The following is a 56,302-nucleotide window of genomic DNA, read 5'->3' as shown; positions in this document are numbered from 1 at the left end:
ACCTTCTACGAAGGCGTCATGACGCAGGGCTACCCCTCGGACGCCACGGAGAACGCCGTCCAGGCCAACATCACCGCCGCCGGCTACAGCAGCGGCTCGACCAGCACCGGAACTCTCACCCCCGGCTCCCGGATCTCCCTGAAGGCCACCACCTCGCCCTGCTGCACCTCGCACTACCTGCGCCACGACGACGCGGACTCCAAGGTCGTCATCTCCAACATCACCTCAGCCAGCTCGGCCACCGACAAGGCCGACGCCACCTGGATCGTCCGGGCCGGACTGGCCAACACCTCCTGCCTGTCCTTCGAGTCCGTCGACAAGCCGGGCCAGTTCCTGCGCCACTACAACTACCAGCTCAACCTGAACTTCGACGACGGCGGAAGCAACTTCGCGAAGGACGCCACCTTCTGCCCCACCTCGGGCAACAGCGGCGTCGGCACCTCGTTCCAGTCCTTCAACTTCCCGACGAAGTACCTCCGCCACTACAACTACACGGTCTACATCGCCAGCAATGGCGGCACCAACGCCTGGGACGCCACGACGTCATGGGCCCAGGACACCAGCTGGCTCACCGCGGCTCCCTGGAACTGACGGGCCCGAACCCGTGGGCGGCTCCGCACCGGGGCCACCCACGGGTTCTCCATCCGCCGGCACCTTCCTACGCCCCGAAGACACCGGATGAGCGCAACCCCCAGACTCGGGCGGCAGGAGGGTTCGCGGCGGGCGGCCCTCCCGCCACTTGGCGCGCCTGCCTGCCCCGCACTCCCCCACCCATGCGCCTGGATTGCGCCCTACCCACACATAAGCCGTACGCGGACGCTCAACAGCATGGGGGGAGCAGAAGAGACAAACAGCAGCGCAGCACCCGCCCCGGACGACGCCACGCAGCGCGTCATCCCGTTACCCGGCCCGGACGAGCAGCGGCAGCCGCCGTCCGGCACCCCACAGCCGTGGGTGAACGTCGACCGCGCCCAAGCCGCCATGGACGGCGCCGACGCACCCGAGCCGCCGTCCCCGCCCGTATGCCCGCAGTGTGGGCTGGTCGGCGAGCGCCACCCGACCTACTACGGGGCGCACGTCCTCTTCGAGCCCGGTCTGACGGCGCCCGCGCACATGGTTCCGGCGTGGCACCGGTGGTACGTCGACTCAGACGGTACGGCGTGGAACAGCGGCCCCGAGGAGCCCACAGCCGAGGCAGAGTGCCGGGTGCCTCACAGGCTGGCGTGTCCGGGGCTGACGCTGGAGGAGATCGGGCTGTGGCGGTGGCTGGACGCAGTGCGTCAGGAGAACGCGCGGTGCGCGCAACGTCAGTCCGATGAGAAACGCATCCCAGGCAGTCTTCCGGACGTCGGTTGAGTTCGGCCCTTTTTGATGGCGTAGAGGCGCCGGCCCGCTGTTCGGTGGTCTGTAGTGTGCCGAAATGACGAGAAGCGAACGGCTCGCTGAGCAGTTGGACTGGTACTGGTGCAAGAACCTGCGGCCACGGCTGGAGGGGCTTACCGACGAGGAGTACTTCTGGGAGCCGGTGCGCGGCTGCTGGAGTGTCCGCCCGCGGGGTACGTCGGCCGCACCGATGGCGATGGGTTCGGGGGAATGGGCGATGGACTTCGCGTCCCCCGACCCGGTGCCGGCGCCGGTGACCACGATTGCCTGGCGGCTGGCGCACATCATCGTCTCGTGCCTGGGCTATCGGGTCGGATGGTACTTCGGCGGCCAGGACGTCGACTCCGGGACCTTCGCCTACGCGGGGACCGCCGGCGAGGCGCTGAAGCAGCTCGATGAGATGTACGGCAGATGGAACGCGGGGGTCCGCGAGCTCTCGGACGCCGACCTGGAGAACCCGCCCCCGGCTGGTCCCGAGCGGTTTCCCATGGAGAACAGGATCCTGCACGTCAACAGGGAGCTGATCCATCACGGCGCCGAGATCTCCCTGCTGCGCGACCTCTACCGATGGCAGGACGGGGGCGGCCCGCAGCGCAGGTGAGACACGTCGCGACGGTTCCTACGGGATCCGGAGCGTCGTCGTCCTGGCGTCGGTCCTGGGGACGTACGCCTGCTTCCAGGTCCAGGCCGCGCTGCCCGGCTTGTGGTGGAGTTCGACGGACGAGTTCTGCTTCCACCAGTAGTCCCAACCGGTGGCGCAGGTGCCCGCGTCGACGGTCCAGATGGGCGAGCCGACCCAGTCGTTGTGCTGGTTGTAGCCCTTGACCCAGAACACCTGGGTCACGCCGGCGTCGTTGCAGACCGTGATCTGTACGGCGGAGACCGACTCGGCGCCGGCCGGCGTCGGGACGGCGAGGCCGCTGAGGGCGGCTCCGGTCGCGAGGGCCACTATCGCGAACTTCCTTTTGATGTCGCGCATTTCGCTGTCACCGTTCTGCAGGAGGGGGCGAGGGAGGGATTCAGCCGAGCAGTCCTCTGGACCGCAGCCAGGTCCGTGCCGTCTCGGCGGGCGAGCGGCCCGCATCGACGGCGGAGGCAAGCACGGCCAGTTGGTCCGTGGTGAGTGCCGCGTTGAGCCGGGCCAGGGCTCTGCGTGCGGCCAGGCCGGCGTAGGGGGCCTGGATGAGCGGGAAGACGTGCTCGGGCGGGAGGACGCCCTCGGGGTCGGTCAGCACGACCAGCCGGTCACGGGTGAGGACGGGGTCGGTGCTGCGCAGGGCCAGCACATCGGCGGTCGCCGAGGTGCCCGCGCCGGTGAGGGTGACGCCGTACGCCTTCTTCAGCGACGACGGCGTCGGGGCGTCCCGATCGCCTGAGGCGGAGCCGCCGAGGGTGAGGCGACGGCCCGCTCCGGCGAGGTCGGCGAGGCTGTGCAGGGCGTGGCGGCGGGCGGTGGCCCGGGTGACCGCGAGGACGACGCCGTGCTCGGCCGCGGCCGGCGGCAGGGCGTCGATCCCCATGGGCAGTGCCATGCTCAGCGTCGCCGGCATGTTCCCGGGCAGCCTGCCGCCGTCCGGGAACGTGCGCAGCAGGGTGCTCTCGTATGCGGGAGCCAGGCCGATCCTGCCCGCGACCACGGCCCTGGCGGTGGCGGCGGGCGACGCATAGCTCGTGGTCGCCATCCGCACCGGCTGCCCGGCGTCGGTGAGCAGTTCGCGGTAGAGCGCCGCCGTCACCCGGCTCTCCGCCGAGGTGTCGGTGCCGATCACCGTCGGCCCCTGACGGTCCGCGTGCGCGGTGTCGGGTGCGCTCTTCGCGCCCGCCGCGCAGCCGGTCAGCAGGGCCAGCGCGCAGACGGCGGCCGCCGCGAGGCGGAGCCGGGGGCGGGTTCCCGGAGTCACGGAGCACCACATGCCGTCGGCCGGTGTCAGTTGCAGTGGGCGGCGCGGTCGCCGGCGGTCATCTTGGCGTCCTTGAAGTTGACGTAGCCCGAGTTGGGGTTGTCCTTGTTGAAGCCGGACGACTGGTAGTTGTTGACGTACCAGATGTAGTGGCCGTAGAAGCGCTTGCCGAAGTGGATCTCGTACCAGCCCTTGGCCTGCTGCTTGGCCGTGCCGCGCTCTATCCAGCCCTTGTACCCGGCCGGGATGTTGACGGTGTTGCTCTCGGTGTCGGTGTGCGAGGCCTCCCAGCTGTGCGAGTACGTGGTGCTGACGCCGACCGTGAACACCTCGAACCACTTGTATTCCGCGCTGATCGAGATGCCGAAGGTGTTGGTGGAGCCGGTGGTGTCCGCCCAGTCGATGCGGTGCTGGTTGGTCTGGCTGGCGCAGTTGTAGGCGGTGCTGCCGACCTGGTGCTGGGGGCCGGTGTACGTCCAGTAGTCCGTGGCGTGGAACTCGCACAGGTCCGCCCAGCTGCAGGCGTCCAGGAGCTCCTTGGTGGTGGGGCTGTCGGCGGCGGAGGCCTGCGGGGCCGCCAGCAGCGAGGCGCCCAGGGCCAGGGCGGCAACGGCACCGCCGGTACGGAGGACGCGCTGCGGGGAGGCGGGCTTGCGGCGTGCGAAGGGCATCGGGTTGCTCCCGTGAGTGGGGGGTGGTGTCTGCTGGACCCCCACTCTTCGGGGTGCCGATTTGTTGATCAATGCAGGTCAGAGACGTAAACAACCCAACCGTGCGCCGGGCTTCCGGGCGACGGGCCTACGAGGTTCCGTCGCCGGATGTGTCGCACACCCGCCGGTGGCGCACCTCGGGGAGGTACGTGCGCCATTCGCCGGCGGTCAGGGTCCGGCCGGCTCGCGCGCAGAGCCGGGTGGCGACCTGGGCGGCGCCGAGGGCGTACCGCTGGACGGGTACGTGCGGGCCGGCGGCGTACACGGAGTCCCCGTGCCGGTCGAAGGCGAGCGAACGGATCGTGTCGCCGGGGGTGTCTAGGCCGGAGCCGAGGGGCTGCCGGCCGGCGGTGTCCCACAGGCGCAGCGCGCCGGAGCGGTACCCCACCGCGAGGGTGCGGCCGTCGGGGCTGAAGGCGAGGGCGGTGACCGGGGAGCCCGAGGCGTCGGCCGGGACGACGGCCTCCCGGTGGCGTTCCGTACGGCCCCGCCAGACGGTGACGCTGCCGAAGGAACCGCCGGTGGCCAGGTGGACGCCGTCGGGGCTGAGAGCGAGGAGGTCGGCGTCGCCGAGTGGTACGCCGGGGTCCAGGCCGAAGGGCAGGGAAGCGGCCGGTCCGGCGAAACCGGAGGCCAGGGCGGACGCAAGGGTTCCGGCGAGAGCCGCGGGCCGGTCCGCCCTCGTCCCCCGAGCGGTGTCCCACACCTCACCGCTGGGCGATCCCGTGGAGGTCACCCGGGTGAGCAGCAGTTTCCGGCCGCCGGGGGTGAGCGCGAGCGAGCGGACGGCGGACGGCCGGGTCGGCTGAAGTGCCGCCTGTACGCGGTGAGTTGTGGCATTCCATACGACGATCCGGGCGCCGTTCCCGTAGGCGAGGGCCCGGCTGTCGGGGCTGAAGGCCATCAGGGGCGCGGCGGCCTCGGGGTGTCCGGGTGCTTCGAAGGCGGGCAGTTCGGCGACGACACGGCCGGTCCGGGTGGAGCGCACGAGGAAGCGGTAGCTGTCACCGTGCCGTTCGGCAGTGGCCAGCAGCCGCCCGTCCGGGCTGAGCGTCTCGTGGTCCAGCGGCCGGTCGCGCCACGGGGAGGTGAGGGCCGCCGAGAGGTCGAGGGTGTGGACGGTAGCGCCGGTCAGATAGCGCAGGGTGGGGGCGCCGGGGTCCCAGGCGAGGGCGGCGACCGGCCCGTCGGCCAGGTCGTGGCGCAACACCGGTGTTCCCGCCCCCGAGATGCGCCGGACCGTGATCCCGTCCTGCCCGGCCACCGCCAGGAACCGCCCGTCCGCGGTGAACGCCAGGTGCTTGACGCCCGGTTGGCCGAGATCCTCGAGCTGCCGCCCCGAGGCCGTGTCCCAGACACGTACCCCGCTGCCGGAGACCGCGGCGAGCCGCGTCCCGCCCCGGTCGAGGACGAGCGAGTCGCCCGAGCAGTCCCCCGCGGACCGGTACTGCCAGGCGCCCGGAACGGTACGGTGCCGGACGATGTCCCGCACCGAGAGCACCCGCTCCCGCCCGCAGACGACGGCCAGCCGCCCGTCCCCGCTCACCACCACGACACCCCCGACGGCCCCCTCCAGCACCACGGGATCATCGGTGAACCCCCGCAACTGCGCCTGCGGCTCGGGGCCGTTCACGACATAGCCGCCCACCCCCGGGGCTGCCGCGGCACGTTTCCGGACGGGGGCTGCCGCCTCGACGAAGCCTTTCGCCCCGACGACCTCATCCATCCCGACAGCCCCGGCGCCAGGCCACCGGTCGCCTCCCCCGAGCACGCCGCCGACCGCCCCTACGGCACTTTTAGGCCAGGTGGAACCTTTCGACCAGGCAGACGCTTCCGCCCCGGTGGAACCCCCCTCCGCCAGCCGCCACAGCCGCCGCTCGCCGCCGGGGCCGGTCAGGGCGAGCGTCCGGCCGTCGGGGCTGACCGCCGTCACCGGGAGGTTCGGCAGTTGGCCGGAGGCGGTGTGGTGGTGGGTGGAGACGTCCCAGGTCGACCAGGTGCCGGCGCCGGTGGTGAGGAGGGTGTGGCCGGAGGCGGTGAGGAAGGTGCGGGTGGTGGCGTTCTGGTCGGGGGCGGTGAAGGTGTCGCGCTCCGGGTCGGTCAGGGCGTCGAAGAGGGCCGCGCGGCTCTCCGGCAGCGGGGCGAGCCGCCAGGCGGCGACGGCGAGCAGGGTGCGGGTGCGGGGGTCGGTCACCCGGTCCCGGTCGGCGAGGCCCGCGGCCTGCCGGGCCGCGGCGAGGGTGCGCTCGGCCTCGGCCGCACCGCTCTCCTGCCAGGCGAGGTGACCGGCGACCAGGGCCCCGCCCAGCACACAGGTGAGGGCGACGACGAGTGACCGTATGCGGCGTTGCATACGGGCGGCCGTCCAGCGCTCCATGCGGTGGGCCACCCGGGAGGCGCACAGGAAGGCCCGTTCCCGCGCGGTCAGGTCGTCCTCGTGCCGTTCGCGGGTGAACAGCACGTCGGCCAGGGCGAGATGGATCCCCCGGTACAGGGTGCCGGGGTCGCTGCCGTGCTCCTGCCAGTTGCGGGCGGCCTCGGCGAGGTGGCGGTGCATGCGCAGCCGTTCGCGGTTCTCCTCGATCCACTGCTGCAGCCGGGGCCAGCGGGTGATCAGGGCCGCATGGGCGAGTTCCACGTTCTCCTCGTCCACGGTGACCAGCCGGGCACGGGCGAGCCGTTCGAGGACGACGGGCACCTCGGGGTCCGGCCATTCGCGCAGATCGGCGCGTCTGACCGGGCGGGGGCTGTCGGGGGTGCCGTCACCGGGGGCGATGAGGGCCAGCAGGAGCCGCCGGGCGGTGCCGGCCTGGTCGGCGGAGAGCCCGCCGTACACCTCCTCGGCTGCCGCGGCGATCGCTCCGTGGACGCCGCCGGCCTCCTCGTACGCGGCCAGCGTCAGCACTCCGCTGCGCCGTCTGCGCCAGGTCTCGCGCAGGGCGTGCGAGAGCATCGGCAGCGCGCCGGGCTGGTCGTGGACCTCCTCGACGATACGGGCGGTGAGTTCCCGCTCGACCCGCAGGCCCGCCGCCGTGGCCGGTTTGACGACCGCCTCCCGCAGTTCCTCCCGGCTCATCGGCCCGACCGACAGCGTGGTGTGCCGCAGCGCCTCGGCGAGCCCGGGGTGCTCCACGCACCGCCCGTGGAAGCCCGCCCCGACCGCGACGAGCACCCGCAGTCGGCCGTCCCCCTCCTTGGCGGCGAGCAACCGGTCGACGAACAGCCACCGTTCGGCCCGGTCCCGGCAGAGGGTGAAGATCTCCTCGAACTGGTCGACCACGACCACCCGGTGGGGTTCGTCCGGCCCCGGTGCGAGCAGCGGGCCGTGGGTGGCGGCGGGCCGGGCGCCGGGCGTGATCAGCCGCAGCCGGGCGCCGCAGCCCGCCTCGTCCACCACCTGCTCCAGGCGCGGCATGACCCCGGCCCGCAGCAGCGAGGACTTGCCGCTGCCGGACGCCCCGATCAGCACCGCGAACCGGTGCTCCTTCATCAGCTGCACGGCGTCCTCGGCGAGCGCGTCCCGCCCGAAGAACAGCTCCCGGTCGCCCGGTTCGAACCGGGCGAGGCCCTGGTACGGCGACTCCCCCTGCGCCGCACCGCAGGCCGCGACCTCGTCGGCCGCCGCCCGTAATCGGTCCTGCCAGACGTCCGGGTCCGCCCCGCAGGCCTGCGCGTACGCGCGCACCACGGCCACCGACGGCAGCCGTTCTCCGGAGGCCGCCCGCGACAGCGCGGCCACCGACACCCGGGCCTGTCCGGACATCGTCCGGTACGACGGGGAGCCGGCCCGGGCCCGTAAGGACCGCAGGTCGTGCGCGAAGCGCTGCACCGGCCCCGCGTCGGGATCGAGCGGCCGCTCGGGACGTCCCCGCTGCCGGCTCACGGATGCTCCAGCACATGGCTTCTCACGTTCACTGGCAATCGCTTTCCCAACCCTCAGGGGGACGATCACACGCCGGATCGCGAGTATGTCATGACAGCTTGAGAGTTAAATGGGGTTCAGCGGAATGGCCAGTTCCAGCCCCCCGGACGGGAGAGGCGGTGTCACCCTCCGGTGCTCGTCCCGCTCCCCGGCACCCCGCCGACGGTGAAACCGATCACCGCCCCGCCTCCCGCCCGCTGCGCCGCGAACGGCGCCCCGCCGTGCGCCATGGCGACCTCCCGCACGATCGACAGGCCGAGCCCCGACCCGGGCAGGGACCGGGCGTCGGCCGCGCGGTAGAAGCGGTCGAAGATACGGATCAGGTCGCCGTCGGCGATTCCGGGGCCGCGGTCGAGGATCTCCACGCGGACCGTGCCCGCACGGGCGGGCCCGGAGACGGCGATCTCGATGGGCCCGGTGCCGTCGCGGTCGAACTTGACGGCGTTCTCGACGAGGTTGGAGATCGCCCGCTGCAGCATCCCCGGCCGCCCGTCGGTCGTCGTGTCACCGCTCACCCGGACCGTGATCTGCCGCCCGCTGCGCCGCCGCGCGAGCCCGGCCACCTCCTCCGCGAGGTCCGCGAGGTCGACCCGCTGCGGCGGCTCGGTGTCGGACTGCCCGGCCGCCAGGTCCACCAGCTCGTTGACCAGGTCGGTCAGTTCACGCGCCTCCTGGCCCAGGTCCGCGACCAGCTCGTCACGGGTGGCCGGAGGCAGTTCGTCGATCCGGCGCAGCAGGGAGATGTTCGTTCGGAGCGAGGTGAGCGGGGTCCGCAGTTCGTGGCCCGCGTCCTGGACCAGGCGCCGCTGGTCCTCCTCCGACTGGGCGAGGCGGCCCAGCATGCGGTCGAAGGCGCGGCCGAGGCGGCCCACCTCGTCGTAGCCGGTGACGGGCACCTCGATGCCGAGCCGCCGGGTGCGGGCGACGTCCTCCGCCGCCGAGGTCAGCAGGATCAGACGGTGGGTGATGCGCCGCGCCAACCACCAGCCGAACAGCCCCGCCGCGATCACCACCGCGCACATCAGGATCAGCGTGCGCTGCTGCAGCGCCCGCAGCAGGTCCTCGGTGTCGCTGAACTCCTGCGCGACCTGCACCGCACCCCGCCCGGCGCCGAGCGAGACGGTCGCGATGCGGTAGACGTCCGTGGCGACGTCGACGTCCTTGTGCACGACCAGCTTCCCGGCCTTCCGGTCGGCCGCGACCGCGCGGTCGGCGGACACCACCGGCAGCCCGGGACTGCCCGGGTCGACGACCTTGCCGTCCGACCCCAGCACCTGCACATCCGTACGGGCCGGCCGCACGATGTCATGGCCCGGCGCCGAGGAGGAGAAGTCGTCCGTCGTCATCCGGTGCTGCCGCACCTCGTCCCGCAGGTCCTGCACGACCTGGTCGAACACGGACTCCTGGTCGACGCGCACCAGTCGGGCCGCGGCGCTGTACGACAGCACACCGACCAGCACCGTGACGGCGGCGGTGACCGCCGCGAACGAGACCGCGAACGTGGTGCGCAGGGAGACCAGCCCGGGCCGCCTTCTCGCCAGCAGCCGTCTGATCCTGCCCACTAGTCTTCCCGCAGCACGTAACCCACACCGCGCACCGTGTGGATCAGCGCCGGCGCGCCCGGCTCGTCGAGCTTGCGGCGCAGATAGCCGACGTACACGGCGAGGTTCTTGGAACCCGGTCCGAAGTCGTAGCCCCAGATGCGGTCGTAGATCGTGGAGTGGTCGAGGACGATTCCGGCGTTGCGCACGAGCAGCTCCAGCAGCTCGAACTCGGTCCGCGTGAGCTCCAGCTCCCGCTCGCCGCGCCAGGCCCGCCGCGCCTGTACGTCCATGCGCAGCCCGGCGGCCTCGATCTGACGGTCGGAGGCCGCGGGCAGCCCCTTCGGCACGTCGGCCAGGGCCGCGGGGTCCGGGCTGGTCCGGCGCAGCAGCGCCCGCAGCCGCGCGAAGACCTCCTCGACGTCGAACGGCTTGACCACGTAGTCGTCGGCGCCCGCGTCCAGGCCCGCGATGCGGTCGGCGGTCTCCACGAGCGCGGTAAGCATGAGGATCGGTGTGCGGTCGCCCTCGGCCCGCAGCACCCGGCAGACCTGCAGCCCGTCGATGCCGGGCATCATCACGTCGAGCAGGAGCACGTCCGGCGGGGTCTTGTGGGCCTGCGCCAGCGCCTCGACGCCGTCGGCGACCGCGGTGACCTGATAGCCCTCCAGGCTCAGGGCGCGTTCCAGGGCATGACGGATGGCGCGGTCGTCTTCGGCGAGCAGCACAGTTTGGGGCACGTACCCATACTGCCAATTCATCCGGCGGTTCAGCGGAGGACGGCGGCCGTACGATCTGCCTTTTTACCGGCCTCTCACCGTCACACGGGCAACCCGACGGTCCCTCCTACCGTCCTCTCACGGAAGGGGCGGACAGTGCGGCCAGCTGCTCGGCGAACGGCACCACCTCGAAACCGTCCGCCCTGGCCGGGGCCTTCGCCGGCCGCGACAGGCCGCTCATCAGACCGGCCAGCTCCCCCGCCGCCCGTTCGATGCGCCCGTCCAGGCCCTCCGCGCCCCAGTCCTCCGACGCGGCGTACACACCGGTGGGGACGACCACCGCGCGCAGGTGGGCGAACAGCGGCCGCAGCGCATGCTCCAGCACCAGGGAGTGCCGGGCCGTGCCGCCGGTCGCCGCGATCAGCACCGGCTTGCCCGCCAGCGCGTCCTTGTCGAGCACGTCGAAGAAGGACTTGAACAGCCCGCTGTACGAAGCCGAGAACACGGGAGTGACGACGACCAGCCCGTCCGCCTGCGTCACGGCGTCCAGCGCGGCGGAGAGCTTCCGCCCCGGGAAGCCGTTGGTGAAGTTGTGCGCGATCTCCACCGCGAGGTCGCGCAGCTCCACGACCTCGAGGTCGACCGGGGTCTGCCGGTCCACCGCGGCGGCCAGCCGGTCGCCCAGCAGCCGGGTGGACGAGGGGACGCTCAGCCCTGCCGAGACGACGACCAGCTTCATACGGCAGCCTCCTCCTTCTCCGCGGCGGCCAGCAGCGAGGCGTGCGTGGGCGCCTCCGGCACATTCGCCGGGCGGCCGGCCGCGAACTCCTTGCGCAGCACCGGGACGACCTCCTCGCCCAGCAGGTCGATCTGCTCCAGCACGCTCTTCAGCGGCAGCCCGGCGTGGTCCACCAGGAACAGCTGGCGCTGGTAGTCACCGGCGTACTCACGGAAGGACAAGGTCTTCTCGATCACCTGCTGCGGTGACCCGACGGTGAGCGGGGTCTGGTCCGTGAAGTCCTCCAGGGAGGGCCCGTGGCCGTAGACCGGCGCGTTGTCGAAGTAGGGCCGGAACTCCCGCACCGCGTCCTGCGAGTTGTGCCGCATGAACACCTGGCCGCCCAGGCCCACGATCGCCTGCTCGGGCGTGCCGTGCCCGTAGTGCGCATAGCGGGACCGGTACAGCTCGACCATCCGCTTGGTGTGGTCGGCAGGCCAGAAGATGTTGTTGTGGAAGAAGCCGTCGCCGTAGTACGCGGCCTGCTCGGCGATCTCCGGGGAGCGGATCGAGCCGTGCCAGACGAACGGCGGGACGTCGTCCAGCGGGCGGGGCGTGGAGGTGAAGCCCTGCAGCGGGGTGCGGAACCTGCCCTCCCAGTTCACGACGTCCTCGCGCCACAGCCGGCGCAGCAGGGCGTAGTTCTCGATGGCGAGATTGATGCCCTCGCGGATGTCCTGGCCGAACCAGGGATACACCGGTCCGGTGTTGCCGCGGCCCATCATCAGGTCCACCCGGCCGTCGGCCAGGTGCTGGAGCATCGCGAAGTCCTCGGCGATCTTCACCGGGTCGTTGGTGGTGATGAGGGTCGTGGAGGTGGAAAGGATCAGCTTCTCGGTCCGTGCGGCGACATAGCCGAGCATCGTGGTCGGCGACGACGGCACGAACGGCGGGTTGTGGTGCTCACCGGTCGCGAAGACGTCCAGGCCGACCTCCTCGGCCTTCAGCGCGATGGCGACCATGGCCTTGATGCGCTCGCGCTCGGTCGGCGTACGCCCGGTGGTCGGGTCCGGCGTGACGTCGCCGACGCTGAAGATCCCGAACTGCATGGTCGCTCAACCTCCAAGTTGTTGACCGTTCAACTATAACCGTTCAACGGTCTCCCCGGCCCCCTTGTTCCGGCGATTGTCAGTGCCCCGTCCTACGATCCCGACATGGCCGCCCCACGCCGTGACACCCGAGGCATCGTCCGCGCCGCGGACTTCCTCGCCCGAGTGGACTTCCGCCGCCCGGACCCCGCCGAGCCGCTGCGCCGCCATGTCGAGCACTACTGGCTGATCGACTGGGACCTGGAGGAGCCGTACGTCTCGCACGTGGTGCCGCACCCCGCGGTCCACCTCGTCTTCCAGCAGTTCGCGGACCAGGAACCGTTCGTCGAGGTCACCGGGGTCCAGCAGGGGCTCTTCGCGCAGAAGCTGGAGGGGCGCGGCCGGGTGTGCGGCATCAAGTTCCGGCCCGGCGGCTTCCGCCCCTTCGCGCCCGGGCATGCGGTGAGCGAGTGGACGGGCCGACGGGTCCGCTCCCCCGAGGCCTTCCCGACGGCGGATCTCGCGGCCGTCCTCACCCCGCCCGACGAGACCGCCCGGATCGCCGCCCTCGACACCTTCCTGCTCTCCCTCTCCCCCCGCCCCGACCCCCAGGCCGACCTCGCGATGACCCTGGTCGAGCGCATCCGCACCGACCGCACGATCCGCCGCGTCGCCGACTTCGCCCGCGCCGAGGGCATGTCCGTACGGCTGCTGCAGCGACTGTTCGCCGGGTATGTCGGCGTGGGCCCGAAGTGGGTCATCCTGCGCTACCGCATCCATGAGGCCCTGGAGCACGCGGAGACCGACCGCGAGGTCGACTGGGCGGCCCTGGCGGCCGACCTCGGCTACGCCGACCAGGCCCACCTGGTACGGGACTTCACGGCGACGGTCGGGGTACCACCGACCGCCTACGCCGCCGGAACCTCCGGCTAGCGGTATCCGTCCACGTCACGCGGATTCTTCACGCAAGCCCCCGGGGACGAGAACCAACCGGCCGCGCACCCCGCCCTCCGCCAGACGGGCGTGCGCCTTCGCCACGTCCTCCAGGGCGTACGTCTCGGCCACCCGCAGCGTCAGCACCCCCTCGTCCACCAGACCCGCCAGCTTCGCCAGCCGCGCCCCGTCGGCGCTCACCTCCACCGCACCGGTCCGCACACCACGCACGGATGCCGGGGCCGCCTGCGGGATCACGCCGACATAGGCGCCCCCGTCCCGCACCCACTCCAGGGCCGTCTCGCCGAGGATCGCCGCGTCCAGCACGGCGTCGACGCTCCCCGCCCCGTCTGCCCCGGACGTGAAGTGCGTGGCCCCCAGGGACCGTACGAGCTCCTCGTCGTCCTCCCTGGCCAGCGCGGTCACGGCCACCCCCCGGTGGGCGGCGAGCTGGACGGCGAACCCGCCGACCGCACCCGCCGCCCCCGTCACCAGCAGCGACTGCCCCGGCGCCAACTCCAGCAGATCCAGGGCCTGTACGGCGGTCAGGGCGTTCAGCGGCAGAGTCGCCGCGTGCACGGCGTCCACCGTGGCCGGCGCCTTGGCGACCGCGTCCGTGTCGACGACGACGTACTCGGCGTGCGTACCCAGCGGCTGCACCACGCCGTAGTGCAGGGCGACCACCTCGTCGCCGACGCTCCAGGCCGTGGCCACTCCCGTGGCGTCCACGGTCCCGGCCACGTCCCAGCCGAACCCGATCTGCTTGCCCGCACCCCCGAAGGCACCGGCCCGCACCCCCGCGTCCACCGGGTTCAGGGCAGCCGCCGCGACCCTGATCCGCACCTGCCGGGCCGCCGGCTCGGGCACCTCCACGTCCACGACCTCCACGACCTCGGGCCCGCCGAACGTCCTCACCACTGCAGCACGCATGGTCATTTCTCCCGTGAAGAGACTCTTCGAATGGCTTCGCTTGGCGAATGGATGCTTGCTTTCGCTTCGCTTGCTTGCGCTTCGCGTGCGCCAACCCTAGGAAGAGCTACTATCCAGCAGGAAGTAGTTACCTGAAGGTGCCTACCTCACCCGGAGGAGAGCCATGGCGACCAGAACGGCGGCCCAGAAGCGCGAACAGGCCCGCGCGGAGTACGACGCGTTCCTCCGCGCCTGCCCCACCAACCAGCTCCTCGACCGCCTCAGCGACAAATGGGTCAGCCTCGTCCTCGCGGCCCTCACCTCCGGGCCCATGCGCTACAGCGACCTCAGCCGCAGGATCGCGGGCGTCAGCCCCAAGATGCTGACGCAGACACTGCGTTCACTGGAACGCGACGGCATCCTCACCCGCACCGTCACCCCGTCCGTACCGGTCCGCGTCGACTACGAACTCACCGAACTCGGCGGCAGCCTCGCCCAGTTGCTGACCGCGGTGAAGACCTGGGCCGAAACCCACTTCGACGAGGTCCACGAGGCCCGCGAACGCTACGACGCCACCGTTTCCTAGACCTCGCCCGCCCGCAGCCGAGCGACCTGCTGCGCGCTGAACTCCACCGTGCGCCGCATGTGCCCGATGACCACGGCGAGTTCGGCGTCGTCCAGTTCCTCGAAGAGGGCGGACCAGCCGCCGCCCAGCCGGTCCCACATCCGCCCGAACTCGGCGATCCGCTCCGGCACGGTCGCCACCAGCACCCGCCGCCGGTCCCGCACGTCCCGCTCCCGTACGACGTAGCCCGCCTTCTCCAGCCGGTCCACCAGCCGCGTCGCCGAACCGGTCGTCAGGCCCGTCATCTCGGCGATCCGGCCGCTGGTCACCGGCCCGCCCTCCAGCGTCAGCAGGTTCAGACACTGCAGATCCGTCGGGTGCAGCCCCAGACGGTCGGCCACGGCCTGGTTGAAGAGGGCGTACGAGGCCATGTAGCGGCGCGAGACACCGGCCAGCTCGTCGAGCAGCCGCTCCCGCACGTTCCCGGCCATGCCCCGCTCCTCTTCGCCCCAGTTCATCTGCGCCGTGCAGGAATCGTACGACCCAGCCTCCCCGGAAGACGCAGCCTCCCTAGAAGGAGTACTCGTCCCCCGTGGCGAGCACCAGCACCCGCTGCCGGTCGTTGTGCCGGTGACGGTCGACGGCACCCCCGTTCCACGCCGTGTCGATCTCCACCCGCACCTCGGACGGCGCACCCCGCAGCCGTACCCGCAACCTGATCTGCCGGGCCACCGCGTTCGCGGTCAGCGCCCCCACCCGGCACATCATCACCCGCTCCCCCGACCGCACACACCCGCCCGGCAGCGACTGCTTGTTCGCCGGCGCCACCGACCAGCGCAGCCGCACCGTCGCGTCCGGCACGGCCGAAGGCCCGTAATTGCGCGGCATGAGCCGCAGATCCACCCGGCCGCCAGCCATGGACACGACACCGTGATACGCCAGATCGGCCTCCGGAGCCCCGACGGCGCTGCCCGGCACAGCAGCCGCCATCACCAGGGCGGCCACCCCGACCACAGAAATCCGCATCCTCCGCATACCGCCACTCCTCACTCCACGCAGTCGTACGGATGTATCCCACGCGGAGCACGCGGCAGGCGCCGTCCAACAGGTGACAGCACACCTGCCCATGGCGGCAGACATGCCAAGCTGCAGACATGCTCGTCGCCCGCTCCGCCGCCCTCTTCGTCCTCGCCGCCCTCTTCGAGATCGGCGGCGCCTGGCTGATCTGGCAGGGCGTACGGGAACACCGCGGCTGGCTCTGGATCACCGGCGGCATCCTCGCCCTCGGCGCCTACGGCTTCGCCGCCACCTTCCAGCCCGACGCCCACTTCGGCCGCATCCTCGCCGCGTACGGAGGCATCTTCGTGGCCGGCTCCCTCCTGTGGGGCATGGTCGCCGACGGCTACCGCCCCGACCGCTGGGACATCACGGGCGCCCTGGTGTGCCTGGCCGGCATGGCTCTCATCATGTGGGCGCCGCGCAACGGCGGCTGACCCTCGCCTACGCTGGGCGGAGCCGACCGCCGACCCGACACCAGGAGCACCGCATGGCACCCGCACCGTCCGCCGCATCCCGCATCGCCGTCGTGACGGGTGCGAGCAGCGGAATCGGCGCCGCCACCGCCCGGCAGCTCGCCGCAGCCGGCTACCGGGTCGTCCTCACCGCCCGCCGCAAGGACCGCATCGAGGCGCTGGCGGAGGAGATCAACGCAGCCGGCCACCGGGCCACGGCGTACCAGCTCGACGTCACCGACCGTACGGCCGTGGACGAGTTCGCCACCGCCTTCAAGACGATCGGCGTCCTGGTCAACAACGCGGGCGGCGCACTCGGCGCCGACCCGGTCGCCACGGGCGACCCGGCCGACTGGCGCGCGATGTACGAGACCAACGTCATCGGCACCCTGAACGTCACCCAGGCCCTCCTGCCCAAGCTGGTCGCGAGCGGCGACGGCACGGTCGTGATCCTCTCCTCCACCGCCGGCCTCGGCACCTACGAGGGCGGCGCGGGCTACGTCGCCGCCAAGCACGGCGAGCACGTCCTCGCCGAGACCCTCCGCCTGGAGATCGTCGGCCAGCCCGTCCGCGTCATCGAGATCGCCCCCGGCATGGTCAAGACCGACGAGTTCGCCCTCACCCGCTTCGGCGGCGACCAGGAGAAGGCGTCAAAGGTCTACGAGGGCGTCGCCGAACCCCTCACGGCCGACGACGTCGCGGACACCATCACCTGGGCCGTCACCCGCCCCCACCACGTCAACGTCGACCTCCTGGTCCTCCGCCCGCGCGCGCAGGCGTCGAACACGAAGGTCCACAGGGAACTCGGATGACGGAGGACGCCGAGCGGGAGGCCGAGCAGCAGCGCCTGCGGCTGGAGAAGAAACGCGAACGCTACGTCTGGTACTACCTCGCGTACTTCCTGTTCGGCATCCACATCGTGGCCTTCGTGATGATCTACGCGGTGCTGCACGCGAAGTAGGCATAGGGTCACGGTCTGTGGACCGACACATAGCTTTCGACGCGCTGCACAACTTCCGCGACCTGGGCGGCTACACGACCCCGGACGGCCACCGCATCCGCCCCGGCCGCCTCTACCGCGCGGACTCCCCGGGCAAGCTGGCCGAGGGCACACAGGACTGGGACCGCTTCCTCTCCCTCGGCATCCGCACGGTCATCGACCTCCGCCACCCCTGGGAGGCGGAGGCGCGCGGACGCGTCCCCTCCCACCCCTCCTTCGCGTACCACAACCTCAGCATCGAGCACCGCGCCTACGAGCAGGCGGTCCAGGCCCCCGACGTCGACCCCGGCCCGTACCTGGCGGAGCGCTACATGGAGGTGGCGGAGGACGGGGTCAAGGAGATCCGCCGGGCCCTGGAACTGGTGGCGGAGGCAGCGGAATCGGACACCCCGCTGGTCTTCCACTGCGCGTCGGGCAAGGACCGCACGGGCCAACTGGCCGCGCTGATCCTGACGTTGCTGGGCATCCCGGAAGAGACCATCATCGAGGACTACAGCCTCACCGAACTCGCCGCCCCGGCCATCCTCGCCTCCTGGAAGTCGAGAAACGACGGCCGCGAACCGACCTGGCCGGGCTTCGGCCGGGCCCCGCAGCAGGTGATGCGCACCTTCCTGGCCGCCATGAAGCAGCACTACGGCTCGCTGGAGGACTACATCACGCGGGAACTGTCCCTGGACGCAGAGGCGCTGGCGACAACCCTCCGCACGGCCCTCCTGGAACCCCGGCCCACCACCTGGCCGCCCCTCACCTTCCGCAAGGCGACCCCGCCGGACGCCCGCACCCTGGTCCGCCTCCGCGACTCGGCCGCGCTCTGGCAACTGGCCCGGGGAATCGACCAGTGGAAGCCGGGCGAAAAGGACGAGACCCACTTCCGCACGCGCATGCAGGAGGGCGAGGTCTGGCTGGCCCACGCAGGCCCCCACCTGGCAGGCGCCTGGGAACTCTGGTGGGACGACCCGGCAGCCTGGGGCCCCCGCCCCGCCGACGCTGGCTACATCCACCGCCTGATGACCGCCCCACACACGGCCCCACCGGGCACGGGCCGCCGCATGCTGACGGAAGCGGAGTCCCGCATCACCGCCGCAGGCCGCTCGTACGCCCGCCTGGACTGCCTGGCCTCCAACCCGCGGCTACGCGCGTACTACGAGTCGGCGGGCTACACGGTGGTCGGCGAACAGCTGGCAAAGGACGGCGGGTCGGGCAGCCCGTATGCGGTGACGCTGCTGGAGAAGCGGCTCGCGTAACTCACAGGGGTGAACCGTCTCGATCACCCGCACGTCGCCCGAACTCGCGATCTAGGCTCACGCCACAACATCAACTCGACGGCCCTCGACCGGGATGCCGCCCAGCCGAGGGCCTGACCAGCACGGAAGTGAGGCTTCCCTGTGGCTGAATGCGAGCCTAGCGCCCACCGATTCATGGACCTGACATCGCTCCCGACCGTCGCCGCTGGACCGCGCACGAAGACCGCGTGCTGTTGCGGCTGAACAACGACGCCGCAGCAGCCAAGGAGCTCGGCCGAACCGAGAAGAGCTGCTACATCCGCCTCTGGCGTCTACGCACCGGAAAGGTGCCCATGCCAAGCTCTCAGTGACGAACTGAACGAGGACCCCGGGCTCAGCACCAGGGGTCCTCGCGGATCAACCCTTCACACAGATGAACTGCTTCAACTTCGCCACGACCTCGACAAGATCGCTCTGCTGCTCCATCACCTGGTCGATGTTCTTGTACGCGCCCGGAATCTCGTCCAACACGCCAGAGTCCTTACGGCACTCGACTCCCCGCGTCTGCTCTTCCAGATCCCGGACCGTGAAGCGCCGCTTCGCCGCATTCCGGCTCATGCGCCGACCGGCGCCGTGGGAGGCCGAGTTGAATGCCTTCTCGTTACCGAGCCCCTTCACGATGTACGAGCTGGTGCCCATCGAGCCCGGAATGATCCCGAACTCGCCGGAACCCGCCCGGATGGCCCCCTTACGGGTCACCAGCAGGTCCATGCCTTCGTAGCTTTCCTCTGCCACGTAGTTGTGGTGACAGCTGATCTCCGTCTCGAAGGTCGGCTTCGCCTTCTTGAACTCCCTGCGGACCACGTCCTTCAGGAGTCCCATCATGATCGCGCGGTTGTACTTGGCGTACTCCTGCGCCCAGTACAAGTCGCTCCGGTACGCCGCCATCTGCGGTGTATCCGTTACGAACACGGCGAGGTCACGGTCGACCAGGCCCTGGTTGTGCGGGAGCTTCTGAGCAACACCGATGTGGTATTCCGCCAGCTCCTTTCCGATGTTCCGGGATCCGGAGTGCAGCATGAGCCAGACCGAATCTGACTGATCAAGGCAGAATTCGATCATGTGGTTGCCCGATCCAAGTGTGCCCATTTGCCTTTCTGCACGCTCATGACGGAATTTGACCGCTTCGGCGATCCCGTCGAACCGCCCCCAGAAGTCCTCCCACCCGGCCGTACCGAACCCGTACAGCCGTCCGGGATCCACGGGATCGTCATGCATCCCCCGCCCCACCGGAATGGCCTGCTCGATCTTCGACCGCAGCCGCGAAAGATCCCCCGGCAGATCATTGGCGGTCAGCGACGTCTTGACGGCCGACATCCCGCACCCGATGTCCACCCCCACCGCCGCAGGACACACAGCTCCCTGCATGGCGATGACGGACCCGACCGTCGCGCCCTTCCCGTAATGCACGTCCGGCATCACGGCCAGGCCCTTGATCCACGGCAGTGTCGCGACGTTGCGGAGCTGCTGCAGGGCCACGTCCTCGACCGTTGCCGGGTCGGTCCACATGCGGATCGGGACCTTCGCGCCCGGCATCTCTACGTACGACATATCGTCCTCATTCCCCCGAAAACATGACAGAAGTCTCAGATCGCAAAACCGGCGCCAAGGTCAGTGAAACGGGACAGCGGACCGGCGTCCACGGCAGTGCGTGCGATAGACATTGTCTCCAGGGGACGCCCCCGCGCGGCAAGCGATTAACCAGCGGGGACACTGGAGCAACGGCACAGAACCACCGTCGAGAGGAGCCCGACCGTGCAGCGGAAGGCGTACGTATCCGGCGTCGCCGCGCTCCTCGTGGCGCTGCTGGCAGGCTGCACAGGCGGTTCGGGCGGTGGCGGTGCCACGGATGACGCGAACCCTGGTAACGCCGGTACGGCGAGTGCCGTGGCGCAGCCGGGCAAGTACCGCACGCTGCCGGGGCCGTGCACTGCGGTGAGCCATGACACGTTGGACTCGCTGCTGCCGGGTATCAAGGCGATCGCGGACGCGGATCAGCAGGAGAAGGCGTACGCGGGCGACGCCACGCTTGCGTTCGACAACGACCGCAAGGCGGGTTGCCGGTGGAAGGTGGACTCGACGACCGCGACCGACCGGCTGCTGGTCGATTTCGAGCGGGTGGTCTCCTATGACAACTCGGTGAGCGACGACACGCAGGCGCAGGAGTTGTTCGCGGGGAAGGAGACGGCGGCGGACCTGCCCGAGCCGACGAGTTCGGAGAGTGGGTCCGGCTCCCCCTCCGCCTCCACCGCCGGCTCCAGTCCCACTGCCGGTTCCAGTGCCAGTGCCAGTTCCTCGGCGTCGGTCTCCCCTTCCGGTTCCGAGTCGGCTTCGTCGTCCGCGACCCCGTCCAGTCTTCAGCCCCGCACTCTCGACGATCTCGGTGACGAGGCGTTCCTGGACGACGCTCTGAGCGGCTCGGGTTCGACGGCCCGGCAGCGCACGGTGACTGTGGTGTTCCGCACGTCCAACGTCATTGTGACCATCGAGTACGAGGAGCAGCCGGCGACTGTCGGCGCCGTGCCCGACAGCAAGGAAATGCAGGACAGGGCCCGGAATCTGGCTGCGCAGTTGGCGGACACGCTGGGTGGTTAGGGGGCGTTCGGCTGCCTCGGGCGTCCCTTGGTGATGCTGACGAAGCGGAAGCACACAGTTTCCTCACCGCGTACGGTGGCTCCTCGGACCCGATCCGCCGACCTCAGGAACCACAGCGTCATGAGTGAAGGAACCATGCAGCGACCAGCAGAGCGAGACCAGCGCAACCGGCGAGAGAAGCGTGCGAGGCGGTCAGGCCGTCTGCTTGCGGGCGCGGTCGCAGTCCCCGTGATGGTGTTCGCCGCGAGCTGCTCCTCGGACTCGGGCTCGGGTGACGGGGGCAGCAAGGGCGCGAGCGCCGGTGAGACGGCGCCGGCGACGGCGAGTACGGCGCCGACGGTGCAGGCGGCGGCGTACAAGAAGTTGCCGGATTCGTGTGGGGTGCTGTCGGACAAAACGCTGGGCTCGCTTGTGCCGAAGGGTGTCAAGTCCGGCAAGGCGGGCAAGTCCGGTGATACGGCGACGCGGGCGAGCTGTTCGTGGAGCAGTCTGGACAACAAGGGTGTGAAGGGCTCGCAGTTCCGCTGGCTCAATGTGTCGCTGCTGCGCTTCGAGTCGGATGCGACGCGTGGTGAGGGCGACCAGTTGGCGCATGCGTACTTCGAGAAGCAGGTGAAGGACGCCCAGGGCTCTCAGGGTGCGAAGAACCTGAAGTCGGAGCCGGTTGCCGGGACGGGCGCCGAGGCGACGCTGGTGCGCTACGACCTGAAGAAGAAGGAAGGCGCCTTCAGGCAGCAGACGGTGGTGACGCGCGTCGAGAACGTGGTGATCACGCTGGACTACAACGGGGCGGGTCTGGCCGGTGAGAAGACCCCGGATGCGGACGGGCTGGTGAAGCTGGCGGAGGCGGCGGCCAAGGAGGCGGTGGCCTCGGTGGCGGCGGCGAACGGCGGCGGTGCTGGTGGCGGTGGTGCGGGCACGACGAAGCCCTCGCCGTCCGGGTCGGCGTCGAAGTCGGCGTCCGCGTCTCCTTCGAAGTCCGCTTCGGCCTCTCCGTCCTCCTCAGCGTCGAAGAAGAGCTGACTGTCACATCTGGGCCGCGTGTGGACGCCAACTCGCAGCTCAGCACCGTTTTTTGAAGGAGCCCGGTCCCCTGCGGGGATCGGGCTCCACCCGTTCCGTTACCTCGTTCGGCGTACACATGTGCCACTCTGTTGCGCGCAACAGCACGCAATGGGAGGGGAGTACGGGTGGCCGCGCCACTGCAGCTGACTCGGATGCACCGCGTTCTCATCGGCGTGGTCGTTTCCGGCGCCGTGATCATCGCCGGCATCGGCTTCGCCGGTTCGTATGCGGCGGTCCGTGAGTTGGCCATCAAGAAGGGCTTCGGGAACTTCTCGTATGTCTTCCCGATCGGCATCGACGCGGGTATCTGTGTCCTGCTGGCCCTGGATCTTCTGCTGACGTGGATCCGCATCCCCTTCCCGCTGCTGCGTCAGACGGCGTGGCTGCTGACGGCGGCGACGATCGCGTTCAACGGTGCGGCGGCCTGGCCGGACCCGCTCGGTGTGGGGATGCACGCCGTGATCCCGGTGCTGTTCGTGGTGGCGGTCGAGGCGGCCCGGCATGCGATCGGCCGTATCGCGGACATCACAGCGGACAAGCACATGGAGGGTGTCCGGCTGACGCGGTGGATGCTCTCGCCGATCCCGACGTTTCTGCTGTGGCGTCGGATGAAGCTGTGGGAGCTGCGCTCCTACGAGCAGGTGATCAAGCTGGAGCAGGAGCGGCTGGTCTATCAGGCGCGGTTGCGCTCGCGCTTCGGGCGGGCGTGGCGGCGGAAGGCTCCGGTGGAGTCGCTGATGCCGCTCCGGCTGGCGCGGTACGGGGTCCCGCTGGCGCAGACGGCTCCGGAGGGGCTGGCGGCGGCGGGCATCGAGCCGGCGTTGCTGCCGCCGGCGCCGGAGATCGCCCGGTCGGTGGAGAGCCGTCCCGCGGTGGCGGCGGCTCCGCAGCCGGTGGAGCAGCTCCGGCAGGTTCCGGAGCCGCAGCTGCCGGAGGAGAGCCAGTGGTTGCATGCCCGGCATCCCCAGCAGGTGGAGTACCACGGCGACTACGACCCGACGTACGACCCGGAGCAGTACGCGCAGTGGTTCGATGAGCAGCAGCAGGCCGAGCAGTATCAGCAGGAGCAGTACCGGCAGGAGCAGTTCACGGAGCAGCCGGTGTACGAGGAGCCGTCCCCGGAGGAGACGGGCAGCTTCCCGATCCCGGCGGGCCCGGGTCGCACCCGTGAGCTCGGTGAGGGCGGTGGCCCGCCGGAGCCGGACGAGGACGCGTACTACCAGGTCTTCCGGGAGTCGATCAAGAGCGGGAACGGGGCGCCCACTCCTCGCGGGTTCATCGCCGACGTCGAGGCGACGTACAACGTCACGCTGCCGCAGCGCGAGGCCGAGCAGATGGTGAATCGCTTCTCCAACCGGCTCAACGCGGAGCTTGCGGAAGAGCACATCGCGTAGACACTTCGCATGAGAAAGCGCCCGGTGCCCACGGCACCGGGCGCTTTCTCACGGCGTCACTCCCCGAGCAGGGCCCGCACCCGCTCCTGCCCGACGGCCAGCAGCAGCGTGGGCAGTCGCGGGCCGGTGTCGCGGCCGACCAGCAGGTGGTACAGCAGGGCGAAGAAGGTCCGCTGGGCGGTCTTGATCTCCGGCGGGAGTTCCTTGGGCGTGGCGTCCGCGGGGAATCCCGCCTGCACCTTCGGTACGCCGTAGACGAGGTGGGTGAGCCCGTCGAGCGACCAGTGGTCGGCGAGGCCGTCGGTCAGCAGCCGCAGGGACTGCTGGGAGGCGTCGTCGAGGGACTTGAGCAGTTCGGCGTCGGGTTCGTCGCGCACGATGGTCCGCTGGTCGGCGGGTACGTGCGTGTTGATCCAGGCCTCGGCCTTGTCGTAGCGCGGGCGGGCCTCGTCGAGGGAGCCGAGCGGGTTGGCGGGGTCCAGTTCGCTCAGGATCCGCAGGGCCTGGTCCTCGTGTCCGGCGGTGATGTCGGCGACGGAGGCCAGGGTCCGGTACGGCAGCGGACGCGGGGTCTTCGGCAGTTCGCCGCCGGCGGTGCGCACGGCGCGCGAGTGGGCCGCGATGTCCGCCGGGAGGGCGGAGCCGTCGGCGACCTTCGCGTCGAGCTTGTCCCACTCGTCGTAGAGGCGCTGGATCTCCTGGTCGAAGGCGATCTTGAAGGACTGGTTGGGCTTGCGGCGGGCGTACAGCCAGCGCAGCAGCTGCGGTTCCATGATCTTCAGGGCGTCGCCGGGGGTGGGCACGCCGCCGCGCGAGGAGGACATCTTGGCCATGCCGCTGATGCCCACGAAGGCGTACATGGGCCCGATGGGCTGCTTGCCGCCGAAGATCCCGACGATCTGACCGCCGACCTGGAAGCTGGATCCCGGGGAGGAGTGGTCGACGCCGCTCGGCTCGAAGATCACGCCCTCGTAGGCCCAGCGCATGGGCCAGTCGACCTTCCAGACGAGCTTGCCGCGGTTGAACTCGTTCAGCCGGACGGTCTCGGAGAAGCCGCAGGCGGTGCAGGCGTAGGTCAGCTCGGTCGTCTCGTCGTCGTACGAGGTGACCGTCGTCAGGTCCTTCTCGCAGTTGCCGCAGTAGGGCTTGTACGGGAAGTAGCCGGCGGAGCCGGACGAGCCGTCGTCCTCGCTCGCGGCTCCGGAGCCCTCCTCGGCCTCCAGCTCGGCCTCGTCGACGGGCTTCTGCTGCTGCTTGGGCTTGGCCGGGGCCTTCTTGGTGCGGTACTGGTCGAGGATCGCGTCGATCTCGGCGCGGTGCGCGACGGCGTGCAGGATCTGCTCGCGGTACACGCCGGAGGTGTACTGCGCGGTCTGGCTGATCCCGTCGAACTCGACGCCCAGCTCGGCGAGCGACTCGATCATGGCGGCCTTGAAGTGCTCGGCCCAGTTGGGGTGCGCGGACCCCTTGGGGGCGGGCACGGACGTCAGCGGCTTGCCGATGTGCTCGGCCCAGGTCTCGTCGACTCCGGCGACGCCGGCCGGCACCTTGCGGTAGCGGTCGTAGTCGTCCCAGGAGATGAGGTGGCGGACCTGGTGTCCGCGGCGCCGGATCTCGTCGGCGACGAGGTGCGGGGTCATGACCTCGCGGAGGTTGCCGAGGTGGATCGGGCCGGAGGGGGACAGTCCGGACGCGACGACGACAGGTTTGCCGGGGGCCCGGCGCTCCGACTCCTCGATGACGTCATCCGCGAAACGGGAGACCCAGTCGGCGGTCTCGGTGCTCTGAGCCACGATCGGCACGTCCTTCTTTCTGTTTGTTCTGCTACGCCGTGGAGACACGTCCTCGGGGCCGTGCCGGTGCGCCTGCGCCGACGGGACCCGCCCCCCATTGTCACCCGCGCCTGTCCCTGCCGGAAACGGATTGGGTCGCCGTACAACCCCAGGGGCCCCACGGCAGTCCTCTTGCCGTGATCACAGACAGATTCCGGGCCGGGCTGCGCGTGGGGGCGGCCGGACTCGCGATGACCTTGCCGACGGCCTGCGTCCTCCTCGCGGCGCCCGCCGCCGAGGCGGCCACGACCTGCGGCGACACCACGTTCAAGCGCACCTTCTACACGAACACCTCGTTCTCCGGCACGCCGAGGAAGACGGACTGCGACACCACGATCGACCAGTCCTGGTCGGGCGCTCCGTTCTCCGGGATGCCCACGAACTCTTTCGGTGTCCGCTGGTCGCTGACCCGCGACTTCGGTTCGGGCGGTTGTTTCACCTACCGTCTTTCCGGCACGGACGGCCTGCGGCTGTACGTGGACGGGGTGCGGAAGGTGAACAAGTGGACCAACACCGGTGACTCCGGCAACAGCGTCCCGGGCATGTTCTGCATCGGCTCGGGCAGCCACACCGTGCGCGTCGACCATGTGAACTGGACGGGCCTGTCCCGGGTGAAGTTCACCTGGCCCGCCTCCTCCGACAGCAAGCCGCCGCTGGCCCCGACGGGCATCACCACCACGTACGACGCGGCGACCGGCAAGGCGAGCGCCGCCTGGAAGAAGAACCGGGAGCTGGACATCTCCCAGTACCGGGTGCGGGTGGAGACTCCCGCGTCCGGCGTGGCCTCCTGGACGACCACCGGCACCACCGCCGTGTACACCCCGCCGAAGGACGGCCAGAAGTACCGGTTCTGCGTCCAGGCCGTCGACAAGTGGACGAACTACGGCGCCACCGCCTGCGGCCCGTACGTCAGCACTCCGGACCGGACGGCACCGGCGGTCCCGGACGTGCGCGCCTCCGACGTCTCGGTGTCGGTGACCGACGGCGGCGACGGCACGCCGATCCCGCGCGTCAACGTCTGGCTGGGCCAGGTACAACCGTCCGACGGCCCCGTCTTCACGCTGTGGCGCGCCACGGCGGCGGCGGGCCCGTTCACGAAGGTCGCCGCCATGGACCTGCGGCAGACGCCGGGTGAGCAGTACCTGTACGACGAGACGGCCGCCGAGAAGCAGACGTACTACTACGCGGCCACGGCCACCGACGCCGCGGGGAACACCTCGGCGCGCACCACGCCGGTCGAGGTGACCACGCCGGACGTGTCGGCGCCGGGCGCCGTGAAGGGGCTCGCGGCGAAGGCGGACGCCGACAAGGTCGCGCTGACCTGGGCCGCTCCGGCGGACGACGCCGTGCGCTGGCAGGTCTACGGTGCGGACGGCGGCGCGGAGCCGGTCCTCCTGGGCACCGCCGCGGCCGCCGCGTACGAGGACACGACAGCGCGGCCGGGCGTCACCCGCACCTACACGGTGTACGCCGTCGACGCGGCCGGTCACCGCTCCGCACCGGTGACGATCGCCTCCCGGCGCCAGGTGGCGCCCGCCGTGCCGGTCTATCTGAGGCCGGACGCGAACGGCCGGCCGGAGCTGCGCTTCCGGGTCGCGGCGGACAACGACCACAGCGGCGGCTTCCGGGTCTACTCCGGCAGCAGCGCCTCCACGGTCCGCACCACCCTGCGCGCCTGCGCAGCGGAGGAGATCTTCCATACCGATCTGTACATCGAGTACCGCTGCGTCCTCACCGACTTCGGCGGCTCGACCGACCGGTACATCACGGTGCTCGCCGTGGCCGCCAACGGCGTGACCTCGACGGACTTCAAGGCCGTGCAGTACGTGGACACCGTGGCGCCGCCCGTGCCGACCGGTTTCACCGCCACGCCGCAGCCGTGGGGCACGACCCTGCGGTGGGACGCCTCGACCGCCGCCGACGTGCGGGCCTACTGGCTGCGCGTGGGCACTCCCGAGACGGTCGACGGGGTGCGCACCTGCGGGGCCGGCAACACGCTGTCCCTGGCGGGCGGGGCCACGTCCTTCGAGGACACCTCGGGGCTGCCGGACGGCGAGGAGCGCTGCTGGGAGCTGCGCACGGTGGACGGCTCGAACAATTACACGGAGGCCGTCACCGTCTTCGCCACCGAGCAGGACACCCGGCCCGCCGAGCCGACCCCGCCGGGCTCCCCGGTGACCGGCCTGGACGTGGTGGAGAACGTCGGTGACGCCGTCCTCAACTGGGACTCCGTCGACGGTGCCACCGGCTACCGGGTCTACCGCTGGGACCGCGCCACGAGCTCGTACGAGCGGATCGCCGAGGGGACGCTGCCGAACCCGTACTCGGACGCGTTTCACACGTACCGCGACGAGAACCCTCCGTCCGGCACCGCCGCCTACTACCGTGTGACGGCCGTGTACGCGGACGGCACCGAGTCCGCCCCGGCCCTCGCGGCCGTGGCGCTGGCGCCCACGGCCTGACGCGCCGCCCGGGGGCGGGCGGTAAATGCGGGCGACCGCCCGTCCGCCCCCGTGGGACACTGGAGGCGTTTTCGTACTCCTACGAGCGGAACGGCATCCACTCCATGGCCTCGGTCACGTCCCTCACGTCCTCCGTCCACCAGCGTCTCGCCGACGCCCTGGTCACCGCCCTCCCCGAGGCCGGTGCGGGCGCGGACCCGCTGCTGCGACGCAGTGACCGGGCCGACTTCCAGGCCAACGGGATCCTGGCGCTGGCGAAGAAGGCGAAGGCGAACCCGCGGGAGCTGGCGACGCAGGTCGTCTCCCACGTCGTCACCGGTGAGGGGCTGATCAAGGACGTCGAGGTCTCCGGGCCCGGCTTCCTCAACATCACGATCTCGGACCGGGCGATCACCGAGACGCTCGCGGCGCGTGCCGCCGACGGCGACCGGCTCGGTGTGCCGCTGAAGGAGAACCCGGGCGTCACGGTCGTCGACTACGCGCAGCCGAACGTGGCGAAGGAGATGCACGTCGGCCATCTGCGCTCGGCGGTCATCGGTGACGCGCTGCGCGGCATGCTCGACTTCACCGGCGAGAAGACGATCGGCCGGCACCACATCGGCGACTGGGGCACCCAGTTCGGCATGCTCATCCAGTACCTGTTCGAGCACCCCGGCGAGCTGGCCCCGCCCGGGGAGGTCGACGGCGAGCAGGCCATGTCGAACCTGAACCGGGTGTACAAGGCGTCGCGTGCGGTCTTCGACGCGGACGAGGAGTTCAAGGAGCGCGCCCGCAAGAGGGTGGTCGCCCTCCAGTCGGGCGACAAGGAGACCCTCGAGCTCTGGCAGCAGTTCGTGGACGAGTCGAAGGTCTACTTCTACTCGGTCTTCGAGAAGCTGGACATGGTGATCCGTGACGAGGAGATCGTCGGCGAGTCCGCGTACAACGAGGGCATGCCCGAGACGGCCCGCCTCCTGGAGGAGATGGGCGTCGCGGTGCGTTCCGAGGGCGCGCTCGTCGTGTTCTTCGACGAGATCCGGGGCAAGGACGACAAGCCGGTCCCGCTGATCGTGCAGAAGGCCGACGGCGGCTTCGGCTACGCGGCCTCCGACCTGACCGCGATCCGCAACCGCGTCCAGGACCTGCACGCGACGACGCTGCTTTACGTCGTGGACGTGCGCCAGTCGCTGCACTTCAAGATGGTCTTCGAGACGGCCCGGCGGGCCGGCTGGCTGAACGACGGCGTCACCGCGCACAACATGGGCTACGGCACGGTGCTGGGCGCGGACGGCAAGCCGTTCAAGACCCGTGAGGGCGAGACCGTACGGCTGGAGGACCTGCTGGACGAGGCGGTGCAGCGGGCCGCCGAGGTGGTCCGGGAGAAGGCGCAGGACCTCACCGAGGACGAGATCCAGGAGCGGGCCGCGCAGGTGGGCATCGGTGCGGTGAAGTACGCCGACCTGTCCACTTCCCCCAACCGGGACTACAAGTTCGACCTGGACCAGATGGTGTCGCTGAACGGCGACACGTCGGTGTATCTGCAGTACGCGTACGCCCGTATCCAGTCGATTCTGCGCAAGGCCGGGGAGACGAAGCCGGCCGCGCATCCGGAGCTGGGGCTCGCCCCGGCGGAGCGGGCGCTCGGCCTGCACCTGGACGCGTTCGGGGACACGGTCTTCGAGGCGGCCGCGGAGTACGCGCCGCACAAGCTGGCCGCGTACCTGTACCAGCTGGCCTCGCTGTACACGTCGTTCTACGACAAGTGCCCGGTGCTGAAGGCCGAGACGCCGGAGCAGGTGGAGAACCGTCTGTTCCTGTGCGACCTGACGGCCCGCACCCTGCACCAGGGCATGGCGCTGCTGGGGATCAGGACGCCCGAGCGGCTCTGAGGCACTGCCGGACAGGCGCACGGCCCGTCCTCCCGCGCCGGGAGGACGGGCCGTGGCGCGTTCGGGCGGCCGGTCAGCTGCAGTTGGTCCACTTGTTGGACTTGATGTAGTGGTGGCCGCTGTCGTACGTCTTGTATCCCCTCGGGATCACGCCGCTGGATCCGCCGTAGTTCGTCGCCGAGTACCACTTGAAGTCACAGGAGTTGCCGTGGTTGTACCAGGACTGGAAGTCCTGGAAGACCGAGAACTGGGTCAGGTCCGCGTTCGTCCCCGCGACCTTCTGCATGTGGCCGGTGTAGTTCTGCCCGGACCAGACGCAGAACCAGCCCGCCGGGCAGTCCGACGCCGCCTGCGGCGCGGCCTGGGTCGCACTGGCGGCCCCCGCCCCGCCGACCAGCAGGCCACCGGTCAGCACGATGCCACCGGCCACGGCCGCGAACTTCCTGGTCAAGCGCATGCTGTCATCCCCTCGTAGACGGGCCGACCGCACCGGCCGGCTCGACGACGAGACTGCTGGGCGGGAGCGGGGACAGCCACACTTGGCGCGGAACTGACGCCCCCGCGGGACGTCCCACGCGTTGACCTGCGGGGACGTACGGTGGGGCGACGGTGCGGCGGGACGGCTGTCCGGCGGGCTGTCGGCCGCCGGTGGCCCGGTGGTGGCCGATTGTGTATGGGTGCAGGGCGCAGGTTCCGGTGCGGTCTTGTGGATGCTGGTGCAGAATGCGGCACGGGGTACAGGGGCCACTGACCACGGCCGCTGTTCATGAACGCGTGGGGGGACCACACCATGTCGCGTTGGAAAGCGCTGCCCGCAGAACTCGATCCGCGCGTACGGCAGTTACTGGTGCGCCTGCGCCGGCTGAAGGACCACAGCGGGCTGAGCATGCGTCAGCTGGCGGCGCGGACCGGGTACAGCCCGAAGTCGTGGGAGCGGTATCTGGGCGGCCGTTCGCTGCCGCCGCGGGAGGCCGTGGAGGCGCTGGCCCGGATCGGCGGCGACGACCCGACCCGGCTGCTCGCCCTGCACGAAGTCGCCGCCGAGGCTTGGGGGAACCCACGCGGCGGAACCGACGTACCGGAGAAGGCAGTCGGTGAGACCGCCGTACCGGAGCCGGAGATCGTGCCGGCGGGGCGCGGCGGCGGGGGCATACGCTCGTTGCGAGTCGCGCTCCTCGCGGGGGCGGTGGCCCTGGTGCTGGCCGTGTCGTCGGCGGTGCTGGTGACGATGCGGCTGACGGACCACGGCGGCGGCCGGGCGGAGCAGACGACGACCACGGTCACCTTGACGGCGGGGGTGTCGGCACCGTCGTACACCTGCCGTGTGAAGCAGGTCGACGGCCGCTGGTACGCGGGCAACAGCCGTACGCACAACGCCACGGTGGGGTACGGCGACTCCGGGCCCGCGGTGGCCGAGGTGCAGTGTCTGCTGCGCCGGGCGGGCATCTCGCCGGGCGGTATCGACGGCATGTTCGGCCCGCTGACGCAGGGCGCGGTCAAGGCCTTCCAGCGGCAGGCGCGGCTCGACGTGGACGGTGTCGTCGGCCCGCACACCTGGAAGGCCCTGCGGGGATGAACCCGGAACTGGTCCGACTGGCCGCCGCGCTACGGGAGTTGCGAGCCCGTACGGGTCTGAGCCTGGCGGCTCTCGCGGCGAAGACGGCGTTCAGCAAGTCGTCCTGGGAGCGCTACCTCAACGGCAGGACACTGCCGCCGCGCACGGCGGTGCAGGAGCTGTGCCGGCTGGCCGGGGAACCGGAGGGCCGGTGTCTTGCGCTGTGGGAGATCGCGGAGTCGGAGTGGAGCGGGCGGGCGACACAGGCGGATCGGGCGACGCCGACGGGGCGGGCGTCGTCGCCGGTCGCTGATCCCGTGCCGCCTCCGGATCCGGTGGAGGCCAACAAGGGCGGTGGCCACCGCAGAGCGGCAACCGTGGCGGTGCTCGCGTCGGTGTGTGCGGTGGCCGCCGGTGGCGTCGCGGCCGCGCTGCTCCTGCTGCCCCGCCAGAGCCACGAACCCCGGCCGACCGCCGCGACCACCTCCACTCCCGGTCCGCACTGCCGGGCTTCGTCCTGCGAGGGCAAGAGCCCGATGGCCATGTTCTGCGCCGCCACACCGGACACCCTCGCCACACGTCACACGGCCACCGGCGCCTGGCTGGAAGTGCGCCACAGCAAGGAATGCGGGACGAGCTGGGCCCGGATGTGGGGCACCCGGATCGGCGACCGGCTCGAGGTGACGGCGGGCGGCCGGGTCCGCGGCGCCGAGGTCGAGAACACCGTCGACGCGGACAAGTTCGTCTACACCCCGATGACGGTGACCGGGCCCGGAACCGTCATCCGCACCTGTTTCCGTCCGGCGAAGGGCCGCGGGGAGGAGTGCTTCACGTCCGTTTCGCGGTGACGGCCGCCGGGGGGATTGTCAGTGGGGCCGCCTACAGTCACTGACATGGCGACTCTTCCCAACCCCCTCCCGCGTCTCGCGTCCCTCGGCCTCGGGCTCCCGCCGGGCGCACTGGTCGACGCGACCGACGACGGGCCGTGGCACGAGCCGTTGCTGTGGCTGGCCGACGGCCGGGCGGTGCCCGGTGCCCTGGCCGCGCTCCAGCAGTCGGCACCGGCGGCCGGGCTGCTCCCGGTGGTCCTCGATGTCGGTGCCGGTCACGGCGGGCCGGAGGAATGGGAGTTGGTACCGGGCGAGATGTCCTACCCGGGGGATCACGACGCCGAGGAGGTGCTGGAGGAACTCTGGTACGAGTGCGCGCAGGACGGCGCCGACTGGCCCGGCCCGGCCGCCGCACGGCCCGTGGCCGCCGACGCGGATCCGGAGTCCGTCGCCTCCGCCGTCGCAGACTCCCTCCTCGAGGGCGGCGGTCCCCTCAAGGACCCCCGCCTCGCCCTGGTCCCCGCCCGCCGCAGCGCCGACATACCCGCGGCGATCGGCTGGATGGGCCCCGCGAACCACGAGAACGACGTGGCCCGGCTCTGCGCAGTACTCCGCTCCTGGGAGGACCGCTTCGGCATACGGGTCGTGGCGCTCGGCTTCGACCAGCTGACGGTGTCGGTCGCAGCGCCGCCCACCACTCTCGCCGAGGCGGAGGCCGTAGCCGCCGAGCACTTCGCGTTCTGTCCGGACAACTTCCTGCAGGGCGCGGACACCACCCTGGCCGCATACGCCGAACAGCAGCTCCTCGACCAGCCGGCCTGGCACTTCTGGTGGGACTGACCGTCCGCCGCGGCCGGGTCCGGTGGTGGGCGCACCGGTACCGGCCGCGGCGTGAGGGCTGTCTTCAGACGCCGAGAGCGTGGTGAAGGAGGAGAGCCACACCGGTGAGCAGAGCAGCGAGAACCATTGGAGACCTCCGTGTACGAAATGTGACGTTTCTGCCGTCCTCGATAACGTCACATTCCCAGCCGCGTTACGGGCGTGATCCAAACGGGAGGGCCTGGCCCCGCAGCCCCTCCCCCAGCCTCCTGAGCCCCTCGCGGATCTCCTCCGGCGTCTGCGTCACAAAGCACAGCCGCAGCGTCGAGCGGTCGGGGTCACCGGCGTAGAAGGGTGCGCCGGGGACGTACGCCACGTCGTGCCGCACCACCCGCGGCAGCAGCGCGGTGGTGTCGTACGGCTCCGGGAGACGGGCCCAGAGGAACATGCCGCCCTCGGGCCGGGCCCAGGCCGAGCCCTCGGGAAGCGCCTCGGGCAGCCCTGCGAGCATGGCGTCACGGCGCTCGCGGTAGACACCCGCGACCCGCGCCACATGGGCGTCCAGGTCACGGTCCGCCAGATACCGTGCCGCCGCCAGCTGGTTGAGGGTCGGCGTGTGCAGGTCGGCGGCCTGCTTGGCGACGACACAGGCGCGCCTCAGTTCCCCGGGCGCCCGCAGCCAGCCGAGCCTGAGGCCCGGCGCCATGACCTTGGAGAACGAGCCGAGCAGCACGGTCCGGTCCGCCGCCTCCTCGTACGAGGCGATCCACGGCACCCGCTCGCCCTCGAAGCGGAGTTCGCCGTAGGGGTCGTCCTCGACGATCCACAGCCCCCGGCGGGCGGCCACGGCCGCGACGGCGGCCCGGCGGTCGGCCGGCATGGTGCGCCCGGTCGGGTTCTGGAACGTCGGCACGGTGTACAGCAGCTTGGGCCGCTCCCGCACCACCAGTTCCTCCAGCGCGTCGGGGACGACACCGTCGTCGTCGCCGGGCACGGCCACCACCCGCGCGCCCGCGAACGCGAACACCTGAAGTGCCGCGAGATAACAGGGGCTTTCGACGAGGACGGTGTCCCCGGGCTCCAGCAGCGCCGTGGCCAGCAGGGACAGCGCCTGCTGCGAGCCGGTGGTGACCAGGATGTCGTCGGCGTCCGTGGGCAGCCCGCGGGCCGTCGTCCGGGCGGCGAGCGCGTCCCGCAGCGCCGGCTCGCCCTCCGTCGTGGAGTACTGCAAGGCCTGCGCGGACGCCTGGGCGAGCACCGAACCGAAGGCCTCCGCGACCCCCTGCGCGTCGAACAGCTGTGGCGCCGGCAGCCCGCCCGCGAAGTTGATCACTTCGGGCCGGGCGGTGACGGCAAGGATGTCCCGTACCGGCGAACCGCCGATCGACCGGGCCCGCGCGGCGAGCGGCGGGACGGGGGCAAAGGCGGGTGCGACGGTCATGGCGCGGCTCCTTCGGCTGCGGTGACGGCGGCTCGTGACCGCAGCCTAGGGATGTACGTGCCCTCTACAAGCAGGTTTCCGCGATACGGACGGCCCCTCGAAGCGTCCCGTACCGAACCCTTGGGACGCCACATCCCCGCAGGTCAGAGGCCATCCCCTGGCTTCGGCGTCCCGAATCGTCGGCAGAGTGTGGCGTGCGAAGGCGATCACCGCTCAGGCTGGAATCTCCCAGCCCACCGCCCACGGAAGGCACGTACCACCATGCCCGCCCGAGCCCGTCGCCCCCGACTCTTCGCCGCCACCGCCCTGGTACTCGCCGCGTTCGCGCTGACGGGGTGCAGGGACGGGAAGGGCCTCAAGGACGAGGGCCCGGCGACGAACCACTCCCTGCGCGCTCCCGCCGTACTGCATGCGAAAAGGCCGCCCGGTCATGGACCGGACGGCCTCGACGCTCACAGGATCAGGCGTGGGCCAGAGCCGCTTCCTTCGGGTTCGGGCCGTACTTGTTCTCGCCCGGCTGGCTGTCGGAGCAGCTGAAGACCAGCAGGGTGATACCGCCGACGATCGGGACGATCCCGAACAGGAGCCACCAGCCGGAGCGGCCGGTGTCGTGCAGCCGGCGGACGCCGACGGCCAGGCTGGGCAGCAGGATCGCGACGTAGAAGACGATCGCGATGTACGGCGCCTTGATCGCGAGGCCGACGCCGAGCAGGACGGCGTAGATGATCGCCGTGAACAGAACGAACATCCAGTACTCCTTGCGGCGCGCGCGCCCGCTGAACACCGCGTACTTCTTCAGCGCCTCGATGAACCAGCTCATGTGTGTCCCCCAGGGATCGACGTTCGGACCATCCGGAACGGATCAGGCCAGGCGAGAAGGTAAGGACACTGACGAGAACTCGTCAATTCGGTGTGTACGGCACAAGGGTTGAGCGCTTTTCAGACAGATCTACCGCGAATCGGCCCCGGACCCGCCGCTGATCACGGGGAACGGCGGGCAACCGCAGGACAGGAGGCTTCGGTTCACGGATCCGAGTTGCTTCCGTTGCCGAACCGAGTGCATTCCGATGCCGGCCAGTGGCCGATTCGAGGCCTGACGTATCCCCATCCGTAGCGCGAATCAGCGCAACTTTTCCGCCACTTCGGTCGCCCAGTACGTGAGGATGTTCTGCGCGCCCGCCCGCTTGATGCCGGTCAGGGTCTCCAGGATCGCCCGGTCGCGGTCGATCCAGCCCTTCTCGGCGGCGGCCTCGATCATCGAGTACTCGCCGGAGATCTGGTAGGCGGCGACCGGCACGTCCACCGCGTCCGCGACCCGCGCGAGGATGTCGAGGAACGGTCCGGCCGGCTTCACCATCACCATGTCGGCGCCCTCTTCGAGGTCGAGCGCCAACTCCCGCAGGGCCTCCCGCACATTGGCGGGATCCTGCTGGTAGGTCTTCCGGTCCCCCTTCAGGGAGGAGCCGACGGCCTCCCGGAACGGCCCGTAGAACGCGGAGGCGTACTTCACCGTGTACGCGAGGATCGCGACGTCCTCCCGCCCGATCTGGTCGAGCGCGTCCCGGATGACCCCGATCTGCCCGTCCATCATCCCGCTGGGCCCCACCACATGGGCGCCCGCGTCGGCCTGGACCTGCGCCATCTCGGCGTACCGCTCGAGCGTGGCGTCATTGTCGACGCGCCCCTCGGCGTCCAGCACACCGCAGTGCCCGTGATCGGTCGTCTCGTCGAGACAGAGATCGGACATGACCAGGAGGTCGTCCCCGACCTCGGCCCGCACATCGCGGATCGCGACCTGCAGAATCCCGTCCGGGTCGGTGCCGGGCGTGCCGAGGGCGTCCTTCTTCTCCTCCTCCGGCACGCCGAACAGCATGATCCCGGAGATTCCGGCGGCCACCGCCTCGGCGGCGGCCTTCTTCAGGCTGTCGCGCGTGTGCTGGACGACACCGGGCATGGCGGAGATCGGCACGGGCTCGGAGACGCCCTCGCGCACGAAGGCGGGGAGGATGAAGTCCGCCGGGTGCAGCCGGGTCTCGGCGACCATGCGCCGCATGACGGGGGTGGTCCGCAGCCGCCGCGGCCGCGTGCCGGGGAAGGATCCGTACTTCGTCATGCCACCTACGCTACGCCCGGCCCACAGGCACCTTTGCCGACGGTATGTCGGGCCTGCGCAGCCGCTCGCACCCCGTGATGCACCCCGCATCCGCCGGGTCCATCCTGAGAAGGCAGCAAGGAGCAAGGACCGGGCCCCCGTCCCCTCGCCGCGCACGGCTGCTGCCTGCGCGAAGGAGGAGGACGAGATGACCGCCACCCACCACACCCCGCACCAGGCCCCGGACCTGTTCGCGCTGTCCGAGATCCACGGCCCGGTTTTGCGGCCCGGTGACGACGCCTATGTGGCGGAGGTCACCGGCTTCAATCTGGCGGCCTTCCACCATCCCGACATCGTGGTCGGAGCGGCGGGCGTCGACGACATCGTGACGGCGATGCGCTGGGCCGCGGCCACCAGGACGCCGGTGGCGGTCCAGGCCACCGGCCACGGCGCGAACTTCCCGATCGACGGCGGCCTGCTCATCAGCACCACCCGCATGAACGACGTGACGATCGACCCGGCCGAACGCACCGCGACGGTCGCCGCGGGCGCGAGGTGGCGCGACGTCCTGGCGGCGGCCGCCCCCCACGGCCTCGCCCCGCTCAACGGGTCGTCCTCGGACGCGGGCGTCGTCGGCTACACCCTGGGCGGCGGTCTGCCCGTCCTCGGCCGGGCCTACGGCTACGCGGCCGACCGGGTCCGCTCCGTCCAGGTCGTCACCCCGGACGCGACCCTGCGCACGGTGACCGCCGACACCGAACCGGACCTCTTCTGGGCCCTGCGCGGCGGCAAGGGCAACGTGGGGGTGGTCACCGAGCTGACCTTCGAACTGCTCCCGCTGCCCTCGGTCCTCGGCGGCGGCATCTACTTCCCGGGCGAACACGCGGAGGCGGTCCTGCGCACCTGGACCGACTGGACGACCACCCTGCCCACCGAGATGTGCAGCGCGTACACGATCCTGCGTCTGCCGCCGATCCCGCAGATCCCCGAGCCCCTGCGCGGCGGCTTCTGGGCCCGCGTCGCCCTCGCCTGGACCGGCGATCCGCAGGAGGGCGAGAGCCTCCTGACCCGCGTCCGCGCGGCCGCGCCCGTCGTCATCGACACGGTGGAGGACATGCCGTACGCCGCCATGGACCGCATCTACCTGGACCCGCACGACCCGCTCCCCGCCCGAGAGGCCTGCACCCTGCTCAGGGCGCTGCCCCCGGACGCGCAGACGGCTTTCCTGGACCGGGCGGGCCCGGCCGTCCCGGACCTCCCGCTGCTGCTGATCGAACTCCGCCACATGGGCGGCGAACTCGCCCGTCCGGCCCCCGTCGAGGACGCCATCTGCGCCCGCGACGCCAGCTACCTCCTGGAAACGGTCGGCGTCCTGCCCGACCCGGACACCGCAGCCGTCGTGGAATCAGCCACCACGGCCCTCCACCACACCATGTCCCCGTGGAGCACCGGCCACACGATGGTCAACCTCCACGGCCGCCCGGGCGACGAGAAGGACCGGGCCCGCGCCTGGACGCAGGAGGTCTACGACCGCCTGAGCAGGACGAAGTCGGTCTACGACCCGGCCAACTTGCTGCGCTTCGGCCACACGGTGACCTCTGAACCGGCCTGAGAGGCACCTATCAGCCCGTCCGGCGTTTGAGGACGAGGCTTTGGGGCCGATGGGGTCTGGGGGCGCAGCCCCCAGGGCCGCGCACCCCCACACACCTCAGGTCGTACGACGACGCCGAGCCCCCGGCCGCCGCTCACTCGGCCGAGTAACCGCATCCCCGGCCTCCAGCGCGGCAGCACGCCGCCGCAGCCCGAAGTCCGCAAGCGCCTCAGCCAACTTGTGCACGGACGGCTCCGGAGCCATCACATCCACCCGCAGCCCATGCTCCTCAGCGGTCTTGGCGGTGGCCGGCCCGATACACGCGATCACGGTCACGTTGTGCGGCTTCCCGGCAATCCCCACCAGGTTCCGCACGGTGGACGACGAAGTGAACAGCACCGCATCGAACCCACCTCCCTTGATCGCCTCCCGCGTCTCGGCCGGCGGCGGCGATGCCCGCACGGTGCGGTAGGCCGTGACGTCGTCGACCTCCCACCCGAGCTCGATCAGCCCGGCGACCAGGGTCTCCGTGGCGATGTCGGCCCGCGGCAGGAACACCCGGTCGATCGGATCGAAAACAGGGTCGTACGGCGGCCAGTCCTCCAGCAGTCCCGCAGCGGACTGCTCCCCGCTCGGCACCAGATCCGGCTTCACACCGAAGGCGACCAGCGCCTTCGCGGTCTGCTCCCCCACCGCGGCGACCTTGATCCCCGCGAACGCCCGGGCATCGAGCCCGTACTCCTCGAACTTCTCCCGGACCGCCTTCACCGCGTTGACCGAGGTGAACGCGATCCACTCGTACCGCCCGGTGACAAGCCCCTTCACGGCCCGCTCCATCTGCTGGGGCGTGCGCGGCGGCTCGACAGCGATGGTCGGCACCTCGTGCGGTACGGCCCCGTAGGACCGCAGTTGGTCGGAGAGCGAGGCCGCCTGCTCCTTCGTACGCGGCACGAGAACCTTCCAGCCGAACAGCGGCTTGGACTCGAACCACGACAGCCGGTCGCGCTGGGCGGCGGCGGAACGCTCACCGACCACGGCTATCACCGGCCGCCCGCCCTCGGGCGAGGGCAGCACCTTGGCCTGCTTCAGCACCTGGGCGATGCTCCCCAGCGTCGCCGTCCAGGTCCGCTGACGCGTGGTCGTCCCCGCCACCGTCACGGTGATCGGCGTGTCCGGCTTACGGCCGGCCGACACCAGCTCGCCCGCGGCCGCGCCCACGGAGTCGAGGGTCGTCGACACGACCACCGTCCCGTCGGAGACACCCACTTCCGTCCAGCACCGGTCCGAGGCGGTACGGGCGTCCACGAACCGCACGTCCGCGCCCTGGGCGTCGCGCAGCGGAACACCGGCGTACGCGGGCACGCCGACGGCGGCGGCGACACCGGGCACGACCTCGAAGGGCACGCCCGCGGCGGCGCAGGCGAGCATCTCCTCGGCGGCGTACGCATCGAGTCCCGGGTCCCCGGACACCGCACGGACGACCCGCCTGCCGCCCCGCGTGGCCTCCATGACAAGATGTGCGGCATCCCGTACCGCGGGGACCCCAGCGGTTGTTGACGAGCTGTCAACAACCGCGAGCTGAGGTGTGCCCGTGCCCGGAAGCGGGTCCGAGGAAGGACCCCCGTCCGTGTGCACCTCGGCGACGCCTTGTCTGGCGTGCTGACGCACCACGTCGAGCACGTCGTGCTCGGCGACGAGGACGTCCGCGTTCGCCAGCGCCTCCACGGCGCGCAGAGTCAGCAGTCCCGGATCCCCGGGTCCGGCACCGAGGAAGGTGACGTGCCCGTGTTCAAGGCCGGCGGGAAGGGTGGTGGGGCTCAATGTGCTCGCTCCCCCATCAGACCGGCCGCGCCCTGGGCAAGCATCTCGGCAGCGAGTTCACGGCCGAGCGCCATTGCTTGGTCGTACGTCTCGGGCACGGGACCGGTGGTGGACAGCTGCACCGTGCGGGAGCCGTCGGGGGTACCGACGACGCCCCGCAGGCGCATTTCCTTGACAATCTGCCCGTCGGCCAGAAGGTCGGCCAGTGCGCCCACAGGGGCGCTGCAGCCGGCCTCCAGGGCGGCGAGCAGTGACCGCTCGGCGGTCACGGCGACCCGGGTGAAGGGGTCGTCGAGTTCTCCGAGCGCGGCGATCAGCTCCGCGTTGTCCGCGGCGCACTCGATCGCCAGTGCCCCCTGGCCGGGGGCGGGCAGAACGGTGTCGACCGACAGGAAGTCGGTCACTTCATCGCTACGGCCTATCCGGTTGAGTCCGGCGGCGGCGAGGACGACGGCGTCCAGCTCACCGTCCCGCACGTACCCGATCCGGGTATCCACGTTCCCCCGTATCGGGACCGTCTCGATGTCCAGCCCGTGGCTGCGCGCGTACGCGTTCAGCTGCGCCGTGCGACGCGGCGAACCCGTACCGATGCGCGCCCCGCGCGGCAGGTCGGTGAACTTCAGCGCGTCCCGAGCGACGATCACGTCGCGCGGGTCCTCGCGCCGCGGGACCGCGGCGAGCGCCAGCTCCTCGGGCTGCGCGGTGGGCAGGTCCTTGAGCGAATGAACCGCGAAGTCGACCTCACCCCGCAGCAGCGCGTCGCGCAGCGCCGTGACGAACACGCCCGTGCCGCCGATCTGCGCGAGGTGCTCGCGGGAGGTGTCGCCGTAGGTGGTGATCTCGACGAGCTCGACGGGCCGTCCGGTCACCTGGCTCACGGCGTCCGCCACCTGCCCGGACTGGGCCATGGCGAGTCTGCTTCGCCTCGTCCCCAGTCTCCATGCCTTGCTACTCATGCCGGCCCTCGGTTCTTGCTGTTCTCAGGTTCATCGTCGGCGCCCTCGGCCCGGGAGACGGCGGCCACCGCTTCCTGGTCGAGGTCGAACAGGGTCCTCAGGGCATCCGCGTACCCTGCTCCGCCCGGTTCGGCCGCGAGCTGCTTGACTCGTACGGTCGGCGCGTGCAGAAGCTTGTCGACGACGCGCTTGACGGTCTGGGTGATCTCGCTGCGGTGCTTGTCGTCGAGCCCGGGCAGCCGCCCCTCGAGCCGCGCGATCTCGTTCGCGACGACATCGGCGGCCATGGTCCGCAGGGCCACGACGGTGGGGGTGATGTGCGCGGCCCTGAGCGCCGCCCCGAAGGCCGCGACCTCGTCCGCGACGATACGGCGGACCTGGTCGACGTCGGCCGCCATCGGAGCGTCCGCGGAGGCCTCGGCGAGCGACTCGATGTCGACCAGCCGCACCCCGGCCAGCCGGTGCACGGCCGCGTCGATGTCACGGGGCATCGCGAGGTCGAGAAGGAACAGCACGGGCGCGGGCCGCGGAGCCTCGACGACCGGCTCGGCCTTACGGCGCTCCGGAATCCGCCCGACCGTGGCCACGGTGGCGGCCAGCGCGGTGATCAGCTCGGCATCGGCCTCGGGCCCCCGCCGGGCCGCCTCACGACGGTCGACGTCCCCGTTGTCCACCCAGACGGCATGTTGCTCCAGGGTCGCCGCATCCATCCCGGCAACGGCAGCCTCCCCCATGACGGAGAACCCTTGCTGCACAGCGGGAAGATCAAGCGGACACCCATCCTCGGGCTCCGCCAAGCCGCGGGCATCGGCTTCCGTCGCAAGTCCGCGGGCAATCGTGCCGCCCAGGGCGGCACGGGTGGGCGCGGGCGGCACCCCGCCCCCGCCGGGTTGCGCGACCGCCCCCCGGCCGGCAGCAGCATCCGGCACCTGGTCAACCACACGGTCCTGCACCGCCGTAGCAACCGCCCCGGCGGACAGCACAAGCCCAGTGGCCCCGGTACAAGAGACCACAACATCGGCACGTGTCAGCTCACCCGACACCGCACCCATCGGCACGGCACGAGCCAGGACCCCCTGGTCGGAGCCCTCGTTCAAGATCTCGGCGAGCCGCTCGGCCCGCTCCCCCGTCCGGTTGGCGATCACGATCTCACCGACCCCGGCCCGAGCCAGCGTCGCAGCGGCCAGCGAGGACATCGACCCCGCCCCGATGACCAGTGCCTTCTTCCCCCGGGCCCACGCCTGCACATCCGCACCGGCCGCCAGCTGCTCCAGCCCGAAGGTGACCAGCGACTGCCCGGCCCGGTCGATCCCGGTCTCGGAGTGCGCACGCTTGCCGACCCGCAGCGCCTGCTGGAACAGATCGTTCAGCAGTCGTCCGGCGCTGTGCAGATCCTGCGCCCTGGCCAGCGAGTCCTTGATCTGCCCGAGGATCTGCCCTTCCCCCACGACCATGGAGTCGAGCCCGCACGCCACCGAGAACAGATGGTGAACGGCCCGGTCCTCGTAGTGGACGTACAGATAGGGCGTGAGCTCGTCCAGTCCGACCCCGCTGTGCTGAGCGAGCAGCGTGGACAGCTCGGCGACACCGGCGTGGAACTTGTCGACGTCGGCGTACAGCTCGATGCGGTTGCAGGTCGCGAGCACCGCGGCCTCGGTGGCGGGCTCCGCGGCGACCGTGTCCTGCACCAGCTTGACCTGGGCGTCCGCGGTCAGCGCGGCCCGTTCCAGGACGCTGACCGGGGCGCTGCGGTGACTCAGCCCGACGACGAGGAGACTCATGCCGGCATCACGGCGGGTACGTCCCCGTCGGGCCCCTGCTCGGCGGACTCCTGGCGGGCTGCGGCGACGGGCCCCGAGCCGTCGGGACCCGCGGCCTCGGCCTCCTCGCCGGCCTTGCGCTGCTCGTGGAAGGCGAGGATCTGCAGCTCGATCGACAGATCCACCTTCCGCACGTCCACGCCGTCCGGGACGGACAGCACGGTCGGCGCGAAGTTCAGAATGGAGGTGACCCCGGCGGCCACGAGCCGGTCGCAGACCTGCTGGGCGGCGCCTGCGGGGGTGGCGATGACGCCGATGGACACCCCGTTGTCCTCGATGATCTTTTCCAGGTCATCGGTGTGCTGCACGGGGATCCCCGCGACGGGCTTGCCCGCCATCGCCGGATCGGCGTCTATGAGGGCCGCGACCCGGAAACCACGGGAGGCGAACCCGCCGTAGTTGGCGAGAGCGGCGCCGAGGTTACCGATACCGACGATCACAACCGGCCAGTCCTGGGTGAGCCCGAGCTCACGCGAGATCTGGTAGACGAGATACTCGACGTCGTAGCCGACACCGCGCGTTCCGTACGAGCCCAGGTAGGAGAAGTCCTTGCGCAGCTTGGCGGAGTTGACCCCCGCCGCGGCCGCGAGCTCCTCGGAGGAGACCGTGGGTACCGAGCGCTCCGACAGTGCGGTCAGGGCGCGGAGGTACAGCGGAAGCCTGGCGACGGTGGCCTCGGGAATCCCTCGGCTACGGGTCGCCGGTCGGTGAGTTCGGCCAGTTGCCACGGTGCTCCTGCGGGTAGAGCGGGGCTGCAGGCGGTCACACGTACCCAGACCGCCCCGTCGACAGCAGGCTATGTCTTTGTGAACGCGTGCACAAAGATGGTGTCCGATTTGCCCGGCCAACGTGACCGGGGTCACGCGCCCCCGGCGCACTGATGCGGAACCGGCGCACAAGCACCACCGCTTCTCATCTCGTGGGGGCAAAACCGCACACTCTCCTCTTACGATCCCCGCCCCCGAGACCAGTCGCCGTCGATCCTAAGCGAGGTTCCGGACGACTTGGACTACTCAGTCAGTGCCTTGCGCAACCGCTGCTCGTCCACACGCCAGAAGGTGTGCTGCCGGCCGTCGACGAGAACCACGGGAATCTGCTCCCAATACTGGTCGTGAAGCTGCTGGTCCAGGGAGATGTCCTTCGCCTCCCACGCCACCCCCACCTCCCCACACACCTTCTCCACCACAAGCTGTGCGTCATCACACAGATGACACCCGGGCTTACGGATGAGAGTGACGCTCCGGCTCGCGACGTCCTGGGGCTTACGACGGAAGAGGGGACTCATGTCAGCCATTCTCGCGCGAGCGCACGGCGGCGGCACACTCATGAAAACGCCAAGGAACGGGCGGATCGGATGAGTTCTTTAACGACGCGGTCGCGGAGAGTTCACAACCTCCAAACCTGTCGCGTCTGGAGGCACCGAACAAACTGGCTATGCTCACGGGCATGGCCGCTCTCGGATGGCTCACTCCCCGTAGGCGCTCCGCCACGGCGCGGAGCGTGTTGGCAGGCGAGGCCTCGGCAGAGGCTGCGCGCAAGTCCTCGCAGGACGTCCCCCCCGAGGAACCGGAGTTCCCGGTGCTCGGCGACGACAAGGCCGCAGCCTTCTTCGACCTCGACAACACCGTGATGCAAGGTGCTGCCCTCTTCCACTTCGGGCGGGGCCTGTACAAGCGCAAGTTCTTCGAGACCCGCGACCTCGCCAAGTTCGCCTGGCAGCAGGCGTGGTTCCGGCTGGCCGGCGTCGAGGACCCGGAGCACATGCAGGAGGCCCGCGACTCGGCCCTGTCCATCGTGAAGGGCCACCGCGTCGCGGAACTCCAGTCCATCGGCGAGGAGATCTACGACGAGTACATGGCCGAGCGCATCTGGCCCGGTACGCGCGCACTCGCCCAGGCCCACCTGGACGCGGGCCAGAAGGTGTGGCTGGTCACCGCGGCCCCGGTCGAGATCGCCACGGTGATCGCCCGCCGCCTCGGCCTCACCGGCGCGCTGGGCACGGTGGCCGAGTCCGTCGACGGCGTCTACACCGGCAAACTGGTCGGCGAACCCCTGCACGGCCCCGCGAAGGCGGAAGCGGTCCGCGCCCTCGCCGCCGCCGAAGGCCTCGACCTCTCCCGCTGCGCCGCGTACAGCGACTCCCACAACGACATCCCCATGCTGTCGCTGGTCGGCCATCCCTACGCGATCAACCCCGACACCAAGCTCCGCAAACACGCCCGCAAGCTCGACTGGCGCCTGCGCGACTACCGCACCGGCCGCAAGGCAGCCAAGGTGGGCATCCCCGCAGCGGCAGGCGTAGGAGCGGTAGCCGGCGGCACAGCAGCGGCGATCGCCCTCCACAAACGCCGCCGCTGACCCGACTCGGCCGTCCCGGGCGAGTCGCCGCCATCACGCAACGCGACCGCCCGGGGCCGCTTCACCGCTGCGCTGCAAGCCCGCCCCGAGAGCAGAGCACGCTGCGCTACAGGCCACCCCGAGGGCGGTGACGGCTGCTCTTTACGGCACCCACTGCTCCTGCGGGTATGCAGCAAACACCCTGCGCGGCAAGTCAGTCGTCGGGGAAGTACGCGAACACCCGGCTCCCCACCGGGGTTCAGGGGCGAGCCCCTGGCGGGGTCGAAGGGGCGGAGCCCCTGGGGACGGGACGGGGTAGGGACAGCGGGGGCGAGAAAACATCAACTCCGCACCACACCTGATCACTCCGCAACCAGCCCCGCCCCGAACACGCCAATCCCCACGACCTACCCCCACACCCCCTGTCCAGTCCCATTGGCTGCACACGGCCACAACACGCCCCGTTCCCACTCGAAACACGACCCATATCGATCAACAACCAGTCACGCTACGACACTTGATAGGCCGCCAATCGGTTACAGAAGCGACGTAATCGATGATTTGAGCAACTGGGTGTAGCAGCGCCTGCACGAAGCGTTATTCTCCTCAGACGCAAACCGGTACCCCTCCGTCGCTACGACGGGTGAAAGGTCCCGCACTGCACGTGATGGAAGCTCTGCCTCTGGGAGTCCCGTGTACCCACACGTCGGGGTTGACGCCTCGGGCCTGGCTACGCTGCGCGCAACGGTCCACAACCTGTTGCGCGGCTTCGTCCCCACCGCGTACGCCGTCCCCGCCCTAGCCGTAGCCAGCACCCCCGTCGGCCCGTGCTACGCCCTCGCCGACGGCAGCACCGCCGCCGTCGGCAGACGCAGCCGCGCCGCCGGCGCCACCACCACCCGCCGCCCGGCCGCGGACAGCGACAGCGCCCGGATGATGGACCTCGTCGAACGCGCCCAGGCCGGCGAGGCCGACGCCTTCGGCCGCCTCTACGACCAGTACAGCGACACCGTGTACCGGTACATCTACTACCGCGTCGGCGGCAAAGCCACCGCCGAGGACCTCACCAGCGAGACGTTCCTGCGCGCCCTGCGCCGCATCGGCACCTTCACCTGGCAGGGCCGCGACTTCGGCGCCTGGCTGGTCACCATCGCCCGCAACCTCGTCGCCGACCACTTCAAGTCGAGCCGCTTCCGCCTCGAGGTGACCACCGGCGAGATGCTCGACGCCAACGAGGTCGAGCGCTCCCCCGAGGACTCCGTCCTGGAGTCCCTCTCCAACGCCGCCCTGCTCGACGCCGTACGACGCCTCAACCCCCAGCAGCAGGAGTGCGTGACGCTCCGCTTCCTCCAGGGCCTCTCCGTCGCCGAGACCGCCCGCGTGATGGGCAAGAACGAGGGCGCCATCAAGACCCTCCAGTACCGAGCCGTACGCACTCTGGCCCGCCTCCTCCCGGACGACGCCCGCTGACGGAACGCCCCGCGCCGGACCTGACCGAACACACCGGTACACGCTCAGTGATACCCAACTAGCTGTCAGTGAAAGTCCGTTGACTTCCCCATCCGATCATCCGTCGTCCGTAACCCAAGTGCCGAGACGCTCGTTGTGCGGGATGCAGGCTCCCTGTGGTCACTCCCTGGCCGTCTCCGATCACTCGATCGTGTGGATGTGGTCAGAGCGTGCAACCCTCAGGACCCCCTGGGGAGTCGACCGTCATCACGAGAGGAGGTGCCGCCAGTGATCGCGAACGTATCGGCACACCGGCGGGCGAACGCCTTCGCCCAGGCCCTGGAGGAGCAGCCGGACCAGGGCACGGCGGCCGAGCAGTCCGAAGGACCGGCCCCGGCCCCGGCTGCTGCGGAACAGACCGAGCAGGGCCGCCTGTTGGCCCTCGCGGAGTGTCTCGGCGAGCTGCCCAGACCGGAGCTGGACCCCGAGGTCAAGGTCGTCCAACGAGCACAACTGGTGGCCGCGTTCGAGGCCATGGTGCAGGCGGGCGCCGACGGCGAGGCGGCGGACACCGCGGTACCCGAACAGCGCTCCCGCGGCGCGCACCGGGCGAGCCCACTGGGCAAGCTGCGACCACGGTCACGGCTGACCAAGGGCCTGGCCGCGGGCGGGCTCAGCGTCGGAGTCGCGGCGGGCGCCTTCGGCGGAGTCGCCGCCGCCAGCTCGGACGCCCTGCCCGGCGACTCACTCTACGGACTCAAACGCGGCATCGAGGACTTCAAGCTCAACTACCTCTCCCAGGGGGACGACGAGCGCGGAGTGGCCTACCTCGATCAGGCCTCCACCCGGCTGGCCGAGGCCCGCCGCCTGATGGAGCGCGGCCGCGGCGGCGGCCACCTCGATCACGAGTCCGTCGGCGAGATCCGCCGCACCCTGGCGGGCATGACGCGGGACGCGTCCGAGGGCCACCGGCTGCTGCACGAGGCGTACGAGCGGGACCCCGGGTCCCTCGGCCCCATCCAGGCCCTGTCCGCCTTCTCCCGCCAGCACCGCGAGGTCTGGGGCGCCCTGCGCCAGAAACTCCCGGTCCAGCTCGGGGACGTCAGCAACCAGGTGTCGTCGGTGTTCGCCGCCATAGACCAAGAGGTCGCCCCGCTGCAGTCCCTGCTGCCCCCGTCCGCGACCCACGGCGGCGGCCACGGCAAGCACCACGGCTCGGGCCCGGCGTCCAAGGGCACACCCGGCTCCGGCAGGACATCGACAGCATCCGGCAGCGGCTCCTCCAAGCACAGCCACTCCAGCAGCCCCAGCCAGTCGACCGGCGCCACCGGCGAGGGCCTGCTCGGAGGCAGCACCGGCGGCCTGCTCGAGCCCCCCAAGGAAACCGGCAGCGCCTCCCCGTCGTCCACCAAGTCCCCGTCCGCCGAGCCGGACGTGACGATCCCACCCCTGCTCCCAGGCCTGCTCCCCGGCCTCGGCATCGAAGGCAACGAAACAAACCAGTAGCCCGCCCGTACGGCAACGGGGGCGCCCCTCTCCAGGGGGCGCCCCCGTCGTCGTGGGAGACCTCAGAAGAACACCGACCGCCGCTGCACCAGCAACTTGTAGAGCGTGTGCTGGATCTGCTCCCTCACCTGGTCCGTCAGGTTGAACATCAGCATCGGGTCCTCCGCCGCCTCCGGCGGATAGCCGTCCGTCGGGATCGGCTCGCCGAACTGGATCGTCCACTTCGTCGGCAACGGCACCGCACCCAGCGGCCCCAGCCACGGAAACGTCGGCGTCAGCGGGAAGTACGGGAAGCCCAGCAGACGCGCCAGGGTCTTCGCGTTGCCGATCATGGGGTAGATCTCCTCCGCCCCGACGATCGAGCACGGGATGATCGGCGTGCCGTGGCGCAGGGCGGTGGAGACGAAGCCGCCGCGGCCGAAGCGCTGGAGCTTGTAGCGCTCGCTGAAGGGCTTGCCGATGCCCTTGAAGCCCTCCGGCATGACCCCGACCAGCTCGCCCTGGCCCAGCAGCCGCTCGGCGTCCTCCGCGCAGGCCAGGGTGTGGCCGAGCTTGCGGGCCAGTTCGTTGACCACCGGCAGCATGAAGACGAGATCCGCCGCGAGCAGCCGCAGATGACGGTCTGCCGGATGGTTGTCGTGAACCGCGACCTGCATCATCAGGCCGTCCAGCGGGAGCGTCCCGGAGTGGTTGGCGACGATCAGCGCGCCGCCCTCCGAGGGGATGTTCTCGATGCCCTTCACCTCGACCCGGAAGTACTTCTCGTACACCGGCCGCAGCAGGGACATCAGGACCTGGTCGGTCAACTCCTCGTCGTAGCCGAAGTCGTCGACCTCGTAGTCGCCGGTGAGGCGGCGCCGCAGGAAGCTCAGGCCGCTCGCGACGCGCCGCTCCAGGCCGCCGTCGTGCTGCGGCCGCTGGGGCGGCTGTTCCTCATGCGTCACAGGAACATCATCCTGCGTGCGCGTCCTGCTGGGCAGGGGCTGGACGTCACCGCCCAGCGCGGGTTCGGTGGTCTTGCGTCGGCTCCCCGCGCCCCGGCGGCGCGGCGGCCGCTGTACGGCACTCCCACGGGACCGGTCGTCGTCGAACGGAATGACCTTGGCATCCGCCATCGTTGATGCGCTCCTCAGTTGGCGCTCTGCGTCGGGGGGTGGCCGCTGCCCGGCAGGGACAGCGCGGCGATCCGGTCGACGGCCCCCGCAAGGGCCTCCGGCGGCAGGAGCCCGGGTCCGTGGCTGCGCGCGAAGTCCGCGAAGGTCTCCGCGGTCGTGTACTTCGGCTTGAATCCGAGCGTCTCACGCATCTGGTCCGTCGCCACGACCCGGCCGTGGGTGAGCAGCCGGATCTGTTCGGGCGAGAAGTCCGTCATGCCCAGCGTACGCACCAGGGAGCCCGCCCAGGTGACCGCGGGCAGCAGCAGCGGCACCGTGGGCCGGCCGAGCCGCCTGGAGCACTGGGAGAGCAGCAGGACGCCGTCGCCGGCGATGTTGAAGGTGCCGCTGTTGAGGGTGCCCCGCTCCGGCTCGTGCGAGGCGATCCGCAGCACCTCGATCACGTCGTCCTCGTGCACGAACTGCAGCCGCGGGTCGTAGCCGAACACGGTCGGCAGGACCGGCAGCGCGAAGTAGGACGCGAGCGGCGTGTCGGCCGTGGGCCCCAGGATGTTCGCGAACCGCAGCACACACACGGCCACATCCGGCCGCCGCCGCGCGAAGCCCCGTACATACCCCTCGACCTCGACGGTGTCCTTGGCGAAGCCGCCGCTCGGCAGGGACTTGGGCGGGGTCGTCTCGGTGAACACCGCGGGGTCACGGGGCGCGGACCCGTACACGTTCGTACTGGACTTCACGACGAGCCGCTTCACGGTCGGCGACTTCTGGCAGGCGCCGAGCAGCTGCATCGTGCCGATGACGTTGGTTTCCTTGATCGCCGTCCGGCTTCCGCTGCCGAGCCCGGTCGCGCTCACATCCATGTGGACGACCGTGTCGGCACCCGTCTCGGCGAGCACGCGCGCGATGGTGGGCTGCCGGATGTCGGCCTGGATGAAGTCGGCACCACCCAGGTGGTGCTCGGGGGGCACCGCGTCCACGGCGACGACCCGGTCCACCTGCGGGTCACGCTGGATCCGTCGTACGAACCGGCCCCCAAGCCTGCGGGCCACTCCGGTCACGAGCACGACCTTGCCCAAGATCTGCGCCTTCCTTCCAGCCCATCCGGTAACCCGTAGCCTGCCGTGTTCCCCGTGTGCGGCCAACTTAGCGGGTGGATGTTGCGCTGTGATGACCACCCAATGCACGAAGTGACGACATCCACAGGCGTACGAACAGACCAAGCCATGTGAAACGCGTGCGTACGCACGGGCCTTGCGTAAGGTCCCGTGCGCTTCTGGGAGCTTCTGTGAACTCCAAACGCGTGTGGCCCCCCACCGGTTGCGGTGGGGGGCCACAGAACACGCTCCTGGAGCGTCGCCTACTTCTTGTTGCGACGCTGAACGCGCGTGCGCTTGAGCAGCTTGCGGTGCTTCTTCTTGGCCATCCGCTTGCGCCGCTTCTTGATAACAGAGCCCACGACTACCCTCGCTCACTTCTCATCACTCGGTGCTGGGCGCCATGGGCCCATACGACCTACGAGGGGTCAGCCTACCCGCCCGAGCGCTGAGGTCGTAATCGAGGGTGCCGGGGGAGATCCAGAAGAGCCCTGAGGATCCCCCCGCGGATCGCCGTCAGGCGGTTTCCACCCCCACGTAGCTCTCGCGGAGGTACTCGTGAACCGCGTTCTCGGGGACGCGGAAGGACCGCCCCACCCTGATCGCGGGCAGATGACCGCTGTGCACCAAGCGGTACACGGTCATCTTCGACACTCGCATCACCGAGGCGACCTCCGCCACGGTAAGGAACTGAACCTCGCTCAGAGGCCTCTGCTCAGCAGCCATGACACACCTGAACCTTCCGCACTCGACGGCCACCGGCTTCCCCTTCCGGTGACTCTTCGTCGCTGCGTGCTCACTCCCCAATGTAGGGGCGGGTGATGCGAGTGGGGAAGAGGTGCACCCATCACATGCCCATCACTGGCCTACTGTGACAGACACGCTCGATTGAGTACGTAGCGGGTAAGCGGCCGGTAGTAATCAGACCGCACAGCGTCATCAAGTGGAACGACGACGGACACGGACCCCTCGGCCTCTCCCACGAAGAGCGCGGGGTCGTCCGTATCGGCGAGCCCAATGGCCTCGAACCCCAGCTGACCTGCTCCGCAGACCCACCCGTGGTCCCCGACGACCAGCTCGGGAAGCAGCCCGCCGGCCTCGGCCGCCGCGGCCAGCGCGGTACGAACCGGGAGCGGTGAATGCGTGTGTGCGCCGGTCGCACAACCGGGGCGAGAGGTGCCGGGTTCCCGCACCAGCGCGACTCCTTGTACGTAGTCAAGGTTGTACGTGCGTAGACCGAACCGGGTCGTTATGTCGACACAGTGACCATGCGCCGGTGTGAGGACGGTACATCCCGCCGCCGACAGCGCGTCCGCCAAGGCGGCGTAGAAGCCGAGCAGCCGGTGCGGATGACCGGTGCCGAGGAGCACAGGGGCGCTGCGCTGCGCGGCCGCGGCCAGACGGTCCGCGAAGGCATCCAGAGCGGCCAGGGTTCGCTCCGGATCGATCACGTCATGACCGGAGACATGCCGCGGATCGGCCGAAACCCCACACTTGTCCGCCATCAACTCGATCAGATCCCGCTGTGCCCATGTCCATTCGGGATCGAGCCCGATCAGCACACGGGGGTCGCCGGCGGCGAACAGCCGATAGCTGCGCAGGCTCTCCTCCCGGGAGGTGGCCACGGGCCCGGCGAGACGGGCGGCCAGGAGATGGGCCCGCAGGGCTCCGGTGCTCAACACACATCGATGGTGGCGGACGGGCCCGGCCAGGGGCATGCGAACGCGTAAACACCGCACAGTTGGCGTAACGGCTCTCGTGACACTGGTGACAGAACAGGGACACAACAGCCCACAACCGTCGAAGCGGCTCCCTGGTCTCACTCTGCGTGGACGGCAACGACCAACCGTCCGCACCTCATTGGCCAACACATCACCAGGGGGAACACCATGAACCTGTCCCGTCGCGCCACGACCGCCGCCGCACTCACCGTGCTGGCCCTCGGCGGCACGGTCGCCGCCACCGCTCCGGCCTCGGCGACCACCACCGCCAGGGCGGCAGCCGCGTCCTACAACGGCGCCTGCGGCACCGGCTACAAGGTCATCGACTCCACCCCGGTCGGCAACTCCGGCAAGGTGTTCCTGACCTGGAACGAGTCGACCGGCAAGAACTGCGCTGTGACCATCCGCAACACCCCGGGCGCGAAGATCCACATGGAGGTCTCCCTCGGTGCCCTCGACAGCGGCCAGCCGACCGGCAGGGACTCCGGCCGGTACACGAGCTACGCCGGCCCGGTCTACGTCAACGGCCGTGGCCACTGCGTCGCATGGAGCGGCACCATCGGCACCGCCTCGGCCGGCGACTCGGGCCACTGCAGCTGACGTACCAGGGGTACCGCTGAACCGCCCTCGCTGCGGGCGGGGGCGCCGCCGCCGTAGCTGCGGGCAATCGTGCCGCCAAGGGCGGCACCCGTCCCAAAGAGAGCGGCACCCTGCAAAGCGCGGGCCAGCGACACCGCACGAAGGCGGACCGGCACCCTCCTACGCCAGCAACCCCCGCAACGGAAAAACGGCCCGCCGAGTAGCCAGCACCGCCTGATCCAGCCGGTCCGCAGGGTCGTACCCCGCCTCCCAGGAGGGGTACGACACCGGCCACCGCCCATCAGTCATCCGCGCCGGCGCCAACTGCCGCGTCCGCGCGAACACCTCCTGCCGCCACCCCTCCGGGATCACGGCCTCCGGCGCGATCTCCCGCCCCGACGCGATCCCCACCAGATGCGTCCACGACCGCGGCACGACCTCGACCACCGCGTAACCACCACCACCCAGCGCAACCCACTTCCCGTCGGCGTACTCGTGCGCAAGCGAATGGCAGGCGACCTGCACGGCCCGCTGCGCGTCCAGCGACACCGCCAGATGCGCCAGCGGATCCTCGAAGTGCGTGTCGGCCCCGTGCTGCGTCACCAGCACCTGCGGCCGGAAGTCGGCGATCAGTTCCGGTACGACGGCATGGAAGGCCCGCAGCCACCCGGCATCCCCGGTCCCGGCCGGCAGCGCCACATTGACCGCCGAGCCCTCGGCCGAGTCGGCCCCCGTCTCCTCCGGCCACCCGGTCTGCGGAAACAACGTCCGCGGATGCTCGTGCAGCGAGATCGTCAGCACCCGCGGGTCCTCCCAGAAGGCCGCCTGCACACCGTCCCCGTGATGCACGTCCACATCGATGTACGCGACCCTCTCGGCGCCCAGCTCCAGCAGCCGGGCGATGGCCAGCGCGGCGTCGTTGTAGATGCAGAACCCCGAGGCGGTCCCCGGCATCGCATGATGCAGCCCGCCCGCGAAGTTCACCGCGTGCAGCGCGTCCCCCCGCCACACCGCCTCCGCGGCCCCCACCGACTGCCCCGCGATCAGCGCGGACACCTCGTGCATCCCGGCGAAGGCGGGATCGTCCATCGTGCCCAGCCCGTACGCCCCGTCCGCCGCCTCCGGATCCGCCGAAGCCGCCTTCACCGCGTCGACGTAGTCCTCCCGGTGGACGAGCCGCAGGGTCGACTCCCCGGCGGGCTTCGCCGCCACCACCCCGACCTCCTTGTCGAGCCCGAAGGCATCGACAAGACGCCTGGTCAGGGCCAGCCGGACCGGATCCATCGGATGGTCCGGACCGAAGTCATAGCCCGTTACTGCCTCGTCCCACATCAGCTGTGCGCGGCCGCTCATGCCCGCCACCGTATCGGTCCGGTTGAGGAGCGAACGACCTGGCGTAGACCACGGTCACCAGCACCAACACCATCGGGACCGCCATGGCCCCGCGGTAGCTCCACGCATCCCCCAGCGCGCCCACCAACGGCGAGCCGATCAGAAAGCCGACGTAGTTGAACACATTCAGCCGCGCGACGGCCGCATCGGACGCATGCGGGAACAACCGCCCGGCCGCAGCAAAGGTCTGCGGCACCAGCACACACAGCCCCAGCCCCAGCAGCGTGAACCCGAGCATCCCCACCCACGCCCCCGGCGCGACGGCCACCACCGCGAACCCCAGCGCCGCCACCAGCGCCCCCAGCCGCACGACCGCCACCGCCCCGAACCGCCGTACCCCCAGGTCCCCGAGCGACCGCCCCAGCAGCGTGGTCACCATGTACACGTTGTACGGCACGGTCGACAGCTGCTCCGAACTCCCGAGCACGTCCTTCAGATACTTGGCACTCCAGTTGGAGACGGTCGAGTCCCCGATGTACGCGAAGGTCATCACCAGACACAGCGGCAGCAGCAGCTTGAAGACGACGGACTGCCCCTGCGCCTGGCCCTCCCCCTCTTCCGGTACGTCGACGGAGGCACCGGAGTCGACGTACCACCGGCTCCCGACCAGTGTGGCCGGCAACAGCACCGCGACGACCGGGAGATAAGACACCCACAGCGCCAGATGCCAGTGTGCCCCTACCCAGGCCAGCGAGGCCCCCACGATCCCGCCCAGGCTGAACGCCGCATGGAAGCTGAGCATGATGCTGCGCCCGTACGCCCGCTGCAGACTCACCCCGAGCATGTTCATCGAGGCGTCGAGCCCGCCCACCGCCAGCCCGAAGGCCCCCAGCGCGATCCCCAGCTCGGCCAGGTGATCGCCGGACCCGACACCGAGGAGCGCCAGGAGCACGACGGGCTGCAGGCACCGCAGCAGCAGTCCGGGCCGTATCCGCTTGACCAGCTGCTCGGTCGTCACACTCCCGACGCCGGCCAGGATCGGCACGGCGGCCAGGAAGACGGGCAGCAGCGCGTCGGAGACTCCGTACCGGTCCTGAATGGCCGGGATACGGGTCACCAGAAGGGCGAAGGTGGCGCCCTGAGCAAGGAAGCTGAACGCCAAAGAGGCCCTACCGCGCCGCAGCACATCTGTCATGGCGGCGAGCGTAGGGCCCCGGGCTACCTGTGGGTAGATCAAGCCAAAGATGAATTTCCCTCAGCTTTACCTTCGCTGTCAGGCGGCGACTGCGACGGAATCCCGAGCGACCGCTTCCTCGGCCTCCACCTCGGCGCGGAGCATCTCCTCCATCGGCCCGGCGGCCAGCCCACCGCTGACGAGGAAGGTCAGCACCATCACACCGGCCATCACGACGCCACCGAGCCAGACCATGGTGTCCACGGGGATGGTGTACGCCCCCACGATCCGCGCCACGCACTCGGCGAGCAGCGCCACGCCCCAGACCACGGAGAACGTCCGCTCCTTGCGCAGGAAGTCGGCCGATGCGGCAGCCCGGCCCGAGGCAAGGCGCTGCCACGCGGCCTCCTTCTTGGGGTCGCCCTTCACCAGGAAGGGCTTCATCCCGGCGGTCATCATCGGCCGGCCGAGCGCCACCGAGACCAGGATGCCGATACCGACGGTGCTGCTGACCGCACTGTCCTTGGCGAGCATCAGCCGCGGGTCACCGGAGACGAAGCTCAGCAGCAGCGAGACCACGTTCACCACGAGGATCAACCCCGCCAGCCCGTTGATCCTGCGCTCCTTCACCACGCTCCAGACGGTCCGCACCGCCGGGACGACGCTGCTCCAGGCGAGCGCCGCGAAGGTGCTCATCCCGAAGGCGTCCTTGAACAGGTAGTACGAACCGAGCGGGACCGCCACATCCACGATCAGCGGGCGGAGGTTGTCGAGCGCGCTGGGAATCTGGTTGCTGTTCTGGCCCTGGGACACCGTGTTCGTCGTCATGCCCTCAGCTTCCCGCCCGGCGCCCGGTCGCCAGTAGAAACGATCGTCCGGAGCTCGGCATGACAAATGTCAGCCGCCCAGCGATGCCGACGTCATACGAGCAGGTCAGCCAACTCCCCGAGATCACCGAAGAGTTGCGTGGCCCCGACGAGCCGCCCGGCCGGCGTCATGGCGGTGAACCCATACACATCCATCCCGGCCGCCACAGCCGCCTGCACCCCCAGCGGACTGTCCTCGACGACCACACAACGCTCCGGCGCGACCCCCATCCGCTCGGCGGCGTAGAGGAACAGGTCCGGCGCCGGCTTACCCCGCCCCACGTCCTGCGAACTGAAGATCCGCCCGTCATCGAACCACCGGTCCAGCCCGGTCTTCCGATGCCCCACCCGAATCCGCTCATGACTCCCGGAGGACGCGACACAGTACGGCACCCCGTCCGCGGCCAGCTTCTCCACGACACCGACGGCCCCGGCAACCGGCTCCAACTCCCGCTCGAACGCCTCGAAGACCCGGGCATGGAAGACGTCGTCGAAGTCCTCCGGAAGCCGCTGTCCCGTCCGCTCCTCGATCAGGTCATGGATCCGGTGCATGGCAGAGCCCATGTAGTCGCGAAGGGAGTCCTCGTAGGAGGTCTCGTGCCCCAGCTCGGTGAGGTAGGCGGCCAGGAGCCGGTTGGAGATGGGCTCGCTGTCGACGAGGACACCGTCGTTGTCGAAGATCACGAGGTCATAGCGCATAACTCGAGCCTAAACGCAGAAAACCCCCGCACCGAATGGTGCGGGGGTTTTCTCAATAATTGTTCGGCGGCGTCCTACTCTCCCACAGGGTCCCCCCTGCAGTACC

53 protein-coding genes (1 of these 53 cut by a window edge) are annotated in these 56,302 nt (G+C 70.5%); 22 read left to right on the top strand and 31 right to left on the bottom strand.

Annotation, left to right across the window (positions count from 1 at the left end):
• The 3 genes from ACIBW9_RS38565 to ACIBW9_RS38555 form a co-directional block, all read left to right on the top strand.
• On the top strand, window positions 1-591 hold the final stretch of the coding sequence (locus ACIBW9_RS38565) for an alpha-L-arabinofuranosidase B (RefSeq protein WP_398962303.1). It extends 966 nt beyond the left edge of the window; only the last 591 of its 1,557 coding nucleotides appear in the window; the start codon falls outside the window, past its left edge; its stop codon occupies window positions 589-591.
• A gap of 237 nt (window positions 592-828) precedes the next feature.
• Window positions 829-1,356: a DUF6083 domain-containing protein gene (locus ACIBW9_RS38560; protein ID WP_398962300.1), complete on the top strand. Its 528-nt coding sequence runs from the start codon at window positions 829-831 to the stop codon at window positions 1,354-1,356.
• 64 nt (window positions 1,357-1,420) lie between these two features.
• Window positions 1,421-1,984, top strand: coding sequence for a DinB family protein (locus ACIBW9_RS38555; protein WP_398962298.1), 564 nt, complete (start codon window positions 1,421-1,423; stop codon window positions 1,982-1,984).
• A gap of 18 nt (window positions 1,985-2,002) precedes the next feature.
• On the opposite strand, the gene ACIBW9_RS38550 is transcribed toward ACIBW9_RS38555, so the two are convergent.
• From ACIBW9_RS38550 to ACIBW9_RS38515, 8 genes are all read right to left on the bottom strand, one after another.
• Complete coding sequence (locus ACIBW9_RS38550) at window positions 2,003-2,362, bottom strand: hypothetical protein (protein ID WP_398962295.1); 360 nt, start codon at window positions 2,360-2,362, stop codon at window positions 2,003-2,005.
• 40 nt (window positions 2,363-2,402) lie between these two features.
• A complete protein-coding gene (locus ACIBW9_RS38545; protein ID WP_398962293.1) occupies window positions 2,403-3,284 on the bottom strand; it encodes a glycine betaine ABC transporter substrate-binding protein in 882 nt (293 codons plus the stop codon).
• Window positions 3,285-3,310: 26 nt separating this feature from the next.
• Window positions 3,311-3,955 (bottom strand): hypothetical protein, encoded by a 645-nt coding sequence (locus ACIBW9_RS38540; RefSeq protein WP_398962290.1) that lies wholly within the window; start codon window positions 3,953-3,955, stop codon window positions 3,311-3,313.
• Between the two features lie 127 nt (window positions 3,956-4,082).
• Complete coding sequence (locus tag ACIBW9_RS38535) at window positions 4,083-7,877, bottom strand: hypothetical protein (RefSeq protein ID WP_398962287.1); 3,795 nt, start codon at window positions 7,875-7,877, stop codon at window positions 4,083-4,085.
• Window positions 7,878-8,038: 161 nt separating this feature from the next.
• On the bottom strand, window positions 8,039-9,478 hold the full coding sequence (locus tag ACIBW9_RS38530; RefSeq protein WP_398962284.1) for an ATP-binding protein: 1,440 nt from the start codon (window positions 9,476-9,478) through the stop codon (window positions 8,039-8,041).
• Window positions 9,478-10,185: a response regulator transcription factor gene (locus ACIBW9_RS38525; RefSeq protein ID WP_398962563.1), complete on the bottom strand. Its 708-nt coding sequence runs from the start codon at window positions 10,183-10,185 to the stop codon at window positions 9,478-9,480. Before ACIBW9_RS38525 ends, ACIBW9_RS38530 begins: the two co-directional genes overlap by 1 nt.
• 118 nt (window positions 10,186-10,303) lie before the next feature.
• Window positions 10,304-10,915: an FMN reductase gene (locus tag ACIBW9_RS38520; RefSeq protein WP_398962281.1), complete on the bottom strand. Its 612-nt coding sequence runs from the start codon at window positions 10,913-10,915 to the stop codon at window positions 10,304-10,306.
• The gene (locus ACIBW9_RS38515) at window positions 10,912-12,003 is read right to left on the bottom strand and encodes an LLM class flavin-dependent oxidoreductase (RefSeq protein ID WP_398962279.1); all 1,092 of its coding nucleotides are present in this window, start codon (window positions 12,001-12,003) and stop codon (window positions 10,912-10,914) included. The genes ACIBW9_RS38520 and ACIBW9_RS38515 overlap by 4 nt, the downstream gene beginning before the upstream one ends.
• 105 nt (window positions 12,004-12,108) lie before the next feature.
• Here ACIBW9_RS38515 and ACIBW9_RS38510 point away from each other — a divergent pair, with 105 nt between their 5' ends.
• Window positions 12,109-12,915: a DUF6597 domain-containing transcriptional factor gene (locus ACIBW9_RS38510; protein WP_398962277.1), complete on the top strand. Its 807-nt coding sequence runs from the start codon at window positions 12,109-12,111 to the stop codon at window positions 12,913-12,915.
• Window positions 12,916-12,930: 15 nt separating this feature from the next.
• Here ACIBW9_RS38510 and ACIBW9_RS38505 read toward each other — a convergent pair whose 3' ends face one another.
• A complete protein-coding gene (locus ACIBW9_RS38505) occupies window positions 12,931-13,845 on the bottom strand; it encodes an NADP-dependent oxidoreductase (RefSeq protein WP_398962274.1) in 915 nt (304 codons plus the stop codon).
• 163 nt (window positions 13,846-14,008) lie between these two features.
• Between ACIBW9_RS38505 and ACIBW9_RS38500 the strand changes: the two genes are divergently transcribed.
• A complete protein-coding gene (locus ACIBW9_RS38500; protein ID WP_398962271.1) occupies window positions 14,009-14,410 on the top strand; it encodes a winged helix-turn-helix transcriptional regulator in 402 nt (133 codons plus the stop codon).
• Here ACIBW9_RS38500 and ACIBW9_RS38495 read toward each other — a convergent pair.
• Window positions 14,407-14,880 carry a MarR family winged helix-turn-helix transcriptional regulator gene (locus ACIBW9_RS38495; protein ID WP_398962268.1) on the bottom strand — a complete coding sequence of 158 codons (474 nt, stop codon included), beginning with the start codon at window positions 14,878-14,880 and terminating at the stop codon, window positions 14,407-14,409. The genes ACIBW9_RS38500 and ACIBW9_RS38495 overlap by 4 nt on opposite strands.
• Before the next feature lie 79 nt (window positions 14,881-14,959).
• A complete protein-coding gene (locus ACIBW9_RS38490; RefSeq protein WP_398962265.1) occupies window positions 14,960-15,424 on the bottom strand; it encodes a hypothetical protein in 465 nt (154 codons plus the stop codon).
• 119 nt (window positions 15,425-15,543) lie between these two features.
• Between ACIBW9_RS38490 and ACIBW9_RS38485 the strand changes: the two genes are divergently transcribed.
• The 4 genes from ACIBW9_RS38485 to ACIBW9_RS38470 are packed head-to-tail and all read left to right on the top strand — an operon-like array spanning window position 15,544 to window position 18,144.
• Window positions 15,544-15,882 carry a YnfA family protein gene (locus ACIBW9_RS38485; protein ID WP_398962263.1) on the top strand — a complete coding sequence of 113 codons (339 nt, stop codon included), beginning with the start codon at window positions 15,544-15,546 and terminating at the stop codon, window positions 15,880-15,882.
• Window positions 15,883-15,935: 53 nt separating this feature from the next.
• Entirely contained in the window at window positions 15,936-16,712 is a 777-nt protein-coding gene (locus ACIBW9_RS38480) for an SDR family NAD(P)-dependent oxidoreductase (protein WP_398962260.1), read from the top strand.
• The gene (locus ACIBW9_RS38475) at window positions 16,709-16,861 is read left to right on the top strand and encodes a hypothetical protein (RefSeq protein WP_180292214.1); all 153 of its coding nucleotides are present in this window, start codon (window positions 16,709-16,711) and stop codon (window positions 16,859-16,861) included. Before ACIBW9_RS38480 ends, ACIBW9_RS38475 begins: the two co-directional genes overlap by 4 nt.
• A 17-nt stretch (window positions 16,862-16,878) precedes the next feature.
• Complete coding sequence (locus ACIBW9_RS38470; protein ID WP_398962256.1) at window positions 16,879-18,144, top strand: GNAT family N-acetyltransferase; 1,266 nt, start codon at window positions 16,879-16,881, stop codon at window positions 18,142-18,144.
• A gap of 396 nt (window positions 18,145-18,540) precedes the next feature.
• Here the strand turns inward: ACIBW9_RS38470 and ACIBW9_RS38465 are convergent, their stop codons facing one another.
• Window positions 18,541-19,734 (bottom strand): RtcB family protein, encoded by a 1,194-nt coding sequence (locus ACIBW9_RS38465; protein ID WP_398962253.1) that lies wholly within the window; start codon window positions 19,732-19,734, stop codon window positions 18,541-18,543.
• 204 nt (window positions 19,735-19,938) lie between these two features.
• On the opposite strand from ACIBW9_RS38465, the gene ACIBW9_RS38460 reads away from it, so the two are divergent.
• From ACIBW9_RS38460 to ACIBW9_RS38450, 3 genes are all read left to right on the top strand, one after another.
• Window positions 19,939-20,778: a DUF3558 domain-containing protein gene (locus ACIBW9_RS38460; RefSeq protein WP_398962250.1), complete on the top strand. Its 840-nt coding sequence runs from the start codon at window positions 19,939-19,941 to the stop codon at window positions 20,776-20,778.
• 120 nt (window positions 20,779-20,898) lie between these two features.
• A complete protein-coding gene (locus ACIBW9_RS38455; protein ID WP_398962247.1) occupies window positions 20,899-21,801 on the top strand; it encodes a DUF3558 family protein in 903 nt (300 codons plus the stop codon).
• A 167-nt stretch (window positions 21,802-21,968) separates the two neighbouring features.
• On the top strand, window positions 21,969-23,237 hold the full coding sequence (locus ACIBW9_RS38450; protein WP_398962245.1) for a DUF2637 domain-containing protein: 1,269 nt from the start codon (window positions 21,969-21,971) through the stop codon (window positions 23,235-23,237).
• A gap of 56 nt (window positions 23,238-23,293) precedes the next feature.
• Here the strand turns inward: ACIBW9_RS38450 and lysS are convergent, their stop codons facing one another.
• Window positions 23,294-25,039 (bottom strand): lysine--tRNA ligase, encoded by a 1,746-nt coding sequence (gene lysS / locus ACIBW9_RS38445; protein WP_398962242.1) that lies wholly within the window; start codon window positions 25,037-25,039, stop codon window positions 23,294-23,296.
• A gap of 167 nt (window positions 25,040-25,206) precedes the next feature.
• Here lysS and ACIBW9_RS38440 point away from each other — a divergent pair, with 167 nt between their 5' ends.
• Together ACIBW9_RS38440 and argS are read left to right on the top strand one after the other, a co-directional pair.
• Window positions 25,207-27,531 carry a hypothetical protein gene (locus tag ACIBW9_RS38440; RefSeq protein WP_398962239.1) on the top strand — a complete coding sequence of 775 codons (2,325 nt, stop codon included), beginning with the start codon at window positions 25,207-25,209 and terminating at the stop codon, window positions 27,529-27,531.
• Window positions 27,532-27,635: 104 nt separating this feature from the next.
• Window positions 27,636-29,399, top strand: a complete 1,764-nt coding sequence (gene argS, locus ACIBW9_RS38435; protein ID WP_398962237.1) for an arginine--tRNA ligase — start codon at window positions 27,636-27,638, stop codon at window positions 29,397-29,399.
• A 73-nt stretch (window positions 29,400-29,472) separates the two neighbouring features.
• Here argS and ACIBW9_RS38430 read toward each other — a convergent pair whose 3' ends face one another.
• A complete protein-coding gene (locus ACIBW9_RS38430) occupies window positions 29,473-29,856 on the bottom strand; it encodes a peptidase inhibitor family I36 protein (RefSeq protein WP_398962234.1) in 384 nt (127 codons plus the stop codon).
• 333 nt (window positions 29,857-30,189) lie between these two features.
• Between ACIBW9_RS38430 and ACIBW9_RS38425 the strand changes: the two genes are divergently transcribed.
• The 3 genes from ACIBW9_RS38425 to ACIBW9_RS38415 are packed head-to-tail and all read left to right on the top strand — an operon-like array spanning window position 30,190 to window position 32,624.
• The gene (locus ACIBW9_RS38425; RefSeq protein WP_398962232.1) at window positions 30,190-30,975 is read left to right on the top strand and encodes a peptidoglycan-binding protein; all 786 of its coding nucleotides are present in this window, start codon (window positions 30,190-30,192) and stop codon (window positions 30,973-30,975) included.
• Entirely contained in the window at window positions 30,972-31,802 is an 831-nt protein-coding gene (locus ACIBW9_RS38420; protein ID WP_398962229.1) for a helix-turn-helix domain-containing protein, read from the top strand. The genes ACIBW9_RS38425 and ACIBW9_RS38420 overlap by 4 nt, the downstream gene beginning before the upstream one ends.
• 45 nt (window positions 31,803-31,847) lie before the next feature.
• A complete protein-coding gene (locus tag ACIBW9_RS38415; RefSeq protein ID WP_398962226.1) occupies window positions 31,848-32,624 on the top strand; it encodes a DUF4253 domain-containing protein in 777 nt (258 codons plus the stop codon).
• 193 nt (window positions 32,625-32,817) lie between these two features.
• Here the strand turns inward: ACIBW9_RS38415 and ACIBW9_RS38410 are convergent, their stop codons facing one another.
• From ACIBW9_RS38410 to hemB, 3 genes are all read right to left on the bottom strand, one after another.
• Window positions 32,818-34,044 carry a PLP-dependent aminotransferase family protein gene (locus tag ACIBW9_RS38410; protein ID WP_398962223.1) on the bottom strand — a complete coding sequence of 409 codons (1,227 nt, stop codon included), beginning with the start codon at window positions 34,042-34,044 and terminating at the stop codon, window positions 32,818-32,820.
• A gap of 460 nt (window positions 34,045-34,504) precedes the next feature.
• Window positions 34,505-34,864: a DUF805 domain-containing protein gene (locus ACIBW9_RS38405; protein WP_398962220.1), complete on the bottom strand. Its 360-nt coding sequence runs from the start codon at window positions 34,862-34,864 to the stop codon at window positions 34,505-34,507.
• 300 nt (window positions 34,865-35,164) lie between these two features.
• Entirely contained in the window at window positions 35,165-36,157 is a 993-nt protein-coding gene (gene hemB, locus ACIBW9_RS38400; RefSeq protein ID WP_398962217.1) for a porphobilinogen synthase, read from the bottom strand.
• Window positions 36,158-36,344: 187 nt separating this feature from the next.
• Between hemB and ACIBW9_RS38395 the strand changes: the two genes are divergently transcribed.
• Window positions 36,345-37,748: an FAD-binding oxidoreductase gene (locus ACIBW9_RS38395; RefSeq protein WP_398962214.1), complete on the top strand. Its 1,404-nt coding sequence runs from the start codon at window positions 36,345-36,347 to the stop codon at window positions 37,746-37,748.
• Between the two features lie 96 nt (window positions 37,749-37,844).
• Here the strand turns inward: ACIBW9_RS38395 and ACIBW9_RS38390 are convergent, their stop codons facing one another.
• From ACIBW9_RS38390 to ACIBW9_RS38370, 5 genes are all read right to left on the bottom strand, one after another.
• Window positions 37,845-39,548, bottom strand: coding sequence for a uroporphyrinogen-III synthase (locus ACIBW9_RS38390; protein ID WP_398962211.1), 1,704 nt, complete (start codon window positions 39,546-39,548; stop codon window positions 37,845-37,847).
• Window positions 39,545-40,504, bottom strand: a complete 960-nt coding sequence (gene hemC, locus ACIBW9_RS38385; RefSeq protein ID WP_398962209.1) for a hydroxymethylbilane synthase — start codon at window positions 40,502-40,504, stop codon at window positions 39,545-39,547. Before hemC ends, ACIBW9_RS38390 begins: the two co-directional genes overlap by 4 nt.
• Window positions 40,501-42,285 carry a glutamyl-tRNA reductase gene (locus tag ACIBW9_RS38380; RefSeq protein ID WP_398962205.1) on the bottom strand — a complete coding sequence of 595 codons (1,785 nt, stop codon included), beginning with the start codon at window positions 42,283-42,285 and terminating at the stop codon, window positions 40,501-40,503. Before ACIBW9_RS38380 ends, hemC begins: the two co-directional genes overlap by 4 nt.
• Complete coding sequence (locus ACIBW9_RS38375) at window positions 42,282-43,052, bottom strand: redox-sensing transcriptional repressor Rex (protein ID WP_389088843.1); 771 nt, start codon at window positions 43,050-43,052, stop codon at window positions 42,282-42,284. The genes ACIBW9_RS38380 and ACIBW9_RS38375 overlap by 4 nt, the downstream gene beginning before the upstream one ends.
• Before the next feature lie 281 nt (window positions 43,053-43,333).
• Window positions 43,334-43,618: a glutaredoxin family protein gene (locus ACIBW9_RS38370; RefSeq protein ID WP_398962202.1), complete on the bottom strand. Its 285-nt coding sequence runs from the start codon at window positions 43,616-43,618 to the stop codon at window positions 43,334-43,336.
• Between the two features lie 152 nt (window positions 43,619-43,770).
• On the opposite strand from ACIBW9_RS38370, the gene ACIBW9_RS38365 reads away from it, so the two are divergent.
• The 3 genes from ACIBW9_RS38365 to ACIBW9_RS38355 all read left to right on the top strand — a co-directional run bounded on the left by ACIBW9_RS38365 (window position 43,771) and on the right by ACIBW9_RS38355 (window position 47,616).
• On the top strand, window positions 43,771-44,682 hold the full coding sequence (locus ACIBW9_RS38365) for an HAD-IB family hydrolase (RefSeq protein ID WP_099934325.1): 912 nt from the start codon (window positions 43,771-43,773) through the stop codon (window positions 44,680-44,682).
• Window positions 44,683-45,354: 672 nt separating this feature from the next.
• Window positions 45,355-46,131, top strand: a complete 777-nt coding sequence (locus ACIBW9_RS38360) for an ECF subfamily RNA polymerase sigma factor, BldN family (RefSeq protein ID WP_275781229.1) — start codon at window positions 45,355-45,357, stop codon at window positions 46,129-46,131.
• 267 nt (window positions 46,132-46,398) lie between these two features.
• Window positions 46,399-47,616 carry a DUF5667 domain-containing protein gene (locus ACIBW9_RS38355; RefSeq protein WP_398962198.1) on the top strand — a complete coding sequence of 406 codons (1,218 nt, stop codon included), beginning with the start codon at window positions 46,399-46,401 and terminating at the stop codon, window positions 47,614-47,616.
• 62 nt (window positions 47,617-47,678) lie between these two features.
• Here ACIBW9_RS38355 and ACIBW9_RS38350 read toward each other — a convergent pair whose 3' ends face one another.
• The 5 genes from ACIBW9_RS38350 to ACIBW9_RS38330 all read right to left on the bottom strand — a co-directional run bounded on the left by ACIBW9_RS38350 (window position 47,679) and on the right by ACIBW9_RS38330 (window position 51,507).
• Window positions 47,679-48,731: a lysophospholipid acyltransferase family protein gene (locus tag ACIBW9_RS38350; protein WP_398962195.1), complete on the bottom strand. Its 1,053-nt coding sequence runs from the start codon at window positions 48,729-48,731 to the stop codon at window positions 47,679-47,681.
• 14 nt (window positions 48,732-48,745) lie between these two features.
• Window positions 48,746-49,807 (bottom strand): NAD-dependent epimerase/dehydratase family protein, encoded by a 1,062-nt coding sequence (locus ACIBW9_RS38345; RefSeq protein ID WP_344403491.1) that lies wholly within the window; start codon window positions 49,805-49,807, stop codon window positions 48,746-48,748.
• A 281-nt stretch (window positions 49,808-50,088) separates the two neighbouring features.
• Window positions 50,089-50,187 (bottom strand): 30S ribosomal protein bS22, encoded by a 99-nt coding sequence (locus tag ACIBW9_RS38340; RefSeq protein WP_003948845.1) that lies wholly within the window; start codon window positions 50,185-50,187, stop codon window positions 50,089-50,091.
• Window positions 50,188-50,341: 154 nt separating this feature from the next.
• A complete protein-coding gene (locus ACIBW9_RS38335) occupies window positions 50,342-50,551 on the bottom strand; it encodes a helix-turn-helix domain-containing protein (RefSeq protein WP_016437488.1) in 210 nt (69 codons plus the stop codon).
• A gap of 140 nt (window positions 50,552-50,691) precedes the next feature.
• The gene (locus ACIBW9_RS38330; protein WP_398962192.1) at window positions 50,692-51,507 is read right to left on the bottom strand and encodes a phosphatase; all 816 of its coding nucleotides are present in this window, start codon (window positions 51,505-51,507) and stop codon (window positions 50,692-50,694) included.
• A gap of 207 nt (window positions 51,508-51,714) precedes the next feature.
• Between ACIBW9_RS38330 and ACIBW9_RS38325 the strand changes: the two genes are divergently transcribed.
• Window positions 51,715-52,146 carry a spore-associated protein A gene (locus ACIBW9_RS38325; protein WP_398962189.1) on the top strand — a complete coding sequence of 144 codons (432 nt, stop codon included), beginning with the start codon at window positions 51,715-51,717 and terminating at the stop codon, window positions 52,144-52,146.
• Between the two features lie 159 nt (window positions 52,147-52,305).
• Here the strand turns inward: ACIBW9_RS38325 and ACIBW9_RS38320 are convergent, their stop codons facing one another.
• The 4 genes from ACIBW9_RS38320 to ACIBW9_RS38305 form a co-directional block, all read right to left on the bottom strand.
• Complete coding sequence (locus ACIBW9_RS38320) at window positions 52,306-53,478, bottom strand: acetoin utilization protein AcuC (RefSeq protein ID WP_398962186.1); 1,173 nt, start codon at window positions 53,476-53,478, stop codon at window positions 52,306-52,308.
• The gene (locus ACIBW9_RS38315) at window positions 53,429-54,652 is read right to left on the bottom strand and encodes an MFS transporter (protein ID WP_398962183.1); all 1,224 of its coding nucleotides are present in this window, start codon (window positions 54,650-54,652) and stop codon (window positions 53,429-53,431) included. The genes ACIBW9_RS38320 and ACIBW9_RS38315 overlap by 50 nt, the downstream gene beginning before the upstream one ends.
• Window positions 54,653-54,730: 78 nt before the next feature.
• A complete protein-coding gene (locus ACIBW9_RS38310) occupies window positions 54,731-55,459 on the bottom strand; it encodes a VC0807 family protein (protein ID WP_398962180.1) in 729 nt (242 codons plus the stop codon).
• 92 nt (window positions 55,460-55,551) lie between these two features.
• Entirely contained in the window at window positions 55,552-56,196 is a 645-nt protein-coding gene (locus tag ACIBW9_RS38305) for an HAD family hydrolase (RefSeq protein ID WP_398962176.1), read from the bottom strand.
• Window positions 56,197-56,302: the final 106 nt, after the last annotated feature.

The organism is Streptomyces sp. NPDC049541 (assembly GCF_044465725.1).
Taxonomy (GTDB): Bacteria; Actinomycetota; Actinomycetes; order Streptomycetales; family Streptomycetaceae; genus Streptomyces.
The sequence above is the reverse complement of the archived record's forward strand: the minus strand, read 5'-3'. Positions and strand labels throughout refer to the sequence as shown.

Excerpts from the sequence above, each read along its gene's own strand:
- ACIBW9_RS38335 (WP_016437488.1), bottom strand. The coding sequence starts at position 50,551 with ATGGCTGCTGAGCAGAGGCCTCTGAGCGAGGTTCAGTTCCTTACCGTG.
- ACIBW9_RS38560 (WP_398962300.1), top strand. The coding sequence starts at position 829 with ATGGGGGGAGCAGAAGAGACAAACAGCAGCGCAGCACCCGCCCCGGAC.
- ACIBW9_RS38510 (WP_398962277.1), top strand. The coding sequence starts at position 12,109 with ATGGCCGCCCCACGCCGTGACACCCGAGGCATCGTCCGCGCCGCGGAC.
- ACIBW9_RS38405 (WP_398962220.1), bottom strand. The coding sequence starts at position 34,864 with ATGAGCTGGTTCATCGAGGCGCTGAAGAAGTACGCGGTGTTCAGCGGG.
- ACIBW9_RS38370 (WP_398962202.1), bottom strand. The coding sequence starts at position 43,618 with ATGGCTGACATGAGTCCCCTCTTCCGTCGTAAGCCCCAGGACGTCGCG.
- ACIBW9_RS38495 (WP_398962268.1), bottom strand. The coding sequence starts at position 14,880 with ATGGCCGGGAACGTGCGGGAGCGGCTGCTCGACGAGCTGGCCGGTGTC.
- ACIBW9_RS38480 (WP_398962260.1), top strand. The coding sequence starts at position 15,936 with ATGGCACCCGCACCGTCCGCCGCATCCCGCATCGCCGTCGTGACGGGT.
- ACIBW9_RS38420 (WP_398962229.1), top strand. The coding sequence starts at position 30,972 with ATGAACCCGGAACTGGTCCGACTGGCCGCCGCGCTACGGGAGTTGCGA.
- ACIBW9_RS38430 (WP_398962234.1), bottom strand. The coding sequence starts at position 29,856 with ATGCGCTTGACCAGGAAGTTCGCGGCCGTGGCCGGTGGCATCGTGCTG.
- ACIBW9_RS38475 (WP_180292214.1), top strand. The coding sequence starts at position 16,709 with ATGACGGAGGACGCCGAGCGGGAGGCCGAGCAGCAGCGCCTGCGGCTG.
- ACIBW9_RS38395 (WP_398962214.1), top strand. The coding sequence starts at position 36,345 with ATGACCGCCACCCACCACACCCCGCACCAGGCCCCGGACCTGTTCGCG.
- ACIBW9_RS38465 (WP_398962253.1), bottom strand. The coding sequence starts at position 19,734 with ATGTCGTACGTAGAGATGCCGGGCGCGAAGGTCCCGATCCGCATGTGG.
- ACIBW9_RS38310 (WP_398962180.1), bottom strand. The coding sequence starts at position 55,459 with ATGACGACGAACACGGTGTCCCAGGGCCAGAACAGCAACCAGATTCCC.
- ACIBW9_RS38325 (WP_398962189.1), top strand. The coding sequence starts at position 51,715 with ATGAACCTGTCCCGTCGCGCCACGACCGCCGCCGCACTCACCGTGCTG.
- ACIBW9_RS38365 (WP_099934325.1), top strand. The coding sequence starts at position 43,771 with ATGGCCGCTCTCGGATGGCTCACTCCCCGTAGGCGCTCCGCCACGGCG.
- ACIBW9_RS38500 (WP_398962271.1), top strand. The coding sequence starts at position 14,009 with ATGGCGACCAGAACGGCGGCCCAGAAGCGCGAACAGGCCCGCGCGGAG.
- ACIBW9_RS38505 (WP_398962274.1), bottom strand. The coding sequence starts at position 13,845 with ATGCGTGCTGCAGTGGTGAGGACGTTCGGCGGGCCCGAGGTCGTGGAG.
- ACIBW9_RS38520 (WP_398962281.1), bottom strand. The coding sequence starts at position 10,915 with ATGAAGCTGGTCGTCGTCTCGGCAGGGCTGAGCGTCCCCTCGTCCACC.
- ACIBW9_RS38540 (WP_398962290.1), bottom strand. The coding sequence starts at position 3,955 with ATGCCCTTCGCACGCCGCAAGCCCGCCTCCCCGCAGCGCGTCCTCCGT.
- argS (WP_398962237.1), top strand. The coding sequence starts at position 27,636 with ATGGCCTCGGTCACGTCCCTCACGTCCTCCGTCCACCAGCGTCTCGCC.
- hemB (WP_398962217.1), bottom strand. The coding sequence starts at position 36,157 with ATGACGAAGTACGGATCCTTCCCCGGCACGCGGCCGCGGCGGCTGCGG.
- hemC (WP_398962209.1), bottom strand. The coding sequence starts at position 40,504 with ATGAGTAGCAAGGCATGGAGACTGGGGACGAGGCGAAGCAGACTCGCC.
- ACIBW9_RS38380 (WP_398962205.1), bottom strand. The coding sequence starts at position 42,285 with ATGAGTCTCCTCGTCGTCGGGCTGAGTCACCGCAGCGCCCCGGTCAGC.
- ACIBW9_RS38490 (WP_398962265.1), bottom strand. The coding sequence starts at position 15,424 with ATGCGGAGGATGCGGATTTCTGTGGTCGGGGTGGCCGCCCTGGTGATG.
- ACIBW9_RS38515 (WP_398962279.1), bottom strand. The coding sequence starts at position 12,003 with ATGCAGTTCGGGATCTTCAGCGTCGGCGACGTCACGCCGGACCCGACC.
- ACIBW9_RS38410 (WP_398962223.1), bottom strand. The coding sequence starts at position 34,044 with ATGACCGTCGCACCCGCCTTTGCCCCCGTCCCGCCGCTCGCCGCGCGG.
- ACIBW9_RS38550 (WP_398962295.1), bottom strand. The coding sequence starts at position 2,362 with ATGCGCGACATCAAAAGGAAGTTCGCGATAGTGGCCCTCGCGACCGGA.
- ACIBW9_RS38485 (WP_398962263.1), top strand. The coding sequence starts at position 15,544 with ATGCTCGTCGCCCGCTCCGCCGCCCTCTTCGTCCTCGCCGCCCTCTTC.
- ACIBW9_RS38305 (WP_398962176.1), bottom strand. The coding sequence starts at position 56,196 with ATGCGCTATGACCTCGTGATCTTCGACAACGACGGTGTCCTCGTCGAC.
- ACIBW9_RS38455 (WP_398962247.1), top strand. The coding sequence starts at position 20,899 with ATGAGTGAAGGAACCATGCAGCGACCAGCAGAGCGAGACCAGCGCAAC.
- ACIBW9_RS38320 (WP_398962186.1), bottom strand. The coding sequence starts at position 53,478 with ATGAGCGGCCGCGCACAGCTGATGTGGGACGAGGCAGTAACGGGCTAT.
- ACIBW9_RS38415 (WP_398962226.1), top strand. The coding sequence starts at position 31,848 with ATGGCGACTCTTCCCAACCCCCTCCCGCGTCTCGCGTCCCTCGGCCTC.
- ACIBW9_RS38350 (WP_398962195.1), bottom strand. The coding sequence starts at position 48,731 with ATGGCGGATGCCAAGGTCATTCCGTTCGACGACGACCGGTCCCGTGGG.
- ACIBW9_RS38315 (WP_398962183.1), bottom strand. The coding sequence starts at position 54,652 with ATGACAGATGTGCTGCGGCGCGGTAGGGCCTCTTTGGCGTTCAGCTTC.
- ACIBW9_RS38425 (WP_398962232.1), top strand. The coding sequence starts at position 30,190 with ATGTCGCGTTGGAAAGCGCTGCCCGCAGAACTCGATCCGCGCGTACGG.
- ACIBW9_RS38555 (WP_398962298.1), top strand. The coding sequence starts at position 1,421 with ATGACGAGAAGCGAACGGCTCGCTGAGCAGTTGGACTGGTACTGGTGC.